The organism is Rothia nasimurium (assembly GCF_049068285.1).
Lineage (GTDB): Bacteria > Actinomycetota > Actinomycetes > Actinomycetales > Micrococcaceae > Rothia > Rothia nasimurium_I.
On the sequence record NZ_JBLKPV010000002.1, the window covers coordinates 170,139 to 226,831 of the forward strand.

The 56,693-nt window shown below is 60.5% G+C and carries 49 protein-coding genes and 5 tRNA genes (2 of these 54 cut by a window edge); 17 read left to right on the forward strand and 37 right to left on the reverse strand.

Annotated elements, in window-relative coordinates; translation table 11 throughout:
• The 16 genes from ACMXX3_RS02780 to ACMXX3_RS02855 form a co-directional block, all read right to left on the reverse strand.
• Window positions 1-1,976, reverse strand: the 5' portion of a protein-coding gene (locus ACMXX3_RS02780) for a S8 family serine peptidase (protein WP_421083251.1). 7 nt of this gene lie to the left of the window's left edge; the window shows 1,976 of its 1,983 coding nt (coding positions 1-1,976); the start codon lies at window positions 1,974-1,976; its stop codon lies beyond the left edge, outside the window.
• A 20-nt stretch (window positions 1,977-1,996) separates the two neighbouring features.
• Window positions 1,997-2,632 carry a GNAT family N-acetyltransferase gene (locus tag ACMXX3_RS02785; protein WP_421083252.1) on the reverse strand — a complete coding sequence of 212 codons (636 nt, stop codon included), beginning with the start codon at window positions 2,630-2,632 and terminating at the stop codon, window positions 1,997-1,999.
• Window positions 2,633-2,775: 143 nt separating this feature from the next.
• Window positions 2,776-4,755 (reverse strand): sucrose-specific PTS transporter subunit IIBC, encoded by a 1,980-nt coding sequence (locus ACMXX3_RS02790; RefSeq protein WP_421083253.1) that lies wholly within the window; start codon window positions 4,753-4,755, stop codon window positions 2,776-2,778.
• A 340-nt stretch (window positions 4,756-5,095) separates the two neighbouring features.
• Window positions 5,096-5,641, reverse strand: coding sequence for a PTS sugar transporter subunit IIA (locus ACMXX3_RS02795; RefSeq protein WP_421083254.1), 546 nt, complete (start codon window positions 5,639-5,641; stop codon window positions 5,096-5,098).
• Window positions 5,642-5,757: 116 nt separating this feature from the next.
• Complete coding sequence (locus ACMXX3_RS02800; protein WP_421083384.1) at window positions 5,758-7,248, reverse strand: glycoside hydrolase family 32 protein; 1,491 nt, start codon at window positions 7,246-7,248, stop codon at window positions 5,758-5,760.
• A 168-nt stretch (window positions 7,249-7,416) separates the two neighbouring features.
• The gene (locus ACMXX3_RS02805; protein WP_421083255.1) at window positions 7,417-8,955 is read right to left on the reverse strand and encodes a glycoside hydrolase family 32 protein; all 1,539 of its coding nucleotides are present in this window, start codon (window positions 8,953-8,955) and stop codon (window positions 7,417-7,419) included.
• Between the two features lie 71 nt (window positions 8,956-9,026).
• Window positions 9,027-10,049, reverse strand: a complete 1,023-nt coding sequence (locus ACMXX3_RS02810) for an endonuclease/exonuclease/phosphatase family protein (protein WP_421083256.1) — start codon at window positions 10,047-10,049, stop codon at window positions 9,027-9,029.
• Between the two features lie 207 nt (window positions 10,050-10,256).
• The gene (rplL, locus tag ACMXX3_RS02815) at window positions 10,257-10,637 is read right to left on the reverse strand and encodes a 50S ribosomal protein L7/L12 (RefSeq protein WP_237188725.1); all 381 of its coding nucleotides are present in this window, start codon (window positions 10,635-10,637) and stop codon (window positions 10,257-10,259) included.
• Window positions 10,638-10,748: 111 nt separating this feature from the next.
• Complete coding sequence (rplJ, locus tag ACMXX3_RS02820; RefSeq protein WP_421083257.1) at window positions 10,749-11,258, reverse strand: 50S ribosomal protein L10; 510 nt, start codon at window positions 11,256-11,258, stop codon at window positions 10,749-10,751.
• Between the two features lie 237 nt (window positions 11,259-11,495).
• Window positions 11,496-12,554: an ABC transporter ATP-binding protein gene (locus ACMXX3_RS02825; protein ID WP_421083258.1), complete on the reverse strand. Its 1,059-nt coding sequence runs from the start codon at window positions 12,552-12,554 to the stop codon at window positions 11,496-11,498.
• A gap of 155 nt (window positions 12,555-12,709) precedes the next feature.
• Window positions 12,710-13,621, reverse strand: a complete 912-nt coding sequence (locus tag ACMXX3_RS02830) for a hypothetical protein (protein WP_421083259.1) — start codon at window positions 13,619-13,621, stop codon at window positions 12,710-12,712.
• Window positions 13,622-13,824: 203 nt separating this feature from the next.
• Window positions 13,825-14,517: a 50S ribosomal protein L1 gene (gene rplA / locus ACMXX3_RS02835; RefSeq protein ID WP_237188731.1), complete on the reverse strand. Its 693-nt coding sequence runs from the start codon at window positions 14,515-14,517 to the stop codon at window positions 13,825-13,827.
• A gap of 140 nt (window positions 14,518-14,657) precedes the next feature.
• The gene (gene rplK / locus ACMXX3_RS02840; RefSeq protein ID WP_237188733.1) at window positions 14,658-15,089 is read right to left on the reverse strand and encodes a 50S ribosomal protein L11; all 432 of its coding nucleotides are present in this window, start codon (window positions 15,087-15,089) and stop codon (window positions 14,658-14,660) included.
• Window positions 15,090-15,364: 275 nt separating this feature from the next.
• Window positions 15,365-16,111, reverse strand: coding sequence for a transcription termination/antitermination protein NusG (gene nusG, locus ACMXX3_RS02845; RefSeq protein WP_421083260.1), 747 nt, complete (start codon window positions 16,109-16,111; stop codon window positions 15,365-15,367).
• A 116-nt stretch (window positions 16,112-16,227) separates the two neighbouring features.
• Entirely contained in the window at window positions 16,228-16,488 is a 261-nt protein-coding gene (gene secE, locus ACMXX3_RS02850) for a preprotein translocase subunit SecE (RefSeq protein ID WP_421083261.1), read from the reverse strand.
• Between the two features lie 78 nt (window positions 16,489-16,566).
• A tRNA-Trp gene (locus ACMXX3_RS02855) sits at window positions 16,567-16,639 on the reverse strand.
• Between the two features lie 234 nt (window positions 16,640-16,873).
• Here ACMXX3_RS02855 and ACMXX3_RS02860 point away from each other — a divergent pair.
• Both ACMXX3_RS02860 and ACMXX3_RS02865 read left to right on the forward strand, forming a co-directional pair.
• On the forward strand, window positions 16,874-18,076 hold the full coding sequence (locus ACMXX3_RS02860; protein WP_421083262.1) for a pyridoxal phosphate-dependent aminotransferase: 1,203 nt from the start codon (window positions 16,874-16,876) through the stop codon (window positions 18,074-18,076).
• A gap of 257 nt (window positions 18,077-18,333) precedes the next feature.
• Window positions 18,334-19,365 (forward strand): 6-phosphofructokinase, encoded by a 1,032-nt coding sequence (locus ACMXX3_RS02865; protein WP_421083263.1) that lies wholly within the window; start codon window positions 18,334-18,336, stop codon window positions 19,363-19,365.
• Between the two features lie 171 nt (window positions 19,366-19,536).
• Here the strand turns inward: ACMXX3_RS02865 and ACMXX3_RS02870 are convergent, their stop codons facing one another.
• The 4 genes from ACMXX3_RS02870 to ACMXX3_RS02885 all read right to left on the reverse strand — a co-directional run bounded on the left by ACMXX3_RS02870 (window position 19,537) and on the right by ACMXX3_RS02885 (window position 23,187).
• Window positions 19,537-20,259: a YceI family protein gene (locus ACMXX3_RS02870; RefSeq protein ID WP_421083264.1), complete on the reverse strand. Its 723-nt coding sequence runs from the start codon at window positions 20,257-20,259 to the stop codon at window positions 19,537-19,539.
• 155 nt (window positions 20,260-20,414) lie between these two features.
• Window positions 20,415-21,614 (reverse strand): YgfZ/GcvT domain-containing protein, encoded by a 1,200-nt coding sequence (locus tag ACMXX3_RS02875; RefSeq protein WP_421083265.1) that lies wholly within the window; start codon window positions 21,612-21,614, stop codon window positions 20,415-20,417.
• Entirely contained in the window at window positions 21,571-22,227 is a 657-nt protein-coding gene (locus tag ACMXX3_RS02880; RefSeq protein ID WP_421083266.1) for an FABP family protein, read from the reverse strand. The genes ACMXX3_RS02875 and ACMXX3_RS02880 overlap by 44 nt, the downstream gene beginning before the upstream one ends.
• Window positions 22,228-22,434: 207 nt before the next feature.
• Complete coding sequence (locus ACMXX3_RS02885; protein ID WP_421083267.1) at window positions 22,435-23,187, reverse strand: hypothetical protein; 753 nt, start codon at window positions 23,185-23,187, stop codon at window positions 22,435-22,437.
• 146 nt (window positions 23,188-23,333) lie between these two features.
• Between ACMXX3_RS02885 and ACMXX3_RS02890 the strand changes: the two genes are divergently transcribed.
• The 8 genes from ACMXX3_RS02890 to ACMXX3_RS02925 all read left to right on the forward strand — a co-directional run bounded on the left by ACMXX3_RS02890 (window position 23,334) and on the right by ACMXX3_RS02925 (window position 31,426).
• Window positions 23,334-24,020, forward strand: a complete 687-nt coding sequence (locus ACMXX3_RS02890; RefSeq protein WP_421083268.1) for a winged helix-turn-helix transcriptional regulator — start codon at window positions 23,334-23,336, stop codon at window positions 24,018-24,020.
• 10 nt (window positions 24,021-24,030) lie between these two features.
• Window positions 24,031-25,005, forward strand: coding sequence for a mycothiol synthase (gene mshD / locus ACMXX3_RS02895; RefSeq protein ID WP_421083269.1), 975 nt, complete (start codon window positions 24,031-24,033; stop codon window positions 25,003-25,005).
• A gap of 47 nt (window positions 25,006-25,052) precedes the next feature.
• Complete coding sequence (locus tag ACMXX3_RS02900; protein WP_421083270.1) at window positions 25,053-27,284, forward strand: RNA degradosome polyphosphate kinase; 2,232 nt, start codon at window positions 25,053-25,055, stop codon at window positions 27,282-27,284.
• A gap of 118 nt (window positions 27,285-27,402) precedes the next feature.
• On the forward strand, window positions 27,403-28,404 hold the full coding sequence (locus tag ACMXX3_RS02905; protein ID WP_421083271.1) for an NUDIX hydrolase: 1,002 nt from the start codon (window positions 27,403-27,405) through the stop codon (window positions 28,402-28,404).
• 8 nt (window positions 28,405-28,412) lie between these two features.
• The gene (locus ACMXX3_RS02910; RefSeq protein ID WP_421083272.1) at window positions 28,413-29,231 is read left to right on the forward strand and encodes a thymidylate synthase; all 819 of its coding nucleotides are present in this window, start codon (window positions 28,413-28,415) and stop codon (window positions 29,229-29,231) included.
• A gap of 9 nt (window positions 29,232-29,240) precedes the next feature.
• The gene (locus ACMXX3_RS02915) at window positions 29,241-29,825 is read left to right on the forward strand and encodes a dihydrofolate reductase (RefSeq protein WP_421083273.1); all 585 of its coding nucleotides are present in this window, start codon (window positions 29,241-29,243) and stop codon (window positions 29,823-29,825) included.
• Window positions 29,826-29,848: 23 nt separating this feature from the next.
• Entirely contained in the window at window positions 29,849-30,988 is a 1,140-nt protein-coding gene (gene asd / locus ACMXX3_RS02920; protein ID WP_421083274.1) for an aspartate-semialdehyde dehydrogenase, read from the forward strand.
• A 9-nt stretch (window positions 30,989-30,997) separates the two neighbouring features.
• The gene (locus ACMXX3_RS02925; protein WP_421083275.1) at window positions 30,998-31,426 is read left to right on the forward strand and encodes a GntR family transcriptional regulator; all 429 of its coding nucleotides are present in this window, start codon (window positions 30,998-31,000) and stop codon (window positions 31,424-31,426) included.
• Here ACMXX3_RS02925 and ACMXX3_RS02930 read toward each other — a convergent pair.
• From ACMXX3_RS02930 to ACMXX3_RS02940, 3 genes are all read right to left on the reverse strand, one after another.
• The gene (locus ACMXX3_RS02930; RefSeq protein ID WP_421083276.1) at window positions 31,423-31,818 is read right to left on the reverse strand and encodes a PGPGW domain-containing protein; all 396 of its coding nucleotides are present in this window, start codon (window positions 31,816-31,818) and stop codon (window positions 31,423-31,425) included. The genes ACMXX3_RS02925 and ACMXX3_RS02930 overlap by 4 nt on opposite strands.
• 7 nt (window positions 31,819-31,825) lie before the next feature.
• Window positions 31,826-32,917, reverse strand: coding sequence for a UDP-N-acetylmuramate dehydrogenase (locus tag ACMXX3_RS02935; RefSeq protein WP_421083277.1), 1,092 nt, complete (start codon window positions 32,915-32,917; stop codon window positions 31,826-31,828).
• A gap of 94 nt (window positions 32,918-33,011) precedes the next feature.
• Window positions 33,012-34,235 carry an MFS transporter gene (locus ACMXX3_RS02940; RefSeq protein WP_421083278.1) on the reverse strand — a complete coding sequence of 408 codons (1,224 nt, stop codon included), beginning with the start codon at window positions 34,233-34,235 and terminating at the stop codon, window positions 33,012-33,014.
• A gap of 319 nt (window positions 34,236-34,554) precedes the next feature.
• Here ACMXX3_RS02940 and ACMXX3_RS02945 point away from each other — a divergent pair, with 319 nt between their 5' ends.
• Together ACMXX3_RS02945 and ACMXX3_RS02950 are read left to right on the forward strand one after the other, a co-directional pair.
• Entirely contained in the window at window positions 34,555-35,277 is a 723-nt protein-coding gene (locus ACMXX3_RS02945) for a hypothetical protein (protein ID WP_421083279.1), read from the forward strand.
• 17 nt (window positions 35,278-35,294) lie between these two features.
• Window positions 35,295-35,498: a hypothetical protein gene (locus ACMXX3_RS02950; RefSeq protein ID WP_421083280.1), complete on the forward strand. Its 204-nt coding sequence runs from the start codon at window positions 35,295-35,297 to the stop codon at window positions 35,496-35,498.
• A gap of 62 nt (window positions 35,499-35,560) precedes the next feature.
• On the opposite strand, the gene ACMXX3_RS02955 is transcribed toward ACMXX3_RS02950, so the two are convergent.
• The 7 genes from ACMXX3_RS02955 to ACMXX3_RS02985 all read right to left on the reverse strand — a co-directional run bounded on the left by ACMXX3_RS02955 (window position 35,561) and on the right by ACMXX3_RS02985 (window position 40,906).
• Window positions 35,561-36,022, reverse strand: coding sequence for a MaoC family dehydratase (locus ACMXX3_RS02955; RefSeq protein ID WP_421083281.1), 462 nt, complete (start codon window positions 36,020-36,022; stop codon window positions 35,561-35,563).
• Between the two features lie 3 nt (window positions 36,023-36,025).
• On the reverse strand, window positions 36,026-36,472 hold the full coding sequence (locus ACMXX3_RS02960; RefSeq protein WP_421083282.1) for an FAS1-like dehydratase domain-containing protein: 447 nt from the start codon (window positions 36,470-36,472) through the stop codon (window positions 36,026-36,028).
• Between the two features lie 129 nt (window positions 36,473-36,601).
• Window positions 36,602-36,673: transfer RNA gene (locus ACMXX3_RS02965), tRNA-Thr, on the reverse strand.
• 1 nt (window position 36,674) lies between these two features.
• Window positions 36,675-36,748, reverse strand: a tRNA-Met gene (locus ACMXX3_RS02970).
• Window positions 36,749-36,776: 28 nt separating this feature from the next.
• Window positions 36,777-36,848 (reverse strand) — tRNA-Thr (locus ACMXX3_RS02975).
• Between the two features lie 80 nt (window positions 36,849-36,928).
• A complete protein-coding gene (locus ACMXX3_RS02980) occupies window positions 36,929-38,845 on the reverse strand; it encodes a DEAD/DEAH box helicase (protein WP_421083385.1) in 1,917 nt (638 codons plus the stop codon).
• Window positions 38,846-39,301: 456 nt separating this feature from the next.
• A complete protein-coding gene (locus ACMXX3_RS02985) occupies window positions 39,302-40,906 on the reverse strand; it encodes a DUF2079 domain-containing protein (RefSeq protein ID WP_421083283.1) in 1,605 nt (534 codons plus the stop codon).
• A gap of 106 nt (window positions 40,907-41,012) precedes the next feature.
• Between ACMXX3_RS02985 and ACMXX3_RS02990 the strand changes: the two genes are divergently transcribed.
• Window positions 41,013-42,023: a DNA-3-methyladenine glycosylase family protein gene (locus ACMXX3_RS02990; protein WP_421083284.1), complete on the forward strand. Its 1,011-nt coding sequence runs from the start codon at window positions 41,013-41,015 to the stop codon at window positions 42,021-42,023.
• 71 nt (window positions 42,024-42,094) lie between these two features.
• On the opposite strand, the gene ACMXX3_RS02995 is transcribed toward ACMXX3_RS02990, so the two are convergent.
• From ACMXX3_RS02995 to ACMXX3_RS03005, 3 genes are all read right to left on the reverse strand, one after another.
• On the reverse strand, window positions 42,095-42,502 hold the full coding sequence (locus tag ACMXX3_RS02995) for a thioredoxin family protein (RefSeq protein ID WP_421083285.1): 408 nt from the start codon (window positions 42,500-42,502) through the stop codon (window positions 42,095-42,097).
• Window positions 42,503-42,657: 155 nt separating this feature from the next.
• Window positions 42,658-42,742 (reverse strand) — tRNA-Tyr (locus tag ACMXX3_RS03000).
• A 162-nt stretch (window positions 42,743-42,904) separates the two neighbouring features.
• Entirely contained in the window at window positions 42,905-43,291 is a 387-nt protein-coding gene (locus ACMXX3_RS03005) for a hypothetical protein (protein WP_421083286.1), read from the reverse strand.
• Between the two features lie 179 nt (window positions 43,292-43,470).
• On the opposite strand from ACMXX3_RS03005, the gene ACMXX3_RS03010 reads away from it, so the two are divergent.
• Window positions 43,471-43,962, forward strand: coding sequence for a YajQ family cyclic di-GMP-binding protein (locus ACMXX3_RS03010; RefSeq protein WP_237188802.1), 492 nt, complete (start codon window positions 43,471-43,473; stop codon window positions 43,960-43,962).
• Window positions 43,963-44,112: 150 nt separating this feature from the next.
• Here ACMXX3_RS03010 and htpX read toward each other — a convergent pair whose 3' ends face one another.
• Window positions 44,113-45,012, reverse strand: coding sequence for a zinc metalloprotease HtpX (gene htpX, locus ACMXX3_RS03015; RefSeq protein ID WP_421083287.1), 900 nt, complete (start codon window positions 45,010-45,012; stop codon window positions 44,113-44,115).
• A 148-nt stretch (window positions 45,013-45,160) separates the two neighbouring features.
• Window positions 45,161-48,796 (reverse strand): sigma-70 family RNA polymerase sigma factor, encoded by a 3,636-nt coding sequence (locus ACMXX3_RS03020; RefSeq protein WP_421083288.1) that lies wholly within the window; start codon window positions 48,794-48,796, stop codon window positions 45,161-45,163.
• A gap of 991 nt (window positions 48,797-49,787) precedes the next feature.
• On the opposite strand from ACMXX3_RS03020, the gene ACMXX3_RS03025 reads away from it, so the two are divergent.
• Together ACMXX3_RS03025 and ACMXX3_RS03030 are read left to right on the forward strand one after the other, a co-directional pair.
• Window positions 49,788-50,333, forward strand: a complete 546-nt coding sequence (locus ACMXX3_RS03025) for a Fur family transcriptional regulator (RefSeq protein WP_421083386.1) — start codon at window positions 49,788-49,790, stop codon at window positions 50,331-50,333.
• Window positions 50,334-50,418: 85 nt separating this feature from the next.
• Window positions 50,419-51,885, forward strand: a complete 1,467-nt coding sequence (locus ACMXX3_RS03030) for a catalase (RefSeq protein WP_421083289.1) — start codon at window positions 50,419-50,421, stop codon at window positions 51,883-51,885.
• 136 nt (window positions 51,886-52,021) lie between these two features.
• On the opposite strand, the gene ACMXX3_RS03035 is transcribed toward ACMXX3_RS03030, so the two are convergent.
• Both ACMXX3_RS03035 and ACMXX3_RS03040 read right to left on the reverse strand, forming a co-directional pair.
• Window positions 52,022-54,472, reverse strand: a complete 2,451-nt coding sequence (locus ACMXX3_RS03035; protein ID WP_421083290.1) for an MMPL family transporter — start codon at window positions 54,470-54,472, stop codon at window positions 52,022-52,024.
• An 18-nt stretch (window positions 54,473-54,490) separates the two neighbouring features.
• Complete coding sequence (locus ACMXX3_RS03040; protein WP_421083291.1) at window positions 54,491-55,783, reverse strand: SseB family protein; 1,293 nt, start codon at window positions 55,781-55,783, stop codon at window positions 54,491-54,493.
• A gap of 194 nt (window positions 55,784-55,977) precedes the next feature.
• On the opposite strand from ACMXX3_RS03040, the gene ACMXX3_RS03045 reads away from it, so the two are divergent.
• Window positions 55,978-56,693, forward strand: the 5' portion of a protein-coding gene (locus tag ACMXX3_RS03045) for a DUF6882 domain-containing protein (protein WP_421083292.1). It continues 628 nt past the right edge of the window; only the first 716 of its 1,344 coding nucleotides appear in the window; its start codon is at window positions 55,978-55,980; its stop codon lies off the right edge, out of view.

Here is a 56,693-nt window from a genome sequence, read left to right on the forward strand (position 1 = left end):
CCAGCGGTGTTCTTGTAACGGTAAATGAAGGCTGCCATAGCATCCCGGTTAATAGCTTCGACGGGACGGAAGGTCTTATCGGGCCAGCCGGTAGAGATTTTCTGTGAGTTAAGCCAAGCGATTTCCTTGTAGAACTGGTTCTGGGGAGTCACATCGACAAAAACGGATGTTTTGGGGGCTGTGTATGCAGGGCTCCCTGCCAAGCGATAAAAGAAAGCGGCCATAGCATCCCGGTTGACGGCTTCTTCAGGATGGAAGGTCTTATCAACGAATCCGGTTGTAATCTTCTTGGAAGCCATCCACTCAATTTCCTTGTAGAACTGGTGGTCAGTGGGGACGTCCGAAAAGGTTGGCTTTGCAGGAGCTGTGAAGGCAGGTGAGCCTGCCATACGGTAGAAGAAAGCGGCCATTGCACCACGCTCAATACTGGTGAGCGGGCGGAATTCCTTATGGGTTCCCATGTCCCACCCGGTGGTGATGCCCTGTTTACTCAACCAGTTAATTTCAGAGAAGTAGGGCAGCCCGGGGGGAACGTCACTGAAGATTTGGCCGGGGGCAAGCTGCGGTACAGGAGCCGGAGCTGGTGCCGTTGTGGGCTGCCCCAGCCGCTTGGCTGCTGCCACAGCGGCCCCGGTATTGATTTGGCGGTATCCGCTAGCCTCTGTGCCGGTGCTCTTGAGGGTGTTGCGGATCTGCTCAATGGTCATGCCGGGGTTGGCTTGCTTCATGAGGGCGATGGTGCCTGCGACCATGGGGGTTGCCTGGGAGGTGCCGTAGAGACCGGCGAAGTTTGCGGTCGTTGCGGTGGTTCGGCCAGCGTTGGAGGTTGAGTTGACCTGCTCATAGAGGGTACCGCCGGGGGCTACGACGTCGAGCATGTCACCCCAGTTGGAGTAGCCGGTAATGGTGCTTGCTGAGTTGGTGGAGCCAACCACGATAGCAAAATAGCAGTTGGCCGGGGTCCACCAGTTGGCGTTCTGCCCTGCGTTGCCGGAGGCGACGACAACGGGAACCCCCCGGGAGTAGGCGCCCTTGACGGCTGCGTCCATGGCGGCTGGGCAGGTGCTTTCTGGCCAGGCGAGGGAGGCGTTGACGACGGTGGCGGGGTTGGGGTTTTTGGGGACGCCGGGGACGGTGCCGCCGGAAGCCCAGACGATGCCGTCGGCGATGTCTGAGGCGTAGCCCCAGCCGTTGACGCCGAGGACGCGGACGGGCTGGATTTTGGCCTTGGGGGCGACGCCGGCTAGGCCGGTTCCCTGGGCTGCGGCGGCGGCGATGCCGGCGACGTGGGTGCCGTGCCAGTTGGAGGGGGTTTCGCCGGAGAAGGTGCCGATGTCGGTGGGGTTGGAGTCGCGGCCGCCGCCGTCTCGGGCGTATTCGTCGGTGGAGATGAAGTCGTAGCCGGGTACGACGTTGCTATCGAGGTCTGGGTGCTTGGTGATGCCGGTGTCTACAATGGCGATGGTGGTGCCGGTTCCGTCGGCTGTTGACCAGGCGGGGGCTACGTTGGCGACCCGGAAGTTCCAGAGGGTGCCGTAGAGGGGTTCGGCGGGGGCAATGCGGGCGGTTGATTGGACAGCTTTGACGAGGTGGTCGGGTTCGACGGCGACGACGGCGGGGTCGGCTTCAAGGGCTGCAATGGCCTGGTCTTGTTCAGCATCAGTGAGGGTGGAGTCAGATTTAATAACGCCCACGGTGGTGTCTTCGCCGACTGAGTTTTTGATGATGTCTGCGTCGTTGATGACGGGGGTGGTTTCGAGGGCCCTGTCAATGACGGCCTGGCGGTCTTCGACGGGGAGGGTTTCGTCGAAGGTGACGATGAGGCGGTCGGTGTCTTTGACGAGGTCTTCAGTGGCTGCTGCGGTTAGGGGGTCTTCTGTCTGGGGTAGAGCAGTTGCCGGGGTGAGGGTGCTGAAGATGAGGGTGGCGAGAAGGCCGGTGGTGGCCCAGCGGCGGGTGCGGTTGTGGTGGTGCATAGTGTTACTTAGTGTCAGGTTTAGGGCTGGGGGAGGTTTTTGGAGACTTGGGTGGTGGGGGCTGGGTGGAGCATTCCGAGGGCGGGTTTGCCGCCTTTGAAGCGGAAGAGTTCGATGAAGCCGTGGCGGGCGTAGAGGGAGGCTGACCGGTAGGTTGATGCTTCCAGGTAGGCGGGGTGTTCGCCAAGTTGGTGACGGCGGAAGTCGAGGAGGTGGGATCCGATGCCGTGGCCGCGGGCGTCTTCGTGGACGCCGATGGTGTAGAGGTACCAGTGGTCGAATTTGGGGCGGGATGCGAGCAGACGAAATTCTGTGATTGTTGCCCGGGCTAGGCCACGGCCGAGGACCTTGTAGTAGTCGGGGAGGGCTTTGAGGTCTGCTAGGAGGTTGCCTTTTTGGGCTTCGGGTGAGAGCCAGAGGGCAGCGCCGAGGACCTTGCCTGCTGGGGTGACGGCGATGTCGATAGTTCCTTTGGGCCCGTAGGTGGTGCGGATTTGGAATTCAAAGAGGGCCCGGACGGTCTCGATGCGGCCGTCCCCGCCCATGGCCTTGTTCATGACGGGGTCGTGGGAGAAGGCGTTGGTGAGGGCTTCGATGGCACCGGGGTAGTCTGCTTCGGTTGCTTCACGCACGGTGAAGTCGTGGGTTTCAGGCAAGGTTGTCCCCTCTTGTGTGGTGGTGTGATGTATCTAGGTTACCTGGCATCGGCTTTCCTGACGAGAAAAACCCGCCCCGTTTCCGTCCTTGATATTCAGGACGGGAACGGGGCGGGTTTTGCTTACTGCCACGGTAGGGCAAATTAGACGGTTGCTACCTTAGCGGCAACTGAGATGAGGTTGTCGTTTGCTGAGACGCGGCCGCCTGCTACTACTGCCAGGGCGGTAGATTCGACGGTCTTCTTAGCGTTGGTGATGACCAGCGGGGTGGTCAGGGGGTAGCCGGCGGCCTTGATGGCGTCCATGTCGAATTCGACGAGGACGTCGCCGCGCTTGACGATGTCGCCCTTCTTCACCTTCGGTTCGAAGTGCTTGCCGTCGAGTTCTACGGTGTCGAAGCCGATGTGCATGAGCAGTTCGATTCCGTTGTCGGTGCGCATGCCGATGGCGTGGCCGGTGGGGAAGGCAACGGTGACCTTACCGTCGGCGGGTGCGTAGAGCTTGCCTTCGGTGGGTTCGACGGCTGCGCCGGGGCCGAGGGCGCCGCTGGCGAAGGTCTGGTCAGAAACTGATGAGAGCTCCAGGGCGGTACCGACGAGGTGGGCGCCCAGTTCGAAACCTTCGGTAGCTACGGGGGCAGCAGCGGAAGAAGCTGCTGCGGCTGAAGCGGCCGCAGGGGCGGCAGCTGCTACGGTCTCTTCTTCGGCGACCTGACCGGCGAAGACCTTCTTACCGTAGATGAAGGAGGCGCCGGTGGACAGGACAGCTGAGGTGAGGATGGCAATGATGAAGCCCATCCAACCCATGCCCTGGGAGGGGTCAATGGAGGGCAGGCCCAGGAAGCCGGCGGCACCCAGACCAGAGGCCTTGACACCGAAGATGGCGATCAGGGTTGAGGCTACGGCTGATGCGCCCATACCGATGTAGAAGGGCCAGCGCAGACGCAGGTTGACGCCGAAGATGGCGGGTTCAGTAATACCGAGGAAGGCTGAAGGAGCGGTTGCACCTGCCAGGGCCTTCATCTTCTTGTCCTTGGTGGTCAGGTAGACGCCGAGGGCGGCACCGCCCTGGGCGACGTTAGCCATGGAGGCGATAGCGAAGATGAAGGAGCCACCTGCTGCCAGCAGCTGCAGTTCGATGGGCGGGAAGGACTGGTGCAGACCGGTGATGACGATCGGAGAGTAGATCAGACCGAAGAGGAAGCCACCGACGGGGCCGGCTGCGGTGTAGAGCCAGTTGATGCCTTCACCGAGCAGAGTACCCAGCTTGAACATGGGCGGGCCGACCAGCATGAAGGTGGCAAAACCGGTGATCAGGAGGGTGAGGGTGGGGGTGAACATGAAGTCGATGGTGCCCTTGAGCACCTTGTGGAAGAACTTCTCGATGTTGGCCAGGATGAAGGAGACCAGGATGACGGGCAGGACGGTGCCCTGGTAGCCAGCCTGCTGGACCTGGATGCCGAAGACATCCCAGTAGGTCATGGTGCCTTCTTCGAGGGCTGCTGCTACGCCGTAGCCGTTGACCAGGGTGGGGAAGACCATGGCGGCACCCATGGTCATGCCGAGGTAGGGGTTACCGCCGAAGACCTTGGTGGCAGTGAAGCCGACGAGGACGGGCAGGAAGGCAAAGGCTGCTGCCGAGAGCAGGTTGACGATGCCGGCGAAGCCTTCCCAGGCGGGGTAGAGCTCGATGAGGGACTTCACTGGATCGAAGATCTTGGGGGCGGTCAGGACGTTGTTGAGCGCCATGAGCAGACCGGTACCGACCAGCACGGGGATGATCGGCAGGAAAATCTCTGAGACGGTCTTGATGAAGCGGGTGAAGAGGTTACCCTGGTTAGCTGCGACGTTCTTGAGTTCGTCCTTGGAGACCTGCTTCATACCGGAAGAGGCCATGTGCTTGTAGACCTCGTCAACGTCGCCGGGGCCCACGATGATCTGGAACTGGCCGGAGTTGTTGAAGGTACCCTTGAGGTCTTCGTCGTTATCCAGGGCGGCCTGGTTGACGGCGTTCATGTCTTTGAGCACGAGTCGCAGGCGGGTGGCGCAGTGGGCGCCTGCTGCGATGTTGTCCGCGCCGCCGACGGCGGTGAGGACGCGCTCAGCCACGGATTTGTGATCCATGTGTTCTCCTTGTGGTTGGGCCAGGTTTTCCCCGCTGTGGTGTGGTTCAGTCCCGGCACGAGTGTGTATGCAGTCTTTCAGATATTGTCTGAAAAACAAACATGCCAATCGTTTGACATATTAGCACCAAAACGTAGCCTAGAACACTCTTGTAACCAGAGTCTGATACCCCTTTTTCACCCCGTATTTTCAGCCCACAAGACCCCTCTCAAACCCACATAAAAGCAGGCAAACCCTCGCGGGGACTAGCCTGCCCCAACAAGTCTGCCCCCACCTGCAGATAGACAGGTGCCCGCTCCCCCATCCGGGGTAGCGGGCACCTCACATATTCGAATCAGTCTTAGGCCTGGCGTTGAACCGTCAGGAAATCTCCACCTGCTGCCACATGCTGGCCTTGGCCAGAAATCGTCAGGTCAGCAACGGCTTTTTTAGCATTGGTAATCACCAGCGGGGTGGTCACGGGGTAACCGGCTGCCTTGACCTGCTCCAGGTCAAATTCCACCAGCACCTGCCCCTGGGTGACCCGATCCCCCTTGGAGACCTTCGAGTCAAAGAACTTACCTTCTAGCTCAACGGTATCGAAGCCGACGTGAATCAGGATCTCCAGCCCATCGTCGGTCCGCAAGCCAATAGCGTGACCGGTGGGGAAGGCTACAGTGACCTCAGCGTCAGCGGGGGCAACAACCCGGCCTGCCGTCGGCTCAATGGCAGCCCCAGGCCCCAGGGCGCCGGTGGCAAACATCTGGTCGCTGACCTGGTCTAGGGCAACTACGGTTCCCTCGAGGTGGGCTACCAGCTGGGTGCTGGTGGCGCTGCTGGGAGCGGGGGCCTGGGGTGCTGCTGATTCGTCAGCGCCGCCAAAGAGCTTTTTGAAGAAACCTGCCATGGTTGTGTCCTCACTGTGAGAGTGTTTGAGTTTCTGAGCCCCAGACTACCACTGTGACCGGCATCTAGCAGGTGGTGGAGGTAACGTGCCGTTGCCATTAACCGGCATTTTTACCTTTACTCGGGCAGGACGGCCACAGCCAGGTCACGGACGGCTTCCGGCTTGGTTAGCCTCACGGTACGGGCGGTGCCGTGGAAGAAGGTTCTTGAGGAAAAGACCTCGACCCCGCCGTCCATGAAGAGTTCGGTTCCGGCAGCGTCAATGAGAAGTTCAAAGCTCCGGGTTGGTGCTGGCGTCAGGGCCCGGGTGCGCACGTCACCGCCCACATGGTAGCGGGTGCCGCTGCGGTCGAGCCGGGCGGAGTCCTTGCTGAAGGTGAGGGTCAGGGCGGGGCCCTGGGCGTCCTCAAGAACAATGTCAACGGGGCCGGTGCTGACGTCGACGGTTCCGGTTATGCGGAAGACGCGGGCGTCCTTCAGCTCCGGCAGGGTGCCGTCTTCAGCGACCCGGGCAGGGACAAGAGGTAGGGCTGAATCCAGCTGGGCGACCGGGTTTTGGTAGACCTTGCCTCCGCGGATAGCGAGCGCCCTGGGGTAGGTCATCTGGTGGACCCAGTGGTTATCCCAGGAGGGCAGATCGTCCTGGTCGGCATTGCCGAACCAGCCCAGCATGATGTGTTCTCCGGCGGGGGTGAGGACGTTGGAGTAGACCTGGGGGGCGTAGAACTCGGTGCCTGCGTCGAGTTCGGTGAAGGGGGTGGTGACGGTGAGGTGGAGGCCGTCGAGGGTGCCTGCAACGTAGCCGGTTTGGAAGATATTCTGGTATTTTTCGCCCTCGGGTTCCATGCCCTGGGGGCTGAAGATGAGGACGGCGGTTTCTTGGCCGGTGGCTTCATCTGTTTGGAAGATGAGGTTGGGGCATTCGTACATGTAGCCGAGGTCGGTGAGGGCGGGGTCTGAGAAGGTGAGTTCTCCGGCGAAGTCCCAGGTGCGACGGTCGGTGGAGGTGTAGATCACGACAGCGCCGGTGAGGTTTTCGCGCTGGGCGCCGATGACGGCCCACCAGAGGCCGTTGCGTTCAAAGACGTGAGGGTCGCGGTAGTGGGCGGTGTAGCCTTCTGCGGGCCCTGAGATGAGGGGGTTGTTGGGGTGGCGGCGGAAGGTTTCGCCTCCGTTGGTGGAGGTGAAGAGGGCCTGGTAGGTTTCGCGGTTGCCGTCGTCGTCTTTGACGTTGCCGGTGTAGAAGAATTCCAGGTCGCCGTTGGGGGCAACGATGCCGGAGCCTGAGTAGCAGCCGTTTTTGTCGTACCACTTGATGGGGGCGATGGCGGTTTTCTGGTCCTGCCAGTGGGTGAGGTCTTCACTGGTGGCGTGGCGCCAGAAGACGGCGCGGATGGGGTGGACCGGGGAGTACTGGTAGAAGGCGTGGTAGGTACCCTCGTGGTAGACCAGGCCGTTGGGGTCGTTGAGGCGGCCTACTTTGGGGGCTAGGTGGAGGGCCGGGTAGTCGGGGTCGGACGCGGCGACCTGGGAGTACTCTTCGACCTTGTGTTGGGCTTCTCGGAGGAGCTCTTCTACGCTGTATTGGGAGGGGATGTAGTCCACCATTGTTGTCACCTGACACCGCTTGTGCGGCCCTAGCTGGATTCTTGCGTTCATTCCCAATCTTAGTATGTCAAACGATTGACATAGGGGGTGGGGGCCTCCCCACCCCCAAAAGGGAGTCAAGCTCACACTAATCCAACCTAGCCAGCCTAGCCCTGGTCTAGCCCTGGTCTAGCCCTGGTCTAGCCGGGCAGCCTGCAACTTGATCCGGCCCGGTTCAAGAGGCTGGCCGCTAGCGTCCAGAAGGCGGACACCCTTCACCCCGCCCCGCAGATAAGCCCGGCCGCTCATGGTCACAGCACCACCGTCGATGAAAATTTCAAGGGCTGAGGCATCAAAGAGCAGGTCAAAGCTCCGCTGACTGCGGGCTGTCTCGAAGGTGTGGGTCCGCACCGGCCCCCACACGGTGTAGAGGGAACCTGAGCGGTCAAGCTCAGCCTGCCCCTCCCCCAGGGTGAAGCGGACGGCGGCCCCGGCCTCGTCCTCAAACTGAACCGTCACCGGGCCTGATGAAAGATCCACCGAACCGGCAAGTCGGAAGACCCGGGCCCCGGCCAGGAGCGGAAGTTCCCCACCCTCCTGCAGGGGGGCAGGTGCAAGAGGTAGGGCCAGCTCCAGCCCTTCAGCCGGGGTCTGAACCAATTGGCCCTGCTGCAGGGTCAGCCAGCGCGGGAGGGTAAAGAGGTGCAACCAGTGCTGCTCCCAGGAGGGCATATCATCCTGGTCAGAAATCCCAAACCAGGCCGTGATCAGGGCCTTATGGCCGTCGGCCGTTCCGTGAAAGACCTGGGGGGCGTAGAACTCAAAGCCGGCGTCAAACTCGGTAAAGGGGGTTTCAACCTCGAAGCGGGTTCCCCGCAGGTGGCCGACCACATAGCCGGACTGGTACTTGTTGTTGTATTTCTCCCCGACCGGCTCCATACCCTGGGGGCAGAAAATCATGACGTCCTTCTGCTGGCCGGTAACGGTATCGGTCAGGGTAAAGACCTGGGGGCATTCCAGCATGTAGCCGTAGGTGTCAATGGCCGGGTCGGAGAATTCAATTTCCCCCTCGTAGGCCCAAGAGCGGCGGTCATCAGAGGAGTAGAGCACAATGGCCCCGGTCAGGTTCTCCCGCTGGGTGCCGATGAGGGCGTAGAACTTGCCGTCGTGCTGGTAGACCGAGGGGTCGCGGAAGTGCGGGGAGAAGCCATCGGGGGTCCCTGCAATCAGGGGGTTGCCGTCAAAGCGCTCAAAGGTGACGAAGTCCCGGGTGGTCACCAGGTTCTGGTAGGTTTCTCGGGTGCCGTCGGGATTTTTGACGTTGCCGGAGTAGAAGAGTTCTACGGTTCCGTCCTCGGCCAGGTAGGCCGATCCGGAGTAGGCCCCGTTGCGGTCATACCAGTGGGTGGGGGCAATAGCGTTGGGGCCGTCTTCCCAGTGGACGAGGTCGGTTGAGCTGGCGTGCCGCCAATAGATATCCCGCAGGGGGTGGGTGGGGGCGTACTGGTAGAAGGCGTGGTACACCCCGTCCTTGAAGATGAGCCCATTGGGGTCGTTGAGGCGGCCAACCGGGGGTGCCAGGTGCAGGGCCGGGTAGTTGGGGTCGGCCTTGGCAACAGCCGAATAGGTCGCCTCAGCTTCAAGACCGTCAGCAAGGATCTGCTGGGCGTCAGGTCGGAGCATCTGGTCTTCTGTTATTTCTTCAGGACGTTTGGCGTGCGGGCTCATGGAGGGGTTCTTTCAGAAGGTCGCCCTGGGCCGGTCGCTACCGGCCAGGTGTGCTTGTGTTTACCACTAGATTACAGGCACAAGCTAATGCTGGCAGTTACTGCCCGGTGGTCTGAGTCGCCTACCTGCTGGTAGGTTACGTTCTTGCTGCTAGCTGGCGGCCCCTGCATGACCATGATGTGGTCGATGGGGCTCCTCATGCCAAGTAGCCCGCCTACCGGCCAGGTGCCCTCGATGTTCCGGGTGGCCATGGCTGCGTCCGCTCCCAGGTGCGAGCCTGCTCCGGCGTAGCTGGCTAGACTCCCGTGGAGCAGGGTTGCGTTGAAGTCGCCAGCGATTAGATCGAGGCTCCCCTCCTCGCGGGCCAGTCGGTCAATCGTGGCGAGGTCTTCGCGCCACTGCTGCATATAGGACGGGACGGGCGGGGCGGTATGGACCGCTAGCAACTGGGGTTGCCCGCTGGCCTGGTTTTCAGGGGTCAGCAGAAGGGCCCCGAAGGTCATGGGCACTTCCTGGGCGGTATAGGTGCCCAGCCGGTCGCTCACCAGGGTCAGGGTTGGGGCAATATGGGGATTTTGGCTCCTGGAGGCAAAGACCTGGTAGCCCGGGACCCCGCCAGCTAGAGCGGGTGTGTCGGGCGAGACTTCAGGGAGCACCAGAAAATCCGGTTGGTCAGCCAGTAGCCGGGCCAGGCTCTGGTCGGTGAGGGTGTCGAGGGCGTTATAGGTGGTGACCCGGTAGGTCTGCATATTCCCGCACCCAATGGCGATCATCCCGCGTGCCTGATATCTCATAGCCCCGTAGGGGTCAATCACCGCCAGCAGGCTAGAAGCGGCACAGGCTAGAGCCGTCAGCCCGGCGAGGCAGCGGGTGATTGTGCTGGTTCTAGAGCGCAGGGCGACCAGCAGGGCCACCATTAGGACGCTCGCCCCGGCCACCGCAAGCAGGGTGGGGAAGGCGACCGCCTGGGCAATGATCAGGCGGGTGGTCAGCCAGGCTGTGGCCGGGTGGCCCGGCCAGAGGAGGATAGCCAGCCAGGTCAGAAAACCCGCCAGCAGCAGGCACCAGAACATACGAGTCAGAGTCTTACCCATGATCCCAGCCTAGCTAAAACCAGCAGGTAGGGGAAGAGAGGGGCAGCGCCGTCCGTCCTTAATGCCCCCTGTGCCCCCTGTGCCTCCTGTGCCTCCTGGCAAGGCTGGCCCTTGCCTTAGGTGCAAGGCGGAATGTCTTAAAAGCCGCAGGGGCGGCAACCCGTGATGGGTGCCGCCCCTGCGCCAAAGATAAGAAAAGTAAGAAACTTACTTGAGGGTGACGGTTGCGCCAGCGCCTTCGAGAGCTTCCTTAGCCTTCTCTGCGTCTTCCTTGGAAACGCCTTCGAGAACGGGCTTGGGAGCGCCGTCAACGAGGTCCTTAGCTTCCTTCAGACCCAGTGAGGTGAGGGCGCGAACTTCCTTAATAACGCCGATCTTCTTGTCGCCAGCTGATTCGAGGATAACGTCGAATTCTGACTGCTCGTCAGCGCCACCTGCTGCATCGCCACCGGCAACGCCAGCAACAGCAACGGGAGCAGCAGCGGTTACGTCGAACTCTTCTTCGAAAGCCTTGACGAATTCTGAAACCTCAACGAGTGAGAGTTCCTTGAATGCTGCAATGAGTTCTTCGATTGAAAGCTTAGCCATGAGTTTGGCTCCTTCTTTGATTCAGTTGCAAGCCGGATTGTGGCCTGCGAGCTTGAAAATTTTGGGGTGGCCCGGAGGCCTAAAGTCTGGTGTGAAAGTCAGCAGAAGCGATTACTCGGCTTCGGGTGCTGCGCCTTCTGCTTCTTCCAGCTTGATACGCAGAGCGTCAACGGTGCGAGCAACCTTTGCGATTGCGCCCTTTGCGCCGCCTGCGACCTTCGCAAGAAGGACCTCGCGTGATTCGAGGTTTGCAAACTTGTTGATGCCAGCTTCATCGAGAGCTTCGCCCTCGAAGTAACCGCTCTTAACGATCAGCTGGGGGTTAGCCTTGGCAAAGTCACGCAGACCCTTCGCAGCATCAATGAAGTCGCCCTTGATGAATGCGATAGCGCTGGGGCCGTGGAGCTGACCATCGAATGCGTCGATGCCAACTTCCTTAGCCGCGATAGCGGTCAGAGTGTTCTTTACCACGGCGTACTCGGTCTCAGCGCCCAGTGCACGACGAAGTTCCTTCATCTGTGCAACGGTGAGACCACGGTACTCGGTGAGAATTACGCCGTTTGAGGATTCAAGGAGTTCCTTGATCTCAGCGACGGCAGCAATCTTATCCTGTGTTGCCATGGTGTTCCTTCCAGTTCTTATCCCGCCAGGCCAACAAAAAATGCCCCGACGCGTAGGCATCGAGGCACAATACAAGCTCAGTACAAACCGGTTTGTATTCTGTTATCGGCACCTACGCAGGTGGGCTTTGGCCCTTATCGTGCCTGTAAAAGGCACAGACCGGCGGTCTTTGGTTACTTCATCTAACCACGCTTTGCTGGGGCTTGGCAAGTTAAAACCGGGTTTAAGGGTGCTTAATCACTTAAAGAGGTGCAGGGCGCCCGGCCTAACCTGCAGGTGTAGGCCCTGGCCTATACCCGCCGGGGCTTCTGGGAGCACTGCGGTGAGGCAGGTTCCCTCGGGAACCGTCACCTTCCCCGTGGAATGGAGTAGCTCTACCGCTTGCGTTGTTTCAAACCGATAGCGCCTGCCTGCAGTATGGGTCAGCACGCCCAGTACCCGCACCGGCAAGGCTTCCGGGCAACTGGCGTCCGTCGGGTCAAAGCCGTGGGCGGAGATACCGGCTGTAACTGGCTGCCCCGCCACCTCCACACGCAGCTCGTTGTAGAGGGGGTGGAGCAGGCGGGCAACCTGGGCGGACGCCGGTGCGGCCAGCACCTGCCCCGGGGCAGCGACCTGGGCCAAACGTCCGCCCTCAAGCACGGCAAGTTGCTGGCCCATGGCCAGGGCCTCATCGGGGGTGTGGGTGACGTAGATACCCGTAAACCCCAGCCGACGATGCAAGGTCAGCAGATCAGCGCGGATGGCTTCACTCAGGTGCTCATCGACGCTGGAGAGCGGCTCATCGAGAAGGACGATGGGGGCTTTTCCTACCAGGGCCCGGGCGATACCTGCGCGTTGGGCCTGTCCGCCGGAAAGCTGGGCAGGTTTTTTGGCAAGGTGGCTGCCCAGCCCGAGGGAATCAACCAGGGAGAGGTAGTGGTCCCGGTCGATCGAGCCCCGGCCCCGGAGTCGCTCCCCAAACAGGATATTGTCCTTGACGCTGAGGTGGGGGTAGAGCACGGGCTTTTGAAAGACGAAGCCCACCGGAACTGCCCCTGCCTGCGAGGTCTTGCCCGTGCCCTGTGTACGTCTGTCTCCCCCAACGCCCACCGGCCGGTCGCCGAAGAGGACGCTACCAGCGTCCGCCTGTTCCAGCCCGGCAATAATGCGTAGCAGGGTGGACTTGCCCGACCCTGACTCCCCCACCAGGGAGAGCAGGCTGCCACCGGGCACGGTCAGGTCAATTCCGCTCAGCACGGCGGACGCACCAAACCGCTTGGTCAGGCCGGTGATGGTCAGGGCGGGGCTGGTCATGACCTCTATTATGCCCGACGGCTGCACGGTAAGCCTTAACCGTGGCCTTCCCACCACAGCGCACCCCTGATTTGACCGAGAGTGCGCCTTATCGCCGCGTGTGCACCTATCTGCGGCACGCTCGGCGATAAGGCGCACGCTCGTTAGGGCAGCAGTTAGCCTAGCGCCCTCTCAATACGATCATCGGGGTAGGTAATCTCCCCCTGCTCTACCAAATCTCGAATTGCACCGGGCAGATTCTCGCCGCTCAGCCCGGGAAGTAGCCCTGCATCAGCCTCTCTGCCCCACACCGTGGGCGCCAAGTCTCGGCCCCATTTGAGGACGCCACCCCCTCTATGAATCTTCGCGGTATAGCCGATACTAGGGGCAGACGCCCCAGGGTGGGCTGGCCTGTCGCTTACTGTATCGGGGTGGACTACCTGTACTAGACGGTTAAGTAGTGGCAAGGGCTCCTCGTCGTCGGTTTGCTGCGCGAGGTGCTCTGTGTACCAGATGCAATCTTCGCTGTGCTCTACTGCGAACCAGTGGGGCAGGTGGCGTTCGAAGTTATGGTCGGTGATGGTCAGCTCTTCACTCAGGAGTTGTGGCAGGTCCCAGGTGATGACCTGCCCTTCTTCGATGGTCTCTGGTGCTTTGGCCGGGGCCTGAGCCAGGTACTCGATCAGGGTTTTCACGTGGGGGTGTAGCCAGTGGCCGGGGTCTTGTTCGTCCCAGCGGATTTCGCCAGTGCGGGTCAGCAGCCCCTGCGAGATGAGTTTGCCGGCGCGGTCTTCGAAGCGGGAGTACGCTTCAAACTGATACATCGGCTCGCCGTCCCCGCGTTCTTCTGCAGGCCCCAGGGCGGAGATATTAATGCGCATTTCGCTCTCGAAGGGGCCACCGGCGTAGTTATAGATGGTGTAGTCGGTGGGAAAGTCCCCCTCGTCCAGGGTTTCTAGACGGTAGAGAAAGACGGTTTGGCTCACCGGTTCTTGCAGGGCCAGCAGCCCGGGGTAAAGCGACTTTTCGTCGCGGTAGACGGGCAGGTCGGACGGACGCGGGTAGGGGTAGTAGGCGACACGGTACATGGGGCGGGGCCTCCAATCATCTATGATAGGGGTGTGCTCTTGACCACAAGAATAGCTGCCTGTGCCTGCGAAAGCTAGACCCGGGCGTCCGCACACCCCGCCTTTGCTCCACCCTTGCCCTGCCCCCTTCACAACAAAAAAGCAGGCTCCCCGCACCTATGCGCGGGGAGCCTGCCTTGTTTAACCGTTAGGGTCTAAGAAACTTAGGCTACGGTGGTGGGGTCTACGGGGACACCGGGGCCGAAGGTGGTGGCAACGGTGACCTTTGAGATGTAGCGGCCCTTTGAGGATGAGGGCTTGAGGCGGTTGACCTCTTCGAGAGCTGCTTCGAAGTTCTCGGTCAGCTGCTCAGCGGTGAAGGAAGCCTTACCGATGATGAAGTGCAGGTTTGCGTTACGGTCAACGCGGAAGTCAATCTTACCGCCCTTGATGTCTGCAACTGCCTTAGCAACGTCCATGGTGACGGTGCCGGTCTTGGGGTTGGGCATGAGGTTACGGGGACCCAGAACCTTGCCCAGACGACCAACCTTGCCCATCATGTCGGGGGTTGCAACTGCTGCGTCGAAGTCGGTCCAGCCACCAGCGATCTTTGCGATCAGTTCGTCTGAACCAACGTAGTCGGCACCAGCTGCTTCTGCAGCTTCTGCCTTTTCGCCTGCGGCGATGACGACGACGCGGGCGGTCTTACCGGTGCCGTTGGGCAGGTTGACGGTACCGCGTACCATCTGGTCTGCCTTACGGGGGTCAACGCCGAGTCGCAGTGCGACCTCAACGGTTGAGTTGGGCTTGTCTGCCGCGATGTCCTTTGCTACTGCAATAGCCTCGGCGGGTGCGTAGAGCTTGTCCGCTTCAATCTTGGCTACAGCTGCCTGGTACGCCTTGCTGCGCTTTGCCATCTGCTTTTCTCCTTTGCAGGTGTGGTCTCGGTGAGCCGCGCTCGGCTCTGCCACATGCCTCCCGGGTGGGAGACTCTAACAATTGTCTTTGGGTGAGGTTTACACCTCGGTTCCCCTGCTGTTTCAGGGGTGGAAGGGTTTTAGCCTTCGACGGTGATGCCCATGGAGCGGGCGGTGCCGGCGATGATCTTCGCTGCGGCGTCGATGTCGTTAGCGTTGAGGTCTTCCATCTTGGTCTGGGCGATTTCCTTGACCTGGTCCAGGGTCAGGGAGCCGACCTTCTGGGTGTGGGGAACGCCGGAGCCCTTAGCAACGCCTGCTGCCTTCTTGATGAGCTGGGCTGCGGGAGGGGTCTTGGTGATGAAGGTGAAGGAGCGGTCCTCGTAGACGGTGATTTCTACGGGGATGATGTTGCCGCGCTGGGCTTCGGTTGCTGCGTTGTAGGCCTTGCAGAATTCCATGATGTTAACACCATGGGCACCGAGGGCGGGGCCGACGGGGGGCGCGGGGTTAGCGGCGCCTGCCTGGATCTGCAGCTTAATGAGGCCTGCGACCTTCTTCTTGGGAGCCATTTGTGTTTGGTCCTTTTCTTAGCTGGTGGACCGGCGCACAGGAGTATGCACCGGGCGGTGGTGTGGCCATGGCGGCGGCTACACCGGGTAGGGGCACACCGGCGTGGGTGCGCACATACAGTCTTCTATCTTAGTACGGTCTTTGGTTTTAATCTATTGCTGGCCGGACGCAGGCCACTGGGGGCTTGCTCACAGGCCCAATTCGCAGATATAACAAAGCCGTCCGACTCCCCTACCGGGGATTCGGACGGCTAAGCATACCTCTATGAGAGGTTTTACATCTTTGACACCTGGGAGAAGTTCAGGGTCACGGGGGTCTCGCGTTCGAAGACGGAAATCAGCACAACCATAGAAGAAGCTGCAGCGTTAATCTCTGAAATGGTGGCGGGCATACCTTCAAAGGGGCCTTCCTTGACGGTAACAGCTTCGCCCACCTCGTAAGCGGTCTCCATCTGGGGAGCAGCCTTAGGTGCAGCACCAGCCTCAGCCTGCTCAGCCTCAAAGACGGGAGCCAGCATATCGACTACCTCATCCAGACGCAGGGGAACCGGGTTGTAGGCGTCCTGCCCCACAAAGCCAGTCACACCGGGGGTATGGCGCACCACGCCCCAGGTTTCATCGGTCAGGTTCATACGCACCAGGGCATAACCAGGGACGCGAACCCGGCGAACCAGCTTCTTGGCGGTGTTCTTAACCTCCATGACCTCTTCCATGGGAACCTGAACCTCAAAGATGTCATCTTCAGCATTCAGGGTCTGCATGCGGGACTCAAGGTTAGCCTTGACCTTGTTCTCGTAGCCAGCGTAGGTGTGAACGACGAACCACTCACCCTCCTGACGGCGGAGCTTAGCCTTAAATTCTTCCAGGGGATCGACAGCAGGTTCGCCAGCCTCTTCAGCGGCCTCAACCTCGTCAACGACCTCAGCGGCTGCAACCTCAACGGCCTCAGCGCCCTCATCGGTAACCTGCTCTGCAGGTTCTACAACCTCATCGGCTTCCTGGTGCACTTCCTGCTCGGACACGCTACCCTACTTTCATCACGGTGGGTTGGCGGGCTCAGCCCGCTCCTTGCTTATACAAAGAATAATGTAAATGCCCGGGCTAAATACCCGGGCTCAGCTTAGACAAGCTGCGTGGCTTACATGCCATTACCGAAGAGCCAGAAGGCCCCCTGGCCAAAAACATAGTCAAGACCAGAAATCAGCAGGAGCATGAAAACAACAAAGAAAAGAACAATAATCACGTACTGCACCAGTTCTTTACCGGTGGGGGTAGTGACCTTCTTAAGTTCAGCGATAACCTCGCGCAAGAACTGGAAAATACGACCGAAGAAGCCTAGCTTCTTCTCTTCGCCAGGTTCGTTAGAATCGGCGGTCCTGGCGGCGATAGTTTTAGCCATGTGAGGCCCGCCCCTTTCTAGAACTTATCGTGAACCCCATTGAGGGTTCGATTGACAGTAAAACCTGTGAGGCAAAAGCAGGGCGGACAGGACTCGAACCTGCAACCTGCGGTTTTGGAGACCGCTGCTCTACCAATTGAGCCACCGCCCTTCAAGGGACAAACCCTCAAAGCGACCCTGCACAAGGCATAGGTCTAAAGCTGTTCGGTTGCGAACAACGCTATCTACTCTAAAACATATTTTTTGCTTTGGCAATTCCACCCCTCAGCCCACCCCTCACCCCGTATGCTTAATAGGTAGGTAAGGGCCCAAGCGCCCGCGTCCTCCCCGACCACCACCACCAGATAATCCTGCACTCACCCAGGACGAAAGCGAGAACCCTCTCATGTCTGCCCGCGTATCGCGCCGCATCGGCGCAATTGCCCCCTCCGCAACCCTCGTAGTTGACGCCAAGGCCAAGGCCCTCAAGGCTCAGGGACGCCCGGTGATTGGCTTTGGCGCCGGTGAGCCCGACTTCCCCACCCCCGCCTACATTGTGGACGCAGCCCGCGAGGCCCTCAATGATCCGGCCAACTTCCGCTACACCCAGGCAGCGGGCCTGCCCGCCCTCAAGCAGGCCATTGTCGATAAGACCAAACGGGACTCCGGCATCGACATTGACGCCTCCCAGGTGATTGTGACCAACGGCGGCAAGCAGGCCGTCTACCAGGCTTTCGCTACCGTCATTGACGAGGGCGACGACGTCCTTCTGCCCGCCCCCTACTGGACCACCTACCCCGAAGCTATCCGCCTGGCTGGCGGCAACCCTATCGAGGTCTTCGCCGGGGCTGACAAGGAATACAAGGTCACCCCCGATATGTTGGAGGCCGCCTACACCCCCGCCACCAAGGCCCTCATTTTTGTTTCCCCCTCCAACCCCACCGGCGCTGTCTACACCCCGGAAGAAACCAAGGCCATTGGTGAATGGGCCCTGGAGAAGGGCATTATCGTCCTCACCGACGAAATCTACGAGCACCTGACCTACGACGGCGTTCCCTTCACCTCTATCGTCAAGGCTGTACCCGCCCTAGCTGAGAACACCGTTATTATGAACGGCGTCGCCAAGACTTACGCTATGACCGGCTGGCGCGTGGGCTGGATGATTGCCCCGGCTGATATCACCAAGGCAGCCACCAACCTGCAGTCCCATATGACCTCCAACGTCAACAACATTGCCCAGCTGGCAGCCCTGACCGCAGTCTCAGGTTCCCTGGACGCCGTCAAGGAAATGCACGAGGCTTTTGACCGCCGCCGCAAGACCATTGTTGAGGGCCTCAACGCCATTGAGGGCGTCCACTGCCCCACCCCCAAGGGCGCCTTCTACGCCTACGCCGACGTCACCGGCCTGCTGGGTAAGACCATCGCCGGCAAGACCCCTCAGACCTCCGCCGAACTGGCCGAAATTATCCTGGAAGAAGCCGAAGTAGCGGTTGTTCCCGGTGAGGCTTTTGGCCCCTCCGGCTACCTGCGTCTCTCCTACGCCCTGGGCGATGAAGACCTGGCTGAGGGCCTGGCCCGGATGCAGAAGCTGTTGGCAGACGCCCAGTAGGGTCAGATATCCATAGCCCCTAGGGTGGTGCAGGTGAAATTCACCGGCACCACCCTTTCTGTCTTAAAGTCGGTTCTGACCCTAACAGAGAGGCTGAAAACATACACCCAAACTATCCCCACAGCTACCCACACATGTGCAGACCTACTAGAATAGAAACCAACACAAGCCCACAGGTTTGCCCCGGTAAACCCACACGGTTTTGAGAACACCATCACAAGATTCCCCTCATGTGGGAATAGCTAGGAGATCCTCCCATGAAGATCGGTCTGCTGACCTCCGGCGGCGACTGCCCCGGCCTGAACGCTGTTATCCGTGGCGCCGTCCTCAACGGCATCAAGACCTACGGCGACGAATTCGTTGGCTTCCGCGACGGCTGGCGCGGCGTTGTTGAAGGCGACTTCATGGACCTGCCCCGCACCAAGGTTCGCGGCCTGGCCCGCACCGGTGGCACTATCCTGGGCACCTCCCGCACCAACCCCTTCGACGGCCCCAAGGGCGGCCCCGAGAACATCGAAATCATGATGGAACGCAACGGTATCGACGCTATCGTCGCTATCGGTGGCGAGGGCACCCTGGCCGGTGCTAAGCGCCTGGCTGACGCGGGCCTGCCCGTCGTCGGCGTCCCCAAGACCATTGATAATGACCTACAGGCAACCGACTACACCTTCGGTTTCGACACCGCAGTTTCCATCGCAACCGACGCTTTGGACCGCCTGCGCACCACCGGCGAATCCCACCACCGCGCCATGGTTGCTGAGGTTATGGGCCGCCACGTCGGTTGGATTGCCCTGCACTCCGGCATGTCAGGTGGCGCCCACGCCATTCTGATTCCCGAGGTCAAGGTCTCCATGGAAGAGGTCTCCGGCTGGGTCAAGGAAGTTCACGACCGCGGCCGCTCCCCCCTGATTGTTGTTGCCGAAGGCTTCATCCCCGAGGGCTTCGACGACGTGATGGCAGGCAAGGGCCAGGAGAAGGACGGCCGCCCCCGCCTGGGCGGTATCGGCGACTGGGTTGCCCAGGAGATTGAACGCATCACCGGCATTGAAACCCGCAACACCACCCTGGGCCACATCCAGCGCGGTGGCGCCCCCACCGGCTTTGACCGCGTACTTTCCACCCGCCTGGGTATCCAGGTTGTCGACATGATTCACGACAAGGAGTGGGGCAAGATGGTTGCTATGCAGGGCACCGAGATCAAGCGTGTTGATTTCGCCGAAGCCCTTAACGGCCTCAAGACCGTTCCCCTGCACCGCTACGAAGAGGCTAAGGTCCTCTTCGGCCGCTAAAGAACGACTAGACTACTAACGCCCTTTCCCTTCTATCCCCCGCGCTTAGACCGGAGGATAAAAGAGAAAGGGCGTCAGTCTTTAAAGGGTCAGGACGCCACCTCCCAGCCCCCTGCCCTGGGGCAGGAAAGCGGGGGTGCGGCGTCCTATGAGGTACCGGCAGAGGATTTGCTAGGCGGCAGGGACTGCGGTGAGCTGAACTTCAATCGCCCCGGTTTCTTCAACCGATACAAAGCCCAGGCTGGGAGCTTCAATGCCGTAGTCAGCGAAGGTCAAGGGAACTGAGGCTGCGATCTGAAGCTGGTTACCATCGCCTGCTACCTGAACCGGGAAGGTAACGGTCTGGGTGACGCCAGCGAGGGTGAGTTCACCGGTGACATCAACCGTGATGGCTTCTCCTGCTGCGGGGGTTCCCAGTTCAACCGGCTGGGTGATGTTAAGAGTGGCTGTGGGGTTCTGGTCTGCCTTCACAGTGTTTTGGCGGAAGTAGTTATCGCGGCGTTCACTATCGGTGGCAATGGTGGTGACGTCGACGGTGAAGGAGGCGCTTTCCAGGGTGCTTCCTGCTTCGCTGACGGTTATGGTGCCGGTAACGTCACTGGTTCGGCCGGTTACAGTGATGTTTTCTCCGTTGAGGACTTCATCAACGCGGTAGCCGGCCTGGGAACCTTCGGAAACCTGCCAGGTTCCGGCCAGGGGGGACTGGGTATTCTCGGCAGTAGCTGAGGTAGAGGCTTCCTGGGTTGCTGGTGCGCTCATCGTAATGCTGGGGGCATCAGCTACTGATTCTGCTGACTGCGAGGCATAGATTGAGGGACCAGCGAGCGCTGCGGCGCCACCGACCAGGACGAGGGCGCCGGTACCCCACAGAGCAATGCGTGATTTATTTTCCATGGAAAATAGTTTCCCAAGGGTTTCTATGATTTAGCTGTGTACGGCCTCAACAAACCCGCCAAGTAACCAGAAAGCCCCCCCCTCCACGGCCTACCCCCTTCAAGGACGGACCCCTGGATGATAGGCCGCGAAGGAAAGACAGGGGCAACCGGCCCCTAGCGTAAAAAGTCCCCCATGTTCCGGCGTCCTGCCACCTGACCGGCGTCCGGGGCAAGAATCAGCGTTTGGGAGGCAGCATAAACGGTGGTGACCGGGTTACCGTCAGCGTCGCGGTCTAACTCATCCACCACCCGCAGCTCAGCGGCTGGATCTACCGTCCGCTTCAGCACAGCCAGGGCAATAGGCCCGGCCTCGTGGTGCAGAGCCACGCTGGTTACGACGCCCACCTTCTTCTCCCCGTTCATCACCGCAGAGCCAGCTGCGGGCAGGGTGTGCTCGGAGCCGTCCAGGTCGAGGAAGGTCAGACGGCGGGGCGGGTGGCCCAGGTTATGCACGCGGGCCACGGTCTCCTGGCCCTTGTAGCAGCCTTTCTCCAGGTGAACGGCGGTGCGTAGCAGATCAAGCTCGTGGGGAATGGTTTTCTCATCAGAATCCACGCCCACGCGCGGGCGCCAGGCCTCAATGCGTAGGGCCTCAGCTGCCCAGCTACCTGCCAGAGTCGCCCCCTCCACCGCATCGAGTAGGCGGTGGGCAGGCACGATAGTCAGGTAACGGCGGTAGGCAGACGACGGGTGCTCCCCCTCCCCTGCGGCGGAATAGGTATAGCCACCAGGAGCAATACCGGCGCCCCAGGGGTCTACCCAGACAGTGCCACCGGCCAGCACGGCGTCCGCCCCCTCAACCTGGCGCGGGTCCAGGGTAGAACCCAGCACAGCGTAGGAGTCGGTGCGGTCTGCTATCTCAACCCGCAGCATAAATTTCATGCGGTTCAGATAGTCAGCCATGGGGGCAGCCTGCTCACGCTCGGTAATCAGCCAGACGGTACCCTCACGTTCAACCGCGAAAGCGGAGAATTCAATCCGGCCCTGCGGGGTCAGAAGCAGGAGCTCAGTTGAAGCACCCTCGCCCAGGCCTGAAAGCACCTGGGTGGAGAGGGTTGTAAGCCAGGTCAGGCGGTCTTCGCCGGTCACAGTCACCAGGCCCAGGTTGGAATGATCCACCAGCACCAGCTTCGAGCGCCGGGCCAAGGCCCTTTGCTCTGCCACGGGGTCGCCGTAGTGGGCAGCTACCCCGGCATCAGCACCGGTGGCAGCAAAAGCCCCGGGACGGCGCAAAAGCGGGCTGGTGTAGGCCGGTCGAGCAGCTTCGCTGTTAGTCAAGGTTCTCGCCGCCAAACATGGTGGTGCCAAGGTCATCACCGCTCATGGAAGATGTCTTGCGCAGTTCTGCTGAGGCGTGCTTCTCAAGCTTACGGGTCTTGGGGTTGGCGGTTTCCCAGTCCCACATGAGGTTGCCGTTGACCAGGCCCCAGAGGCGCACGGAACCGGCGTATTCCTTGGTGATGTCGTCCTGAAGCATGTTTCCGGTCTGCATCCGGACGACGGGGCCCTTAATCATTCCGACGTAGTTTTCGGTCAGGCCGCCGGGGTGGGCGATTGTGGCCAGGAGGTTGAAGCCGTCATCCTCATTGCGGAGGGTCTCCACCGAGTCGGCGTCCTTGTGGACGGGCACGACGTCGGCAGGCACCAGGCCGGGGCCTACGTCGCCGTCTACCTGGGGGCGGTCGATCTGCCAGAAACCGGTTTCGACGGTGAGGGGGCGTAGCTTCTGGCCCTGGTCGTCGAGGAGGAAGGATTCGGCCCGGTATTCGATGAAGGGCAGGCCGTCCTGGGTGAAGGTGATGATTTGGCCGAAGGGGGTCTGCTCAGAGCCCTCGTACCAGAGGGTGCCGGTGCCTTCCCAGGTGCCAAGCAGCCAGGAGAAGGGGACGAGTTCGGGGGTGAGGTTGGTGGGGATTTCAATAGCCATAGGCACAAGTTTAGTAGGCTGGGCAAAATTTCAGCCCCTGTTCTGCAATGAACAGGGGCTGGCTGGTATGGGGGCGGGGCAGTTTACTTCTGGCCGCGGAAGAGGCCGCTGATGACGGCCCACATGCTAGCTGCGATGGCGATACCTGCGGCGCCCAGCAGAACGAGAAAGAAAATTTCGAGTGCGACGATGTTGATATCCATGACGCTAGCCTATCACGCGCGTGAGGAATGTCGCACACACATAGGCTAGGACACCGATAAATGCTACGGGTGTTACGCCCAGGGTGATGGCCCCTCGGCGGGGGCCTTCCTTGGGGCCTGCGGAGATGACGCGGATTCCCAGTAGGCCCAGCAGGAGGGAGATTCCAAGGCCGGGAAGGACGATGGGCCAGGCGCTGGCACCGGGCTCGGCCAGAAAGGCAAGCCCTACCCAACCTGCAACGGACACTGAAGCAAGGACTCCGGTAACGCAACTAATGACCGATTCGAGACGGCCAGTGGCGCCTTCACCCCGCACCAGTTCTGCAATGAAACTGGCGACAACACCGACGGCTGCGATGGCAGGAAGGGCGTTGAGGGGGGATCCAGAAGAGTAGAGCCAGGAGTAGTAGAGGGAGGCCAGTCCTGAAATAAGAATGATGATGGAGTGGCTGGTGACCCGTCGAACGCCGCGGAGTTCGGCGATACCGGTGGCTGCTGGCCAGCCGCCGGCAATGAGCAGGACGGCGCCCAGGCCGGTCAGGGCGGTGAGGGTGGGTGAGAAGAGGGCGGCAAGGATAAGGAAGCTGAGAGTGACCAGGGCAGAGACGGCAACGAGGGTGTAGCGGGAGCGCCGGGTTGATCCGATTCGCCCGATGGGCCCTTCGTAGACGGTTTTTTGGCGGGCGCGACGGAGCTTGTTCAGCTCTGGCACGAAGGTGCGAATGGCCCGGGTGTGGGTGGGTTCTTTGGTGGTCACTGTGGGTGTTTCGTTTCGCTGGTAGCCTGTGTGTGGTGTTTAGCTAGATTACACCCATCTTCTCGTATTGCGAGTCTGTTTATCAATGACCTGGGGCTGCGTTTTATACTGGTCAGAAGTGAGTCTGGTTCCGAGGAGTGGGTTACATGTTGAATGTAGTCGTGTTGAGTGATTCGACAACTGACCCCGCTGACGTGGCTCAGGCTTTGGGCTTGTTGTCGCACCAGGTGACTGTTCTTCCCCTGGGTTCGGTAATTTCTGCTGTGCAGGTTCATTCGCCTGATGTTGTCATGATTGATGCTCGGGAGCAGCTGGTTGCGGCCCGTAATGGGGCCCAGATGTTGAAGGGGTCCGGCCTGGCCCAGCCCCTGCTAATGGTGCTGACCGAGGGCGGTATGGCTGCGGTGGCCCCGCAATGGCTGGTTGATGACATTGTCTTGAATACGGTGGGCCCGGCTGAGCTTGAGGCCCGCTTGCGTTTATTGTCCTCCCATGCGGTTGAAGAAGTTGCGCCCGAGAGTACGGTAATTCGGGTGGGCAGTATTTCTGTTGATGAGGCCTCCTATTCTGCAAAGTTGCAGGGTACCCCCTTGAACCTAACCTATAAAGAGTTTGAGTTGCTGAAGTTTTTGGTTCAGCACCCCGGCCGGGTCTTTACCCGGGCCCAGTTGTTATCTGAGGTGTGGGGTTATGACTACTACGGTGGAACCCGCACGGTAGATGTGCATGTGCGTCGTTTGCGGTCGAAGTTGGGCCCTGACCATGAGCAGTTAATTACGACGGTACGCAACGTGGGTTATAGCTTTAATGCGCCCAAGGGTGAGGCAAGGTAAGGAGGCCGCTGTGGCTGCTGAAATCCGTGAAATAGGGGTAACTGGTGAGGCTGGCCAGCGGTTCTCTGATCTGTCTACTCTGGTTGCCCGCCACGATGGGGTTGCAGCTTTTTCTGAGCAGACCCTGGTTGAGGTTGGCAAGGGAAAGGCGGGGACGGCCCGTTTATTTGAGGCTTCCCAGGACGGCACCCCGGTTGGGTTTGCTGCCCTGGTACGAGAGGGCGATGTGTGGGTGCTTGAGGCTGCAGTTGCCCCAGAGAAGCGGGGCCGGGGAGCTGGGAAGGCTCTCGTCACGGCAGCTGCTGAGTCCGTAGCCGGTGAGCCCTTGCGGGCCTGGGTACATGCTGGCTCCGATGATACGAGCAGCGCCGTCCTATCTGCCCAGGCGCTTGCCCGTTCTTTGGGGTGGGAGCCCACCCGAGAACTCTTCAAGCTGGGCCTGGCCCTCGATGACCGGGGCGGCGAGCACGTCCGGGCCCTGGCCCAGACGCACCCCCTGCCCCAAGGGCTTCGCCTCACGACTTATTCACCTGATCTTGGCCCTGCTTGGGTGAAGGTCAATGCAGCCGCTTTTGCTAGCCACCCCGAACAGGGACGACTGGGTCTAGAAGACCTGCAGGCCAGGGCTGGTTCTGCCTGGTTTAGGGCCGAGGGCTTCTTCCTAGCCCAGGACGGGACTAACCAGCTGGCGGGTTTCCACTGGACTAAAATCCCAACAGACCAGGGGCCAGAAGTTCCCGGGGAAAGCCCTGAGGGGGAAGTCTATGCCGTGGGTATTGACCCCAGCTGGCAGGGTAAGGGGCTGGGTAAGGCCCTGACCCTAGCGGGCATGGCCTACCTAGCCGAAGCTAGGGATGACGCCGGACGTCCCCTCCAACGCATCGTGCTGTACGTTGATGCAGAAAATACCGCTGCCCTCTCCCTCTACCGGTCCTTAGGGTTCAGGCCCGTGACCGTCGATAGGCAATACGCCCCGGCCCCTTAGCCCTAGAATTTTGATATCGCTTCACTGCACCATCTGAAAGGTCAACCATGGTTCATACCCCGCACGAGAAACCTTCTGCCCACCCCCACATCGGTGGTGACATCAATAAGATTGAACGCGCCGAAACCCGCGTCGACCGTATTGATGCCAGCGAGAAGATTAAGCAGCCCAGCCTGGAAGGTGACTTCGGCACGGACCGCTTCCTCGACCGGGAGACCTCCTGGCTAGAGTTCAATACTCGTGTCCTTGAACTGGCTGAGGACCCTAACCTCTACCTGCTAGAGCGCCTAAACTTCCTGTCGATTGTGACCTCCAACCTGGATGAGTTCTTCATGGTGCGCGTAGCCGGCCTGAAGCGCCGTATCGCCACCGGTATCGCTGTGCCCTCAGCCTCCGGCCTCAGCCCTGAAGAGCAGATGGAGCAGATCTCTGCGGCCGCCCATGCCCTGCAGGAACGCCAGGCCAAGGTCTTCCACGAGCAGGTCTACCCTGAGCTGGTCAAAGAAGATATCCGGATTGTTGGCTGGGACGATCTTTCAAGTACGGAGAAGGAGCGCCTGACCCGTTTCTTCCGCGCCGAGCTCTTCCCTATCCTCACCCCCCTGGCCGTTGACCCGGCCCACCCCTTCCCCTACATCTCTGGCCTGTCCTTGAATCTGGCGGTGACCGTCCGCAATCCCCAGACCGGCAAGGAACTCTTCGCCCGCCTCAAGGTGCCCGAAACCATGGACCGTATGGTTGCTGTGGACGGCTCCCGGGCAGTCAAGGCATCTTCTGGCTCCGTCCGCTTCATCCCCCTGGAAGACATCATTGCCGAACACCTCGATATGCTCTTCCCCGGTATGGAGGTCGTTGAGCACCATACCTTCCGCGTCACCCGCAACGAAGACCTAGAAGTTGAAGAGGACGACGCCGAAAACCTCCTGAAGGCCCTTGAAAAGGAGCTGCTGCGCCGCCGCTTTGGCCCCCCGGTGCGCCTTGAAGTAGTCGATACCATCAACCCCAACATCCTCGAACTGCTGGTATCTGAACTCCGCATTGACGACCACGAAGTCTACAAGCTCCCCGCCCCTCTCGACATGCGGGGTCTCTCAGACATCGCCAAAACCAACCGTCCGGCCCTGCACTACCCCAAGCACGTCGCCCACACCTCCCGCTGGCTCAACGCCAACGAAACCTCCAAGGCAGCCGACGTCTTCACCGCCACCCGGACCCACGACGTCCTGCTGCACCACCCCTACGACTCCTTTGCCACCAGTGTGCAGGCCTTCCTGGAACAGGCAGCCGCTGACCCGGCCGTCCTGGCTATTAAGCAGACCCTCTACCGCACCTCCGGCGATTCCCCCATTGTGGACGCCCTCATCGAGGCCGCCGAAGCCGGTAAGCAGGTGCTCGCCCTGGTTGAAATTAAGGCCCGCTTTGACGAAGAGGCCAACATCAACTGGGCCCGCAAGCTCGAACGCGCCGGCGTCCATGTGGTCTACGGTATCGTCGGGCTGAAAACCCACTGTAAGCTCTCCCTGGTCGTGCGAAAAGAAGCCGACGGCCTGCGCCGCTACTGCCATATTGGCACCGGCAACTACCACCCCTCCACCGCCCGCTTCTACGAAGATTTGGGCCTCATCACCTGCGACCCGCAAATCGGTGAAGACGTCTCCCGCCTCTTCAACCAGCTCTCCGGCTACGCACCGAAGACCACCTACAAGCAGCTCCTGGTAGCCCCCCGTTCCCTGCGCTCTGGCCTGATCGACAACATCAACCAGGAGATCAGGCACAAGAAGGCCGGTCACGCCGCCAAGATTCAAATCAAATGCAACTCCATGGTGGACGAAGCGATCATCGACTCCCTCTACCGGGCTTCCCAGGCCGGTGTTGAGGTCAACGTCGTTGTCCGCGGTATCTGCGCCCTGCGCCCCGGAGTGCCCGGCCTGTCCGATAACATCAAGGTCCGCTCCGTCCTGGGTCGCTTCCTAGAGCACTCCCGTATCTTCACCTTCGAAAATGCGGGCAAGCCCAAGGTCTACATCGGTTCAGCCGACATGATGCACCGCAACCTCGACCGCCGCGTTGAAGCGCTGGTCCAGGTTAAGGCAGAAGCCCACGTCAAGTACCTGCTGGATATGTTCTCCAACTACCTGTCAGAGAAGACCAGCAATTGGCACCTGGGGGCCGACGGTTCGTGGACCCGCCACCACCTTGACGCCGACGGAAGTCCCCTGCGCGATGTCCAGGCCTACTACCTAACCAGCCGAGAAAAGAAGGGCTCAAAGGCCTCATAACCCCAGCCCACCTGCCCTTTGAGGCGGTCAGGGGTAGAATATCCAGAGGTTAACACAAGGTTAACTACAGGACGCTCCTGGCCGCCCGCCCAGACCTCCCCCACCCCGGAGTCCCACCATGCCGCACACAGAGCCCTTCTACTCCGCCTACGACTACGACGGCACCCTAGCTATCAGCCGTAGCACCAGCACCAAGGCCGCTATCAACGCCGCCGGTGCTATCATCTGGCGGTTCCACCACGACGAACTCCAGGTCCTCTTGATTCACCGGCCCCGCTATAATGACTGGTCCTGGCCCAAGGGCAAACAGGATCCAGGCGAAACCCTGCCTGAGACGGCCGTCCGCGAAATCCAAGAAGAAGTGGGTCTGAGCGTCACACTCGGGGCCCCCCTTGCCGTCACCGCCTACCGGGTCAAGGGCAAGCCCAAAGAGGTCTACTACTGGGCAGCAGAACTACCGGCCGGGGCTACCCCCCAGGCTGACCTGGGGGAGGTCGATGAGCTCCGCTGGGTAACCCCCAAACAAGCCAAGGTCATGCTGACCAACACAACAGACCTCAAACCGCTTGAAACCCTCATCAACCTGCACCGCAGCAGCCACCTGCGGACCCGCCCCGTCATCGTCCTGCGCCACGCTAAAGCCAAGCCCCGCTCCACCTGGGCCGGAGCCGAGGGTGAACGCACCTTAGCTGCCACCGGCAAGCGGCAGGCCCTTGCCGTCGGCCGCCTGCTTGAAGCCTGGCGCCCTGAGCGCATTATTTCCTCCCCCTGGGTCCGGTGCATGCAGACGGTCTTCCCCTACTCCAAGGCCACCGGAATCAGCATTAAGGAAAAGCGGAGCCTCACCGAAGCCGATAACGCCCGCGCCCCCAGGCGAGCCCGCAAGACCGCCGAGTCCCTCTTTGAAAAACGGGACCGCTCCGTGGTGCTCTGCACCCACCGCCCCGTCCTACCCACCGTCCTTGAGGTGCTCGGTGAGCACGTCGGCAAGCGCCTCCGCAGCCACCTCCCCACCGAAGACCCCTACCTCAAGCCCGGCGAAATGTGGGTTCTACAGGTTTCAGTTGACCACCCCAAGACCGTCGTCTCCCTCGAACAGGTCAAACCCTTCGAAGACTAAGCAGTACCATGACTATCCCCACCCCCTACGAAGACCTGCTCCGTGAAATCATGGAGGCCGGCGACGAACGATCCGACCGCACCGGCACCGGCACCAAGAGCGTTTTCGGCCGTCAAATGCGGTTTGACCTTTCTGAGAGCTTCCCGCTGATCACCACCAAGAAAGTGCATTTTAAGTCTGTTGTCGTTGAGCTGCTCTGGTTCCTTCGCGGGGAGTCCAACGTGCGTTGGCTGCAGGAACGCGGCGTCACCATCTGGGACGAGTGGGCGGACGAGGACGGCGAACTTGGCCCGGTTTACGGGGTGCAGTGGCGCTCCTGGCCCGCTGGCGACGGTGGCAGCATCGACCAGATCGCCAAGGTCATCGATTCGCTCAAAAACAACCCGGATTCCCGCCGCCATATCGTCAGCGCCTGGAACCCGGCCGAGGTCGATGACATGGCTCTGCCCCCCTGCCATGCCCTTTTCCAGTTCTATGTGAAGACTAGGGAGGACGGTCAGAAAGAGCTCTCCTGCCAGCTCTACCAGCGCTCAGCTGACATGTTCTTGGGTGTGCCCTTCAACATTGCCTCCTACGCCCTGCTGACCCAGCTGATCGCTGAAGAGGTTGGCATGGTGCCCGGTGAGTTCGTCTGGACCGGCGGGGATTGCCATATCTACTCCAACCACTACGAGCAGGTGACCGAGCAGCTTTCTCGCCAGCCCTACCCCTACCCGCGCCTGCTCATTAAGAACAAGAAGGCCTCAATTTTCGACTACGAGTTCGAGGACTTTGAGCTGGTGGACTACCGCCACCACCCCCTCATCAAGGCCCCGATTGCGGTCTAGGGTATCGGCATGAGTCACAAGAACCTGCCTGAACTAGCCATGATCTGGGCCCAAACCAGCAAGGGGATTATTGGCCGTCAGGGCGATATGCCCTGGTATGGCCCCGAAGATCTGGCCCACTTCAAGAAACTTACCCTGGGGGCCCCGGTGATTATGGGCCGGGTAACTTGGGAGTCCTTCCCTCCCCGCTTCCGTCCCCTGCCCGGGCGGCTCAATCTTGTGATTACACGATCTGTCTCCCAGCCTGAAGAGAAGGACGGGGCCGTGTGGGTCCCCTCCCTCGATGCAGCTTTGGAGGTGGCCGGGGACCTTGCCCCGGAGGCTGAAACCTATTGGATCATTGGGGGCGGCTCAGTGTACGCCGAGGCCCTGGGGCGCACCGACCTGCCCGGGGTCGCTGGCGGCCAGGTTGTCCGAGCAGAACGCACCCTCTTTGAGGTTGACGTTCCTGGCGATACTTATGCTCCTAAGCTGGGAGCCGAGTGGGAACTGGTAGCCGAGGGCGATTCCGTCCTATCAGCTAGCGGCTACGCCCTCACCGCCTGTGATGAGAGGATTCCTCTCACTATGCGGTTCCAGACCCTGCGTCGCTGAGCCCTAGAAGCTAGACTGAGACCATGACTTTTACAACTGGTGACTCCGTAGGCTTCGTAGGCTACCGCGGCATGGTCGGCTCCGTCCTCATGCAGCGGATGCTCGATGAAGGCGACTTCGCCGGGATTAACCCGGTCTTCTTCTCAACTTCCCAGGCAGGCTCCCCCGCCCCCACCTTCGGCGGTGCCCTGGCTGAATCCACCCTCAAGGACGCCCACGATATCGACGAGCTCGCCAAGCTGCCCGTCATCGTCACTGCCCAGGGCGGCGACTACACCAAGGCCGTCCACTCCCAGCTGCGCGAGCGCGGCTGGCAGGGTATCTGGATTGACGCCGCCTCAACCCTGCGCATGAACGATGACGCCGTGATCGTCCTGGACCCCATCAACCGCGATGTTATCGACCGCGGCCTGGACTCCGGTATCAAGGACTTCATCGGTGGCAACTGCACCGTCTCCTGCCTGCTCATGGGTCTTGGCGGCCTGTGGAAGCAGGGCCTGGTTGAGTGGGGTACCTCCATGACCTACCAGGCTGCCTCCGGTGGCGGTGCCCGCCACATGCGCGAGGTTCTCAAGCAGTTCGGCGACATCAACGGCCACGTCAAGCCCGAGTTGGACGACCCCGCCTCCGCCATTCTTGAGATTGACCGCAAGGTGCTGGAGCTGCAGCGTTCCGGTGAGCTGGACACCACCCAGTTCGGTGTCCCCCTGGCTGGTTCCCTGATTCCCTGGATTGACTCAGATTTGGGCAACGGCCAGTCCCGCGAAGAGTGGAAGGCTGAAGCTGAGTCCAACAAGATTCTGGGCTTGGAGGGCGATGAGCGGGTTGCCCTGGATGGCCTGTGCGTCCGTATTGCAACCATGCGCTCCCACTCCCAGGCTTTGACCCTGAAGCTCAAGGAAGACCTGACCGTTGAGGAAATCGAGAAGATCATCGATGAGGACAACGAGTGGTCTAAGGTTATCCCCAACACTAAGGACGCTACCGTCGAGGGTCTGACCCCCGTTGCGGCCTCCGGTACCCTGGATATCCCTGTGGGCCGTATCCGCAAGCTCTCAATGGGCCCCCAGTACATCTCTGCTTTCACCGTGGGTGACCAGCTGCTCTGGGGTGCCGCTGAGCCGGTGCGCCGTATGCTGAAGATTGCAACTGGCACCCTTTAGACTGGTGCTATGACTGAACACGAGATGCCCCCGATTCATGATTCTCAGGAGGAATTGAGCGGGGGCATTCGTGATTTAAATTTTAGGGTTGATAAGGGCTCGGACGTTCCCCCCTACTCCCAGTTGCGGCGGGCTATTATTGCCGCCCGGGCTTCTGGGGCGCTGGCTGCCGGGGATAGACTACCGCCCATGCGGGCCTTGGCAGCTGAGACGGGTCTGGCCCTCAATACGGTGGCCAAGGCCTATAAGGAGCTGGAGGCTGCCGGGGCTATTGAGACGCACGGCCGGGCCGGGTCCTTTATTACGGCCCTTGATTCAACGGCGCATAAGGCCCAGACCCTGACCGAGAAGTACATTACCGCCATGCGTAAGCTGGGCTTTGAGGACCAGCAGATCCACCAGACCCTGGACCGTATGCTGGGGCTGGAAAGCTCCTAGGGGTGGTAGTGCTTCCCGTTGGGGCAGTGGTGTTTCTTGTTGGGGCGCTGGGCCCAGCGGGCTGCGGTGCGGCGGCGGTTGACCCGCTGGCGTTTGGCTTCTAGTTCCCGCCACAGGGAGAGGACTTTGGCCCTGGCCCACACGTTGAGGCGGTGGGCCCAGTGGAACTCGGTGCCCCACAGGCTCATGCCCATGAAGATAAAGAGCCAGCCGGGTCCCGGCGTCACCAGCATGATAATGCCGGCAACGATGCAGAGAAAGCCCAGCCCTATCACCAGCAGCCGGTAGAGCATCAGCAGGGCGGCGTGACGGCCCATGAAGGCGCGGACCCGCTCCATGCGCCGATGCAGGCGGCCGCCCTGCCCGCTTTCAATCTCTTTTTCTAGGCCCATAGACGCCCTAGAGAGTGAATCCTACGGTGACGGGTTCAGGCTCAAGGTGCACCCCAAAACGGGCTTCAACCCCGTCGCGTACTGCCCGGGCGATGGCCGCAATGTCGGCAGTTGAAGCGCCACCTCGGTTGGTGATGGCCAGGGTGTGCTTGGTGGAGAGAGAAGCCCGGCCACCAGCAAGCTTAGCGGCCTCGCCCTCTAGCCCGAAGCCCTTATCGAAGCCGGCCTGCTGAATCAGCCAGGCGGCTGAGAGCTTGACCATGCCCTCGATAGGTTCACCGGTGGGGGTGGTGGCCGGGTAGGACGGGGCCCCCTCGGGCAGGGTAGCGCCAAGGGCTTCGGGGATGATGGGGTTGGTGAAGAAGGATCCGGTGGAGTAGGTGTCGCGGTCGGCGGCGTCCAGCACCATGCCCTTACCGGCACGCAGGCGCAGCACGGTTTCGCGCACCTGGCGGGAGTCGGCCCGCTCCCCCACCTCAACGCCCAGCTGGCGGGCCAGCTCAGCGTAGCGGACGGGGGCAGACTGGGAGCCGTGCGGCAGCTGGAAGTCTACGGTCAGCACTACATAGCGGGGGGAGCCGTTGACGGTGGACTGCTTGAGGATCGAATCCCGGTAGGCGAACTTGAGGTCGGCGTTAGCGAAGGTCTTGTAGCTACCGGTTTGGCGGTCCCATGTACGCACCGAAGCGATGGTATGGGCAACCTCAGAGCCGTAGGCCCCCACGTTCTGCACGGGGGTGGCGCCCACGGTGCCGGGAATACCTGAGAGAGCCTCAAGCCCGGAGAGTTCCTGTTCGACAGCATAGGCCACCAGGTCATCCCAGGTATGGCCGGCCTGCACGCGCAAGGTGGTGCCGCCGCAGGCATAGTCGCTAACGGTCTCGATACCGGTTGAAGCGATATGGACCACTGTCCCGTCAAAGCCCTCATCGGCTACCAGCAGGTTAGAGCCCCCACCGACTACCAGCAGGTCTTCTCCTGCCTGGTCGGCGGCGCTTACGGCCTCGATAATTTCCTGCTCGCTGGTGGCCTCAACGAAGAGGCGGGCGGGGCCGCCCACAGCGGCAGTGGTCAGTTCACTTAAAAGCTTGTCAGTCACGGTGCCTATTCTACCGGCTTAGCCCGGGTGCCGCCTGCCTGCCCCCTGAGCTGTCGCTGGGAGCCGGGCAGGGGCGTCCTGACCTCTGCCCTACCTAGATTTTTTCGGTATGGACGGTGCGGCTGGGCTTCTTAGGTTCTAGCTGGCTAGTGAGAGCCAGGGAAACCACCACAAAGACCAGGACGGCCAGCAGGCCGTTGCGGATACCGAAGTGCTCCCCCAACAGGCCCAGCAGGGGCGGGCCGCCCAGGAAGGCCGCGTAGCCGATAGTTGAGACAACGGAGACGCGGACGGCGGCCTTGAGCGGGTCGTCGGAGGCGGCTGACATGCCGGTGGGGAAGCCCAGGGAGGCCCCCAAGCCCCAGAGCAGCAGGCCAACAAAGCCCAGGGGCAGGGTGGGGGCGAAGATGAAGAGGGCCAAGCCGAGTATGGCAAGGGAGCAGGTGGTGCGCAGCACCGCTACCCGGCCGAAGCGGTTGAGCAGGGCGGTGCCGCCAAAGCGTCCTACCATCATGGCCACCACGAAGGTGAAGTAGCCCAGCGAGCCAATGGTGGTGCTGGTGCCGTAGTCATGGGTGAGGGCCAGGGCTACCCAGTCGTTGGCTGAGCCTTCGGCCAGGGCCATGCCGAGGACGAAGAGGCCGATGAGGATAGTGTGCTTATCGCGCCAGGCGTCGCGCACCCGGTAGGAGCCGACAGCGGCGATGGCCTGGGTGTCGTCCTGGCCGTAGTTTTCGCTGTGGCAGAACTTGAGAGAGATAAGGACGAGGGCAGCAACAGCAAGGGCGAAGTAGAGCATGTGGACGGCGAAGGGCACACCCAGGCGGGTATCCAGGGTGCCGATAGCGGCCCCGACGACGGTGCCAATGGAGAAGAAGCCGTGCATGATGGGGGTGACGTAGCGGCCCAGGGCCCGCTCGTTGGCTACGCCCTGCACGTTGGAGGCCACGTTGGAGACAGCTGATCCTAGGCCCTGGAGCATGAGACCCAGCAGGGTCACAGGGACGCTGGTGAGGTGGACGCCCAGGCCGATGAGGATCATGCCGGTGACGGTGACGGTGTAGGCGGCTGCGATACAGCGGATGGCCCCGAAGCGGGCCACGAAGGTACCCGAGAAGCTGACAGCGCAGAAGGAGCCGATGGTCATGCCCAGCAGCAGTAAGCCCATGGGCCCGGAGCTGAGCCCTAGCCCGTTGGCCACATCGGGCAGGCGGGTGAGCAGGGCGGATACCACTAGACCACTGGCGAAGAAGAGCCCCAGCACCGCCCTGTACCAGGTCTTGATCTGCCGGTCGGAAAGCTGGGATTTTTTTGCCATGGCGGGGAGGCTGCCTTCTCTAAAGTAACGGGCTGGTACTGGTCTATTCTAGTACCCTGCCTTAGGTGGTTGACGAAACCTTAGTGCCTACCTGGAACTGGCATTCACAAGGAAAACAAATTTCTCAGGCAAGGCCGAGAGGGTTGGTGTTTTGGGTACTGGGCACCCCCGAGTGAATAAGCCTCAATTTTCACCAACAGATTTACTCAGAGGCATTGACTTCCTGTTACGCAGGTCACTAAAATCTTGTTAACGGAAGCTCTATATTTCTAGACAACTCCGTTGCAGCTCACAAATGTTACAACAAGGAGGTTGACTCATGAGCTTGCACCGCCTACTTCCAGCCCAAGGCACCGCCCTCATAGCTTCCCTACTTTTTTTGGGGGCTCTCGTAGCGGGCACACCAGCACAGGCGCAGACAGTTTTATCTAGCGCAGATAACATTCAGGTGGCAGAACCCGTTTCAGCAGAGAATCAACAAATCCTGGATTTCTTCAACACCTACGGGGTCCAACCCGAGGTGCAAGAGGAACTTCTGCTGAAGCTACAGAATGGTGAGATATGGGACTCCCTCGGTGGTGTTGCCCCGATCTCGGAGAAACAACTTCCCAGCGGAGAAATACTTTCAACCTTCCCGGACGGTTCCATCGCTGTTTTTTCTTACTTCGACGGCCAGCAAGCTACGTTACCTTCCGCTTCTCTAGGCAGATTAGTATCACCGCAATCAGTTTCTGACTGTGCCTTCTCAGGTAGCCACTACGCTATGTATTGGAAAAACTGTAAAGCTGTATGGAGCTACGGTTATGCGAACTTCACTTTACGCTTCAATTACGAACATACTCAAGGCGGATGGCGTATCTCGCACTATTGGGAAGATATGTTCAGAAGCTACAACGGTAACGTATCCAACACTAGGGTAATTCGATATTCCGATACGCACGTCACCTACTATGCTGACTATAAAGCAAATAACGGCGGTAGCCACCGGGTTAAGAATGACCTTAAGGTACACAAATCTACTGCTTGGACAGAGAAGGGATAAGCGCCAAGGAGAACATCATGGATTTCCATTTTCTAATGTCCAGTTTTCTGGGAGTTATTGAAGGCTATATTAGCCTGCTGTTTGGGATTATCGGTGTCCCCCTTCTTACAGTTATGGGTTTCATAACCTTGAGGAGCCAGCACCGCAAGAACATGCTCACCATTGAGCAGCTTGAAAGAGCGAAAGACAGAGAGCAACAAAACCATAAAACCTCTGACTAAACCAGTAAAAGATGGCCACCACTTCTAACGGAAATGGTGGCCACCTTTTATCGTCTACGGTTTTAACCGAAAGAAACCAAGGCCTGAGCCTTCATCAGCACCTTCTGCTCTTTACCCTCGGTGTCAGGGGCGGTGACGGTCAGATCAATACGGGCTGTGCGGGCGTCCGCATCCAGGGCGCCGACCTTACCGGCAACCGAGATGACGTTGCCGCCGGTAGCCGGGGAAGCCGCGTCCTTAGCATCGGGCACCGGCACAGGCTTAGAGAACCGGGTCTGGTAGTCCACAATGGCACCGGCGTCCCCCACCCAGTCAGTCACCAGCTGCACGGCAGCCCCCATGGTGAACATGCCGTGGGCAATCACGCCAGGCAGGCCCACGGCGGTCGCAAAACGCTCGTTCCAGTGAATAGGGTTAAAGTCGCCGGACGCGCCCGCGTAAGCCACTAGGTCAGCCCGGGTGACGGGAATCTGGCGGGCACCAATCTCGGTGCCCTTCTCAAGGGAGTCAAAAGAGATAGCCATGGGTTAGTCCTCCGCCCGAACCAGCAGTGATGAAATGCAGGTAGCGACTTTCTCGCCCTCTACAGTGGTAATTTCTTCGCGGGTGGTGAACATAGCGCCAGCCCCCATAACCCGCACGCTATCGACGTGAACCTCGGTCAGCAACTCGTCCCCGGCCACGATCGCGCGGTGGTGGGTAAAGCGCTGGTCAGCGTGGACCACCCGGGAAAAATCAATGCCAGCTTCGGGGTCAGCAATCAGGGCAGCGTCTGCCTTCTGGGCCAGAATAATGGCGAAGGTGGGCGGGGCAATCAGGTCACTGTAACCGGCGTCCTGGGCCGCCTGCACGTCAAAGTGCAGGGGGCTGGTGGCCTTCACGGCTGCAGCGAATTCACGGATTTTCTCTCGCCCCACCGAATAGGGCTCAGTGGCCGGGTAAACGCGGCCCACAATCTCTTCATTAATAGCCATGTAAACACTCTACGGGGCAGGGCCAGGTTTCATGAAATAAAGAGGGAAAAAGTTCAAATACCAGCCCGGGGGCTGGCCCGAATTTTGAATACAAAAAACCTGCCAAGCTATTGCTTGACAGGTTATCTGAGCCCCGACCGGGAATCGATCCCGGGACCTCCATCTTACCAAGATGGCGCTCTACCACTGAGCTATCGGGGCGTAGCGGTGGACGGGCTCGATCCGTCGACCTCACGATTATGAGTCGTGCGCTCTAACCAGCTGAGCTACACCGCCAAGTACAAACCACATGGGCTCATACGAGAGCCCCGACCGGGAATCGATCCCGGGACCTCCATCTTACCAAGATGGCGCTCTACCACTGAGCTATCGGGGCAACAGATACTAGCTTACGATACATCCTAGAGAAGACGCAAATCCAGAACCTGCTTTTTGAGGTGTTCTAGGGCACAAACCTTAGAACTTCTTGCGGCCCTTTTTCTTGCCGCCAAAGTCCTTGCCACCAAAGTCGCGGTCGAACTTCTTTTTACCGCCGAAGTCCTTCTTACCGAAGCCGCGATCATCACGGTCAAACTTCTTCTTGAAGCCCTTGCCGCCGAAGTCCTTGCCGCCGAAGTCACCGTCGCGGTCAAACTTCTTGCCGCCGCCCTTGGGGCCGCGGTCCTTCTTGATGTTGATGAACTCACCGGCTACCTGGGTGTCGCGCAGGCGGTCGAAGAAGTCACCGGGCAGTTCGTTCTCGGGCAGGGAGACGATAGTGAAGTGCTGGCGGATATCAATGGCACCGACCTGGCTGCCCTTGAGGCCACCCTCGTTGGTCAGGGCACCGACGATCGCTGCCGGGGAAACGCGGGAGGAGCGGCCGACGTTCAGCTTGTAGTCAACCATGCCTTCCTCTGAATGGCGGCGGCCGCCGCGGGGCTTTTCGTCCCGGTCAAAGTCGCGGTCGCGGTCGCGCTTCTTGCTCTTGGGCTCGGGCATTTCTTCAGCCAGGAAGGGGCGGCCCTGCTGGGCGATGACGGCCAGGGCTGCTGCGATTTCTTCGCCTTCAACATCGTGCTCGTTTGCGTAGGAGTCAATGAGCTCGCGGAAGAAGCTGAGATCTTCGGTTTCGATGGTGTCGGTGATCTGCTGGGCGAACTTCTGCTTGCGGTTGCTGTTCACGTCGTCCACGGTAGGCATGTGCATCTGCTCAACCTGCTGGCGGGTTGCCTTTTCAATCTGGCGGAGCATGTACTTTTCGCGGGGGGTCATGAAGAGGATCGCTTCACCCTCGCGGCCTGCACGGCCGGTACGGCCAATACGGTGGACGTAGGATTCGGTGTCGTGGGGGATATCGAAGTTGACGACCAGGGAGATACGCTCAACGTCCAGGCCGCGGGCGGCGACGTCGGTGGCAACCAGGATGTCAATGCGGCCATCGCGCAGGGCTTCGACGGTGCGTTCACGCTGGTTCTGGGGGATGTCGCCGTTAATAGCAGCCGCCTGGTAGCCGCGGGCCTTGAGCTTATCGGCGACCTCTTCGGTTTCCTTCTTGGTGCGGACGAAGGCGATGATACCGTCGTAGTCTTCAACCTCAAGCACGCGGGTCATGGCTTCGAGCTTGTGGGAGTGCATGACCTGCATGTAGCGCTGGCGGATGTTGGCGCTGGTGGTGGTCTTGGACTTGACGCGGACCTCGACGGGGTCGTTGAGGTACTTGTCAGCGATCTTGCGGATGGTCTTGGGCATAGTGGCCGAGAAGAGGGCTACCTGCTTGGAATCGGGGGTGCCTGCCAGGATTTCTTCAACGTCCTCAGCAAAGCCCATGCGGAGCATTTCGTCAGCTTCGTCCAGGACGAGGTACTGCAGGTTGGAAAGGTCCAGGGAACCCTTCTTGAGGTGGTCGATGACGCGGCCGGGGGTACCGACGACAACCTGGGCACCGCGCTTGAGGCCGGCCAGCTGGGGGCCGTAGGGGGAGCCGCCGTAGATGGGCAGGACGGTGAAGTCGTCCATATCGGTGGCGTAGGAGGAGAAGGCTTCTGCAACCTGCAGGGCCAGTTCACGGGTGGGGGCCAACACCAGCACCTGGGTGTCCTTGGAGACCCCGTTGATGTCAGCGAGTTCTGCCAGGGTTGAGAGGGCGGGCAGGGCGAAGGCTGCGGTCTTGCCGGTACCGGTCTGGGCGAGGCCCAGGACGTCGCGGCCTTCAAGGAGGAGGGGAATGGTTTTGGCCTGGATGGGTGAGGGCTTTTCGTAGCCTACCTTGTCGAGGGCGGCCAGGACGCGGGCATCAAGGCCCAGGTCGGTGAAGCGCACGGTTTCTTCTTCGGTGGTTGCTTCAGTATTTTCTGCGTTGACGGCAGTATTTTCAGTCAATGTTTTCCTCATCGAGTGGGGGTTCAGCACGGATTTTCGTGCGGACGGGTGTTCCCCGTGGAATGCTCGCGAGGGGCCTCGCAGTGAGGTCTTCGGTTCGTGGGCGCTGTGCCTTCGACTGTGGACGCGCTGGTGCGCGGTTTTCTAGCTCCTGGGCTAGTACAGGTGGGTTAGGGGGTCGTGGCAGCGAGTCTAACCAGGCAGGGGCTAATGGCTCCTGCGGGTGAAGGGGTGCGCGCTTGGGCGAGCTGATTACACATCAGGTTCTCTTCTAGGTTCAACCGTTTTCTTTTGCCTAAGAGGATTGAACGCGCGTAGCCCTTCGGTGGTTTGCCGGTTGCATCCGGCTGTTTGCCGGTGGTGGGCATGGGCGCTAGAGAAGCGTCTTTCGGGGGTTCCCGAGTCTTACCTTTCAACCCTACCCTAGTTTTCTGGGTTTGGGGGTGTGGGGTGATAAAGGGTACAGGTTTAGGGGACCCGGCGGGCGATGTCGATAGTTCCGATGGTGGTGTAGTGCTCGTAGGTGGCTTCCCCGTAGCGGCCGGTGGCGTAGGTGAGGGCGCTGGCGGGTGGATGGCCGCCCCAGGCGCTTCCGGCTAGGTCGATAATGACGTAGTCGGGGGCTGGCTGGCCTGAGTGGTTGATCCAGTAGACGGTGTGCTCGGGGATCAGATAGGTCAGGACGGAGAGGTCAGTAGCGACGCTGGAGCCGGCCGGTATTGCTTCAAGCACCTGGGTTTTCATCTGGTCACTTGCGCTGGCTCTTGTGGTTGCAAAGGCGGGGTTGGCTAGATCTGCGAGGGGCTGGCTGGCTGTCCCTACAAGGTTAATGACCAGAACCAGGGCCGGCAGGAGGACGGGGGCCCGGTGGCGGAGGGTACCGAGTACCTTGGCGGTGGCTTGGGCTAAGGGGGCTGATCCCAGCCGGTAGGCGGGGGTTTGGGTGCGGGCCTTGGCCTTGGCGAGCGCGTCCAGCAGGGCCATGAAGATCATGGGCATGAGGACGAGGTTGTAGTGCCAGGTGGCTTCCCAGTAGCCCTCTTGGGGGGAGAGGAAACGCCAGATGATAGTGGGCAGGACGATGAGGGCAAGCGGGCTGACAATCCAGGCGAGGGCGCCGGTGAGCAGGAGCAGGCCGAGGGTTGCAGTTTTGGTCCAGGGGTAGAAGAGCTGGGCGAAGGAGCCGAGGGGGTCGCCGAGGGCGGCTGTGACATCAAGCTTGTCGGAGTAGTCGAAGACTCCGCCGGTGTTGAAGAAGGGCAGGATGACGCTGACGGCTAGCACCGACCAGGCTGCCCCCCAGAGGGCGAGCAGGCTTGATTCGGCAACGCCTGGGGTTTTCGTCCAGGAGCGGGTGAGGGCTCGGAGGCGGTTACTCCAGGGGGTTGCCCCGGCGCTGGCGAGGGGGAAGAGGATGTTGGTTGCAGTGGTTACCCAGCCGGTACGCCAGAGGATAACCAGCCCGAGGACGAAAACGGTGACGCCGACGTCCTCTTTGACAAAGACGAGGGGGGCACCCCAGTAGGTTGCGCGTAGGAGCAGGGGGCCGGGTTCGGTGGTGAGGCGGGTGAGGGCTAGGTAGCCCAGGCTGAGCATGAGGAAGGGCAGGGCAAAGGCGACCTCGTGGAACTGCACGGAGACAGCCTGTTGGACGCCGAAGCTCAGGGCATAGGCGGCACCCAGGGCGAGGGCAGCCCAGGGGGCCACAATGCGTTGGGCGAAGCGCACCAGGAGGTAGACGGAGAGAGCAACCAGCCCGTTTTGCACATAGAGCAGGGTGGCAGGTGAGGGCCAGAGCCAGTAGAAAGGGGTTAGCAGGAGGGTGAGGGGGTGGAAGTGGTCACCCAGGAGGTTGAAGCCCTCGCCCTTAATGGGCACGATGGGGGCCTCACCGTTGGCGTAGGCTTTGGCTAATTGGGCGAAGATGCCAAGATCCCATGAGGGAATCACATAGTGTTTCCACTGAAAGTAGGAATAGGTACTGTAGACCGCAAAGACCACCAGGGCCAGCAGGGCAGCGAGGGCCCGGGCTCGGCCGGGCTGAGGTTCGGCCGGGAGGTTCAGCTTGCTCATTGATCTTCTTTTCTGCTTTGGTGGGGCTCGGCTTCTTACGAGTATAGACAGTTCTCCCGATGATATGGAATGAGTGCCGGGGCCACCCCATGAGACGATAGGGAGCATGTTGAAGGCTTCCATGACTTTTGAGCCCACCCACCGGGTCCACCTGGGGCAGACTTTCACCTCCCTGCAGCGGGGTGATTTCGACCCCTTGTTTAGGGCGGTGAGGACGGCAGCTGGCCCGGCCTACTGGGCAACAGCTAGGGAGTCTGGGGTTGGGTTACTGGCCCGGTTTGCAAGGACGCACCCCACCGATTTACTGGCCCCGGTGCAGGTTACCCTGTGGGCTGACCCCGCCCAAGCCGACCTGCCTGCAGGTGCTGCGGCGGTGCCGTCCGCCCTTGAAGCCTTCGCCGCGCGGGTGTCCTCCTGGTTGGGGGAAGCTGACCGGTGGAGCTCTTTCACCAATTCCCCGGCCTGGGAGCAACTGCCGGGCCGGCTCCAGAGGACCCGGGCCGAAAATCCCGGCCTGAGATTACCCTCGATTGGTCTGCTGTCGCAGAACATCCTTCTGGCAATCACCGAACAAAGGGTTACCGGAATGGAAGCGATGGGCGGTATGCGGGCCCTGCTACGCCAGTACGGCACCCCCGCCCCGCTCACAGGCCAGCCCGACCAGCCAGACGGCATGATTATTTTCCCGGACCCGACGGTCTTTGCAGGGATCCCCGACTGGACCTACCACCGGGCCGGTATCGACCGCGCCCGCGCCTCAGCCATGATGCACTACGGGCAGCGGGCTCCGTCCTTTGAACGGTTCGCTACCACCAACCCCGTCAGCGAACTCGCTAGGGCTCTCCATTCGGTGCCCGGTATCGGGCCCTGGACTATCGCCGAAGCCCTCCAACGCTACTGCGGCCACCCAGATGCCATCAGCGTCGGCGACTACCACCTGGCCCACCACGTCACCTACGCCTTTGACGGAACCCGAGGCGACGACGTCCGGATGATTCAACTCCTAGCCCCCTTCACAGGCAACCGGCAACGGGTCATTGCCCTCATCAAGGCAGCTGGCATTTCAGAACCCCGCCGGGCCCCGCGCTACTCCCCCAATGACATCCGCACCCTCTAGGCCCGAATAAACCACAAGGGCCCTTACCCGAAAACCGGGTAAGGGCCCTTGAAAAAACCTAAAGGACAGGCTTATGCCTGGCTGGGATCATCAGAAACAGCTTCACCGTTAGCCTGGGCAGCTTCCTGCTCAGCAACCTGCTTATGAACTTCTGCCATATCCAGGCCCTTAACAGCCTCAATAATCTGGTCGAACTGCTGGCCGTTGAGCGCACCGGGCTGGGAGAAGACCAGGACGCCTTCGCGGAAACCCATGATAGTGGGAATTGAGGTAATACCTGCGGCAGCTGCCAGCTGCTGCTGATCTTCGGTATCAACCTTGCCGAAGGTAATATCAGCGTGCTTCTCTGACGCTGCTTCAAAAATGGGGCCGAACTGCTTGCAGGGGCCGCACCAGTCTGCCCAGAAGTCGAGGAAGAGAATCTCTGAGGACTCGACGTGCTGGGTGAGGTTTTCCTGTGTGATTTCAATGGTTGCCATGGGGAACACGCTACCCGGTTTAGGGGGCCATGTCTAAAGACTGTGGCAGGTTTCTCTCTCAATGAAGTTCCCCCACCGCTGAAAGTCATCCATCAACACGGAAACAGGGCAAAAAGCAGAAAAAAATCCCGCCTCCGAAGAGACGGGATTTTTGCTGGTGGCAGATGAGGGATTTGAACCCCCGTAGGCAATGCCAGCTGATTTACAGTCAGCCCCCTTTGGCCGCTCGGGTAATCTGCCGTATTCAATTTCTTGAACCATTCACTTCTTCAAGCGAACAGTAGAATACTTTACACGGCTTTGGGGAACTTTGCAAAACCAGAACCAGCCTTTGTTACCAAGACCACTCAGTTGGGGCTAGGGAAAGGGAAAAGTCCGGTGGCTCCCCCCCCCTCACCCTGCCTATGCGCTGACTGCAGCCTCTTGCTCCAGCAGCAGTGAAATCTCAAGGTTTTCAAGGTAGGCGTAGGCCTGCTCGGGCGTACACATACCCCCCTTAATCTCTCGTTCAAGATTTTCTTTCACACCCTCGAAACGGGCGATGAGGTCGGGGTGACGAAGGTCTGACCCAAGACCGGGGGCAAAATCCTTCAGGGTCTCTGCAATGCCAGCCGGACGGACGTCCTGGGGAATCTCAAAATTACCCGCCTCCAAATCAGCTACCAGGGCTTCATAGGCCTTCTGAACAGAAGCAGGGGTTACAGCTTGTAATTCGTGAGCTGCAGTAAGGGCTTCGGCACCGGGCTGTAGGCCGGCACCTGAAGCAGCAGCTGTCTTTTTTTCAGCCATGCCTTCATTCTTTCTGATAAAGATGAACTTCAGCTGAGAATGCGGTCACAATTTCATAACGATTCTAAGAACCTGACCACCGGCCCCAAAACAAGGTACGGTTAGATGTGAAAACCCTCCCCTCCTCCCCCAGCTTGGGGAGGCGGGGCACCACCAGTTCACCGAAAGAGGTACCACCTGTGGCAAGCGATTCATCATTTGACGTCGTCTCAAAGGTAGATAAGCAGGAAGTCTCCAACGCCCTCAACCAGGCCCAGAAGGAAGTAGCCCAGCGCTACGACTTCCGCGGCGTCGGCGCTGAAATCGACTTCTCCGGCGAAAAGATTCTCATCAAGGCAAACTCTGAAGAGCGGGCCCTGGCTGTTCTTGACGTCTTCCAGTCCAAGCTCGTCAAGCGCGGAATCTCCCTGAAGTCCCTTGACTCCGGCGACCCCTACGCCTCCGGTAAGGAATACCGTATCGAGTCCTCCATCAAGGAAGGCATTGCTCAGGACCAGGCCAAGAAAATCTCCAAGCTGATTCGCGAAGAGGGCCCCAAGTCCGTCAAGGCCACCATTCAGGGCGATGAGCTGCGCGTTACCTCCAAGTCCCGCGATGACCTGCAGGAGGTCATTGCCCTGCTCAAGGGTGCAGATCTTGAGGTAGACCTCCAGTTCGTCAACTACCGCTAGATAACTGGCCCTGCCCCACCTAGCCGGGGTAAGGCCGTCCACCCCTTAATCTCAAAAGCTCCCCTGGCTGATGTAGCCAGGGGAGCTTTCTTTTATCCTCACTCCAGGAATTGGTACGAACCCATCCTCTGGTTAGGGGAGCCGCTAGGTTTAGAGGTGACCCATCTGGCGGGCCATCCCCTCTAGGCGGGCAATACGGTCGGCCATGGGCGGGTGGGAAGCCATCAGATTCTTCACGGAACCGCCTGCACGGAAGGGGTTGGCAATCATCATGGAGGCAGCACCGGCAACCTGCGGCTGGTCTGGGTTCATGGGGTAGCGGGAAACCCCGTTCTCTAGCTTGTGCAGGGCTGAGGCCAAGGCTAGAGGATCTCCGGTGAGGCGGGCGCCGTCCTCGTCTGCGTCGTATTCGCGGGTGCGGCTAATAGCCATCTGCATGACGGCTGACACCATGGGGGCTAAGAAGGCCAGGAAGAGGGTGAAGATCAGTCCACCTGCCCCGCGGTTTTCTTCATCTCGGTTTCCTCCAAACATCATGCCGAACATGGCGAACTGGGAGATGGAACCGACTACCGAAGCCAGGGCTGCGGCAATGGATCCGGTCAGGATATCGCGGTTGTAGACGTGCATGAGTTCGTGGCCGATGACGCCGCGCATTTCGCGTTCGTCAAGTAGCTGCAGGATTCCCTCGGTACAACAGACGGCTGCGTTCTGGGGGTTGCGGCCGGTTGCGAAGGCGTTGGGGGTCATGGTGGGGGCGACGTAGAGCCGCGGCATGGGCTGATTAGCCTTAGCAGAGAGTTCTTCAACGATCGCATACAGCCCGGGGATTTGCTCCCGGGTGACCGGGTAGGCGTTCATCGATTTGATAGCGATTTTGTCTGAGTTCCAGTAAGTGTATGCCACCATGCCGACGCCGACGAGGCCCATGAGGAGGATCCAGATGGAGCTTTTTGTGTAGGCGGCCAGGCCTGCGCCGATGAGCAGGAGCAGACCCACCATCGAGCCGAGGAGGAGCGCTGTTTTCAGACCGTTATTGTGACCGTGCACAGGGTACCTTTCTGGGGGTAGGGGTCTTCTTGACTATAGATTATCGGACGTGCCGGGTGGGTTTCTGGGGGTGGGCTGAGAACTAGCTGAGTGGTTTTAAAGTTTTGGCGCCTGCCTGCCCCAGCTGGGGTAGGCAGGCGCCGGGGGGCTAGCTGCACATGACGAATACTAGTTCGCCGTAGCCGTAGTAGCTTTCGAGGACGTAGACCCCGTAGGGGTGATCGAGGAGCATCCGGGGAATGTACTCGCGGAAGTCAATGGGAGCACCGTGCAGGTCGAAGGAGAGCTGGCAGGAGATGTTGGTAGGCAGGTCCTTGCCAAAGTCGTCCCAGGGGATTGACTTCATGAACTCGTAGTATTCCGGGGTGCCAACCCAGCTACGGGGGTCATCCGGGTCGAGTTCGGGGAGCTCGGGTTCAACCGGCAGCTCAGGCTCAACGGGCAACTCGGGTTCAACCGGTAGCTCAGGCTCTACAGGCAGCTCAGGCTCGACGGGCAGCTCGGGCTCGACGGGTAGCTCAGGCTCTACAGGGAGTTCCGGCTCTACAGGGAGCTCGGGCTCGACAGGTTCAACCGGCAGCTCGGGCTCAACAGGCAGTTCCGGCTCGACAGGTTCAACCGGCAGCTCGGGCTCGACAGGTTCAACCGGCAGCTCGGGCTCAACAGGGAGTTCCGGCTCGACGGGGAGCTCGGGTTCAACCGGGAGTTCCGGCTCGACGGGCAGCTCGGGTTCGACAGGGAGCTCAGGCTCGACAGGGAGCTCAGGCTCGACAGGCTCGACGGGGGGCTCAGGCTCTACAGGGAGTTCCGGCTCTACAGGGAGCTCGGGCTCGACAGGTTCAACCGGCAGCTCGGGCTCAACGGGCAGTTCCGGCTCGACAGGTTCAACCGGCAGCTCGGGCTCAACAGGCAGTTCCGGCTCGACAGGGAGCTCGGGTTCAACCGGGAGTTCCGGCTCGACGGGCAGCTCGGGTTCGACAGGGAGCTCAGGCTCGACAGGGAGCTCAGGCTCGACAGGCAGTTCCGGTTCGACGGGGAGCTCGGGTTCAACCGGCAGCTCAGGCTCGACAGGCTCGACGGGGAGCTCAGGCTCTACAGGGAGTTCCGGCTCTACAGGGAGCTCGGGCTCAACAGGCTCGACGGGGAGTTCCGGCTCGACCGGCAGTTCCGGCTCGACGGGCAGCTCCGGTTCAACCGGCAGCTCCGGCTCGACAGGCAGCTCAGGTTCAACCGGCAGCTCGGGCTCAACCGGGAGTTCCGGCTCGACAGGTTCAACCGGCAGCTCGGGCTCAACCGGGAGTTCCGGCTCGACAGGTTCAACCGGCAGCTCGGGCACAACGGGTAGCTCAGGCTCGACCGGGAGCTCCGGCTCAACGGGAAGTTCCGGCTCGACAGGTTCAACCGGCAGCTCGGGCTCAACGGGTAGCTCGGGCTCAACGGGTAGCTCGGGTTCAACCGGCAGTTCCGGCTCAACAGGGAGCTCAGGCTCGACAGGCTCAACCGGCGGTTCCGGCTCGACGGGCAGCTCGGGTTCAACCGGCAGCTCGGGCTCTACGGGGAGTTCCGGGTCGATGGGCAGCTCGGGCTCGACAGGCAGTTCCGGCTCAACCGGCAGTTCCGGCTCGACAGGTTCAACCGGCAGCTCGGGCTCAACAGGCAGTTCCGGCTCGACGGGGAGCTCGGGTTCAACCGGGAGTTCCGGCTCAACCGGCTGTTCGGGCTCTACGGGCAACTCGGGTTCAACCGGGAGCTCCGGCTCAACAGGCAACTCGGGCTCAACAGGCTGTTCAGGTTCGACAGGGAGCTCAGGCTCAACGGGCAGTTCCGGCTCGACGGGCAGCTCGGGCTCGACGGGCTGTTCCGGCTCAACAGGCTGTTCAGGTTCGACAGGCTCGACAGGGAGTTCCGGCTCAACGGGCAGCTCAGGTTCAACCGGCAGTTCCGGCTCAACAGGCTGTTCAGGTTCGACAGGCTCGACAGGGAGTTCCGGCTCAACGGGCAGCTCAGGTTCAACCGGCAGTTCCGGTTCTACGGGCAGCTCGGGCTCAACGGGCAGCTCAGGTTCGACAGGCAGCTCAGGTTCGACAGGCAGCTCGGGCTCAACAGGCTGTTCGGGCTCGACCGGGAGCTCAGGCTCAACGGGCAGTTCCGGCTCAACGGGAAGCTCGGGCTCGACCGGCTCAACAGGGAGCTCAGGTACAACAGGTTCAACAGGCTGCTCAGGTGCAGGTACTACAGGCGCCTCAGGAGCAGGTTCACCGGGTACAACAGGAAGAACAAGCTCCGGCTGGGGGGCCGGCACAGGGACAGGCTGGGCAACAGAAACACCAGAACCCTGGTCAACAGGCTGAGCAGGTGCAACAGGACCAGTCGCGCCCGGGGACGCAGGAGCTTGCACAGCAGGCAAGGAAACACGGCTTGCCACATTCTCTACAGATTCAGGCGCAAATACCGCTGAAGAAACAGGTGAAGACACATCACTTACAGCACCAGCTGCTGATCCACCGTTGACAGTTGCAGCTAGAGAACTGACAGCCTGAGTTGAACCTTGACCAATGGAAGAACCGGTGGAAGGTTCAGCCCCACCAGATGCAGCAGACTGGTCAACCGAAGAATCAGCAACCGCAGAATCCTGATCGTCAGAATCAACCGAATCCAAGACCTCAGCAGGCACAGCCGCGCTCCCCTGAGCCTCATCAACCAGGGAATCGGCAATACCTTCAGCAGCTTCTTTATTCTCTGCTGATTCAGGGGTATGCAACTGGGAGTCTGCACTAATCAAAGGCTGATTCGGTGCAGTGTTATTCACGAGTGCAATACCGCCAGCCACAGCGCCAAGTGCAGTTGCCACCGCAGCAGCACCAGCAATTGCCTGGCTACCGGAGTTCCAACGTCCGCCCATCAGGCTATTCCCCGAGAGCAGCCCCCCGCCCTGGGTAGCGCCAGCGACACCACCGGCAGCAAGACCGCCGGTGAGGAAGGGAAGAAGGACCTTGGAGCTATCGGTGATAATGGGGGCAAAACCTGCCAGCACGGGGAAAATCCATACCCGCATGGACTTGTTGATACCCGCAAGATTCAGGTATTCAGAGGTGCAGTAAGAACACACTGAAAGGTGGGTTCGCAGGGCTTCGCTACGCTTCTTCGTCAAAGATCCACGGACCATTGAGCTCAGGTGGGACGCGTACTGAGCGCATTCAGGGGTCTTCGGGGCATTCTGGTGGGCACGCAAAAAGCCTTCACGGAGGCTTTCGCGGGCACGGGTAGCCAAGGCTGACACAGCATTGGCTGAAAGATTCATGGTGAGGGCAACCTCGCGAGGCTTCTTATTCTCAACCTCGGTCATCCACAAGACAGCCTGCCAGCGTTCAGGCAGACCGGTGAAGGCAGAAATCAGCTCATCAGATTCATGCAAGCGCAGGACGGACTCGTCGAGAGACCCCATCGCCTCAAGATGATCGTCTTGGCTTGGGATTTCTTTCTGGGCAAGCAGGCCGTTCTCGGCGGCAAGGTGGGCAATAGTCGTCGCCAAGTAGCCACCCACAAAGGACCGGGGGCCCTTACCGTTTTTGAGCGCCTGGAGGACACGGACGAAGGCCTCAGAAACAATGTCTTCTGAGAGGGTGGAATCATTGGTGTGCTTGTAGGCGACAGCGCGAGCCATCGATACATAGCGTTCATAAAGTACACCAAATGAGTCGAGGTTACCCTCGCGAACATTTGCCAACAAAAGTTCGTCGGTCATACCGGTCTGAGCGGCGTGAGCGGTGTTCTGTGGTTGCATGGATGTCCCTAGTTCAATGCGAGCCAAACCTCAGCATAGAGTACTGAGGCATTCTCTCTAGTCTATCTATTTATCTGGTGTCTTTGCATTAATGTGTACGAAAAGTGACGAATATATACATGGGTCCGACCGCTCTCCCCCGAGAGCAGTCGGACCCATGGCTATACCCGATGGAGGACAGACGGTGCGAGCGCCTGCTCCTTTTCGGTACGGTGGGCCAGCCTAGTGGCTCACCCAACTGTTGCGGTGTTTCAATTTCAAGTGTGTATGGTGCCACCACCCGCGAACGGCGTTGGCACCTGGTGGTGGTCCTGAGTGCGAAACATTCCCACCGGTTACCTCTATTGGTCGTATGTATTTTTTCCCTGGGTTCTCTGTGTGCCTTCTTTTCAGAACCCGCGAACGGCCCTGACTGTCTAGCCTGGTTTATTCAGAACCCGCGAACGGCCCTGAACTTCCGTGTGTATTCAGGTGGCAGAGCCGCCTGAGTTTCCAGCAGCGGCGGCCCTGCACCTTTTTGAATACACATCACAGTGTTTGCTTCTTGTCTGAGGCGTTTTCCCCTAGTCTCAGACGGTCAGCGGTGGAGCTCACTGATCCCCACGATCGTATGTGGGCTCCGTTTGTTTATTCCCTTATGTTTCGTTCCCGCTTCCCATGACGGGAACGAATTTGGTTTGGTTCACTGTTGGGCCTTGCGAAGGCTTTGGCAGATTCCCTGACAGTTTTGCGCTGTCATAGATAAAGAGCGGTTTGGCCCTGTTTCGTGACGCGAAAATCGGGAACTTTTTGAAGTTTTTTCTGAAAACTTCGTAATTCCTGCTTTGACTAGGTATTTTGCTGGGAAAGATTTTTTGAAATTTTCTGATTTTTCTCCGCAAACCCCCGGTTCAGGACGCCCACACCCCTTTCAGCGGGGTCCTGCAAGGTCTTAACCTCACCCCAGACAGTTATTGTGAAGCATTCAAAATAAGGTTAGTATGGTGACATGATGTCAGTAACCGTCACGCCAACCCCAGGGCGGTGCCACCACATCCCCGGCACCGAAACCACCCCGGCAGAGTCCCACCAGCAGGCCTGGACAGCCCAGCTCCGCGCCAAAGGACGCCGCGTGACCAAGCAGCGACTCGCCGTCCTCACGGCCGTCCACGACAACCCGCACTCAACCGCCGACGCTATCGTCACAGCCGTCCGCCAAGAACTGCCGGGAATCACCGTCCAGTCCGTCTACGTCGTCCTCGCAGACCTCACTGACATCAACATGCTCCGCAAGTTCGAGCCCCCCGGGTCAGCAGGGCTCTACGAAACCCGCACCGGCGACAACCACCACCACGCCTACTGCATCCGCTGCGGCACGGTAGAAGACGTCGACTGCGCTATCGGAGCAGCCCCCTGCCTGACCCCCAACAACTTCCACGGAATGGCCCTCATCAGCGCAGACGTCCTCTATCGAGGAATCTGCGCCGCCTGCCAAACCGTTGAGGAACAAGAAATAGCCCAAGCCCAGCAGGCCGCCGCGCAAGCCCAAGCCAGCTAGGCTCCCGCTACCTGCAACCGGCTAATCCCACACTCACCAACAGGTACAGCCAGTTGCATTCCACCCCACACAGAAAGTAGGAGTAATGAACAACCCCATCAAGCCCGGTTCATTCACCACCACCGCCCAGGGTGCCCCCGTTGCCTCAGACAACGACTCCCTGACCGTAGGCAATGACGGCCCCATCGTCCTGCACGACGCCTACACCGTAGAAAAGCTCGCCCAGTTCAACCGCGAGCGCGTCCCCGAACGCGTCGTCCACGCTAAGGGCACCGGTGCTTTCGGCGTATTTGAAACCACCGAAGACGTCTCCAAGTACACCCGTGCAGCCCTCTTCCAGCCCGGCGTCTCCACCGACATGGTGATCCGCTTCTCCACCGTTGCCGGTGAGCAGGGCTCCCCCGACACCTGGCGCGACCCCCGCGGCTTCGCCATCAAGTTCTACACCACCGAGGGTAACTACGACATCGTCGGCAACAACACCCCCGTCTTCTTCATCCGCGACGCCATCAAGTTCCCCGACTTCATCCACTCCCAGAAGCGCCTGCCCGGTTCTGGCCTGCGTGACAATGACATGCAGTGGGACTTCTGGAGCCTCCGCACCGAATCAGCCCACCAGGTCACCTGGCTCATGGGCGACCGCGGTATCCCCGCAACCCTGCGCCACATGGACGGCTTCGGCTCCCACACCTACCAGTGGATCAACGCTGAAGGCGAGCGCTTCTGGGTCAAGTACCACTTCAAGACCGACCAGGGCAATGACTTCCTGACCGCCGAAGAAGCTGAGCGTCTGGCCGGTGAGAACGCCGACTACCACCGTCAGGATCTCTACGAGGCAATCGCCCGCGGCGAGTTCCCCTCATGGACCCTCTACGTCCAGGTCATGCCTTACGAGGACGCCAAGACCTACCGTTTCAACCCCTTCGATCTGACCAAGGTCTGGCCGCACGCCGACTACCCGCTGATCAAGGTCGGTAAGATGACCCTGAACAAGAACCCCGAGAACTTCTTTGCCCAGGTTGAGCAGGCTGCTTTCTCACCCTCCAACTTCGTTCCCGGTATTGGTGCTTCCCCCGACAAGATGCTGCTCGGCCGTATCTTCTCCTACCCCGATGCCCACCGCTACCGCATTGGCACCAACTTCGCTGACCTGCCCGTCAACTATGCCAAGAACGCTGAAGTCAACAACTACAGCCAGGACGGCGCAATGCGCTACTCCTTCAAGACCGCAGATGCCCCCGTCTACGCCCCCAACACCTTCGGTGGCCCCCACGCTGACGCTGCCCGCGCCGGTGAAGGCTCCTGGGAGGCCGACGGCGCCCTCGTCCGCGCAGCTGCTACCCTGCACGCTGAGGACGACGACTTCGGTCAGGCCCGCACCCTCTACGCCGATGTCATGGACGACGCCGCTAAGGCCCGTCTGGTTTCCAACATTGCCGGCCACGTCGGTGCTGTGAAGTCAGACGAAATCCGTGAGCGTGCCTTCAAGTACTGGGATTCCGTCCACGAAGAGCTGGGCGCCCGCGTCCGCGAAGCTGTCGCTGGCAAGTAGGCTAGCCTGCTAGCTCCTCGCTAGGAATATACTCAAGGCCCCCGTCCTGGTTCGCCAGGGCGGGGGCCTTCTTGTCTGCTGTACCAGCTTTTAGGGTAGTGCTATGAGGCGGCCCGTTGATCCCGGAGTCTAGACCCTAGTGGGCGATGTGGCGGAACTTTTCGCCCTCGTCTGTCTCTTTCTTCCTGAAGGGCCACCACCAGGCGGCGTCCCCCAGCAGGTACATGGTGGCGGGAATGAAGGTGGTGCGGATGAGGAAGGCGTCCATGGCCACGCCGAGGGCCAGGGCAAAGCCAATCGGGCGGACCAGGGTGAGGTGGGAGAAGATGAATCCGGCGAAGACAGCAATCATGATGATGCCGCAGGCTGTCACCACCACCTTGCCCTGCTTGTAGCCCAGAATGACGGAGTCGTAAGAGGTGTGCCCGGCCAGTTTGGCGTCCCGCATACCGGAGACAATAAAGATCTGGTAGTCGACGGAGAGGCCGAAGAGAATACCGATCAGCAAGATGGGAAGGAAGGCCAGGATGGGGCCGGGTTGGGTGACTCCCAGGAGGTCACCGAGCCAGCCCCACTGGTAGACGGCGACGACGGCCCCGAAGGAGGCGAGGGTGGAGAGCAGGAAGCCGAAGGTTGCCATGATGGGGATGAGGACGGACCTGAAGACCATAGCCATCAGAATCAGGCACAGGGCAATGACTACGGTCAGGTAGATGGGCACTGAGTGTGCGATCCGCTCTGATATTTCGATGTTGGCAACGGTTTGGCCGGTTAGACCAATCTGGGTTGCTGTGGCTTTCTCAACGGCTTCTACTTTCTCCAGCATGGAATTGACGGTGTTGAGGGTGCTTTCCGTTGAGGGGCCTTCTTCGGGGAAGAAGGCGAGCACGGCGGTGCTGTTATCCTCGCTGGTTGAGAGGATAGCAACGCTTTCGATCCGGTTGTTTTTGAGGCGGTCGGCGACGTCGAGGGCGACGTTGCGGAGGCGGTTCTCGTCGCCGGGGACAGCCAGGGTGACAGCAGCCATGATGGGGCCGTTACTGCCTTCGCCGAAGTTCTCGGTGATGGTGTGGTAGGCCCTATAGGCGGTGGTGTCGGGGTGCTGGTAGGAGCCGTCGGGTAGGCCCAGGCGCAGGGAGGTGGTGGGGATAATCGCGATGATTAGGATGCCAATGGAGGCTAAGGTGAGGAGGCCGGGGAATCGGGTGATGACTCCGGCCCAGCCGGTGGGGGTGCTGCTCAGGGCGGCGGCTGCTTCCTTGCGGTTGGTGGGTTCTTTGGCCCCTTCTGTGCGGTTGAGGACGTCGAGGGCCTGGCGGTCCTTGGCGGTCAGAAGGCGGGTTCCGAGCAGGGAGAGGCAGGCCGGTACAAGGGTGATAGAGGCTAGCACGACGAGGGCGACAGAGAAGGCTCCGGCTAGGCCCATGACGGTGAGGAAGGGTAGCCCAATGATACTGAGTGCTGAGAGGGCGATGATGTTGGTTGCCCCGGCGTAGATGACGGAGTGGCCTGCTGTGGAGTTAGCTGTTGCGACAGCGTCAATGACGGTGCGGCCGTCTTTGAGTTCTTCGAGGTAGCGGTAGAGGATTAGGAGGGCGTAGTCGATTCCGACGCCGAGGCCTAGCATGAGGGCAAGGACGGGGTCGGTGGGGGTCATGCCGATGAAGGCGGTGCTGGTGTAGACCAGGGCCAGAGCGGTTCCTGCTCCGATGAGGGCTAGGACCAGGGGAAGGCCGGCGGCGAGGACCGTCCGGAGGGTAACCAGCAGGACGATGAGGGCAACGACCAGGCCGATGACTTCGGAGGCTCCCATGATTTCGCTGACGTCTTGGGCCAGTTCGTTGCTGTAGTCAACGGTCATTCCAGCGTCAGTGAGCTGGTTGAAGGTGGCCATGAGACCCTGGCGCAGGTCTGGGGAGAGGGAGTTGCTGTCCTGGCTGAAGGAGAGGGTCACCAGGGCAACTGTACGGTCGTCGTTGATGACGTTCATGGTGCCAGCTGCGGCTTTTTCCCGCTGGGCCAGTTTGAATTCTTCGGTTTGGATACGCAGGGATTCTTTGGCCTGGGCGAGGGCGAGGGCTTGTTCTTGAAGGGCTGCTTCTCGGCTGGCTAGCTCTTCGGGGCTGAGCCCGTCGGTGGGCTGGGCCTTAGCTTCTTCGAGGGCTTTTTCGCCCTCTGTGACCTGGGCGGTGGCTTCGTTGAAGCGGGTTTCGGCTTCGGTGAAGGCAGTTTCTATTTCTTGGACGGCTAGTTCAACTGTGAAGGGGTCGATGATATCGACTACTTCTTCGTGATCAAGGGCTTCTGCGATGGTTTCGACGACCTTGATCTGCTGCTCTTCGGTGAAGGAGGTGGGAGAGCTGAGGACGACGAAGGCATTGGATACGCCGTTATCTGGGATTTTTTCCTGGAGTTCTGCCCGGACCTTTTCAAATTCGGCCCCGGGCATGGTGTAGCTTGCGGTGGTGCCTTTGGCCAGGGTGAGGGCCCCTGCACCAGCGATGATGAGGGCCAGGATCCAGAGAACCAGCACGAGGCGGGCGCGGCGGGCAAGGACGTAGCCGAGTGATCGAAGAAGGCCTGTCATGGGATGTCTTTTCAGGGATTAGGAGTTTGCGTCTGCGAGTTTGATGAGTTCACGCACCTGTTCCATGGGGAGGGTTGCGTGGGGGGCCAGGGCGTTGATGCGAAGGGCAGGGCTGGAGCCTGCTGCGATAAGTTTGAGGACGTCCAGGGCTGGGGCGCTTCGGACCTGGAGGGTGGGGTCGAGGGCGGCGATATCTGCAACGGAGGTGAAGACGAGGGCGTGGGGTTCGCTCCCTTCATCTGGTTTGACCATGATGGGGCGGCCCGCTGCGTCGTCTGGTCGCACGGCAAAGAGCAGGATGGAGGACGGGGCGGCTAGGGCGAGGAGGAGGTTGTGCATGTTTTCTTCGCCGAGGGCCCGCTGGGCTGCCAGGTTGTGGGGGGAGGAAAGCACCCACTGGATCTGGGGTTTTTCTACGAAGCATTCGTGGCTGCTACCCGGGTCAATGACGAGGACGTCGATGCTGGGGTCTTGGGCTACCTGCATGTAGATTTTGGCGGCCGGTTCGACGGCAAGACGGGCTTGGGCCTGGCCGAGGCTGGCTGAGTAGGTGGTGGCTGCCTGGGCGCTGCTGTAGGCGGTGAGGGCCCTCATGCCGTTGGCCAGGCGAAGTACCTGATAGTTGATCTGGGGCTGGCCTGCCTCGTTGACGGTGGATTGGGTGATATCCATGATGAGGTGGCCGCCCTGGGCTGTGCGCACAATGTTGGCCAGGGCCTGTTCGGTGCGGTTGGTTTCGAAGGCGGTGAGGGCTTCGGTGAGGTGCTTGTTAATGGGGCCCTGGGGCAGGGGGCCTGCCTGGGTGGCTCGCGGGTCTGCTGTGGCTAGGCGGGTAGCTGCCCAGAGGGGGGTGTGGTCGTCGGTGCGGGGAAACTCGGTGAAGTGGGCGCGGATATCTTCTGTGGTGTAGGGCCCTTCATCCCCCAGGGCGGTGGGTTCGAGCATACGGTTGTAGGAGGCCCCGATGCTGTAGGAGGGGTTTGGCCAGCCGGTTGCGGCAATGACGATGGAGGCGGTGAGCCAGGTGCCTTCGCTTTCGACGTAGGCGGCCTCTTGGAGTTTCTTAATTTCGGGCAGGACGGGGCTGCCCTCCTTGAGGGGGCCGACGCTCCCGACGGTGTCTGTATCGTCTCGGGTTTCGGTAATGCGGGCAAAAACTGTGTGAGCGTGGGGTTTGAGGTCGAGGACGAGTTCGCTCCAGCCGGGTTCTACAGAGACGACGCCGAGGAGCCAGCTTCCGATGGCGTTGAGGGCTTCTTGGAGCTTGGCGGGGCGTTCTTCGAGGGTGTAGCGGGGGGTGGGCTGAGGCATATTTTCCTGGCTGCTGCTGGGGCCGGACGGGCTCCCCCCGGGTGGGGGATCTCTGGGCGGCTATGGTTTGTATTTCTCACTATTAAAGCAAGATTTAGGCGGTGAGGGTGCTGGCCTGTTCTTTTTGTGGCAAAAACGGCAGAGGAACGGGGGTAAAAGGTGCGCTAGAACGGCTGACTTGCTAGCCTTGTCGTATGACTAAATCACTGCAGGATCTGATTGACGATTCAATCTTTTTGTCCACTGAATACCAGGCTCGCCTCGCTGAGGTCAGCGGCGATTCTGAATGGACGGTGGATTTTTCTGCACCGTCCTTCACTCTGAAATCTGATGCTTCCGTGAGCTTGACTCCTTACCTGCTGGGTACTGAGTCTGAGCAGCGCGGTTCTTGGATTTGGTCGTGGAAGGAGCTGGGCTACTTCCCCGATGCTGTTGTTTCTGCTGCTATGCAGGCTCGTGAGAGTGGCCAGGTGCATTCTGTGGCTGAATTGACCACCGATGAGTTGCCCCTGGATTCTGGCCTGGCCCGCAAGCTAACTCTGGCTTCTAAGGCCCTCACCGGTATTTACGCCCACTACCCTGTAGCTGCCGGGGCCGGCGTCCGGGCCTGGATCCTGCTGGAGGGCCCTGAGCTTGAGCTGGGCGCCCCGACCGTCAACCGTATGGGCCAGGTCATGGCTCAGGCCCTGCAGACCGGCACTGCTGTTGACCACCTGCGTGCTGTTGATTCCTACGCCAAGCTTCGCGGTGCCCATATCTCCTGGGATACCGAAGCAACCGCTGTCGTTACTGCCTCTGACGGTGCCCTGCGCCTGTGGTTTGATCAGGGCAAGATTTCTGGCATTGAGGCTGCTGAGCCTGAGGTAGATGCGGCTGAGCTGAACCGTCTTGCCGCCCTAGCCCAGGATCA

Excerpts from the sequence above, each read along its gene's own strand:
- ACMXX3_RS02790 (WP_421083253.1), bottom strand. The coding sequence starts at position 4,755 with ATGGATCACAAATCCGTGGCTGAGCGCGTCCTCACCGCCGTCGGCGGC.
- ACMXX3_RS02795 (WP_421083254.1), bottom strand. The coding sequence starts at position 5,641 with ATGGCAGGTTTCTTCAAAAAGCTCTTTGGCGGCGCTGACGAATCAGCA.
- ACMXX3_RS02800 (WP_421083384.1), bottom strand. The coding sequence starts at position 7,248 with ATGGTGGACTACATCCCCTCCCAATACAGCGTAGAAGAGCTCCTCCGA.
- ACMXX3_RS02805 (WP_421083255.1), bottom strand. The coding sequence starts at position 8,955 with ATGAGCCCGCACGCCAAACGTCCTGAAGAAATAACAGAAGACCAGATG.
- ACMXX3_RS02810 (WP_421083256.1), bottom strand. The coding sequence starts at position 10,049 with ATGGGTAAGACTCTGACTCGTATGTTCTGGTGCCTGCTGCTGGCGGGT.
- rplL (WP_237188725.1), bottom strand. The coding sequence starts at position 10,637 with ATGGCTAAGCTTTCAATCGAAGAACTCATTGCAGCATTCAAGGAACTC.
- rplJ (WP_421083257.1), bottom strand. The coding sequence starts at position 11,258 with ATGGCAACACAGGATAAGATTGCTGCCGTCGCTGAGATCAAGGAACTC.
- ACMXX3_RS02825 (WP_421083258.1), bottom strand. The coding sequence starts at position 12,554 with ATGACCAGCCCCGCCCTGACCATCACCGGCCTGACCAAGCGGTTTGGT.
- ACMXX3_RS02830 (WP_421083259.1), bottom strand. The coding sequence starts at position 13,621 with ATGTACCGTGTCGCCTACTACCCCTACCCGCGTCCGTCCGACCTGCCC.
- rplA (WP_237188731.1), bottom strand. The coding sequence starts at position 14,517 with ATGGCAAAGCGCAGCAAGGCGTACCAGGCAGCTGTAGCCAAGATTGAA.
- rplK (WP_237188733.1), bottom strand. The coding sequence starts at position 15,089 with ATGGCTCCCAAGAAGAAGGTCGCAGGCCTCATTAAGCTGCAGATCCAG.
- secE (WP_421083261.1), bottom strand. The coding sequence starts at position 16,488 with ATGGCTAAAACTATCGCCGCCAGGACCGCCGATTCTAACGAACCTGGC.
- ACMXX3_RS02860 (WP_421083262.1), top strand. The coding sequence starts at position 16,874 with ATGTCTGCCCGCGTATCGCGCCGCATCGGCGCAATTGCCCCCTCCGCA.
- ACMXX3_RS02865 (WP_421083263.1), top strand. The coding sequence starts at position 18,334 with ATGAAGATCGGTCTGCTGACCTCCGGCGGCGACTGCCCCGGCCTGAAC.
- ACMXX3_RS02870 (WP_421083264.1), bottom strand. The coding sequence starts at position 20,259 with ATGGAAAATAAATCACGCATTGCTCTGTGGGGTACCGGCGCCCTCGTC.
- ACMXX3_RS02875 (WP_421083265.1), bottom strand. The coding sequence starts at position 21,614 with ATGACCTTGGCACCACCATGTTTGGCGGCGAGAACCTTGACTAACAGC.
- ACMXX3_RS02880 (WP_421083266.1), bottom strand. The coding sequence starts at position 22,227 with ATGGCTATTGAAATCCCCACCAACCTCACCCCCGAACTCGTCCCCTTC.
- ACMXX3_RS02890 (WP_421083268.1), top strand. The coding sequence starts at position 23,334 with ATGTTGAATGTAGTCGTGTTGAGTGATTCGACAACTGACCCCGCTGAC.
- ACMXX3_RS02900 (WP_421083270.1), top strand. The coding sequence starts at position 25,053 with ATGGTTCATACCCCGCACGAGAAACCTTCTGCCCACCCCCACATCGGT.
- ACMXX3_RS02905 (WP_421083271.1), top strand. The coding sequence starts at position 27,403 with ATGCCGCACACAGAGCCCTTCTACTCCGCCTACGACTACGACGGCACC.
- ACMXX3_RS02910 (WP_421083272.1), top strand. The coding sequence starts at position 28,413 with ATGACTATCCCCACCCCCTACGAAGACCTGCTCCGTGAAATCATGGAG.
- ACMXX3_RS02915 (WP_421083273.1), top strand. The coding sequence starts at position 29,241 with ATGAGTCACAAGAACCTGCCTGAACTAGCCATGATCTGGGCCCAAACC.
- asd (WP_421083274.1), top strand. The coding sequence starts at position 29,849 with ATGACTTTTACAACTGGTGACTCCGTAGGCTTCGTAGGCTACCGCGGC.
- ACMXX3_RS02925 (WP_421083275.1), top strand. The coding sequence starts at position 30,998 with ATGACTGAACACGAGATGCCCCCGATTCATGATTCTCAGGAGGAATTG.
- ACMXX3_RS02930 (WP_421083276.1), bottom strand. The coding sequence starts at position 31,818 with ATGGGCCTAGAAAAAGAGATTGAAAGCGGGCAGGGCGGCCGCCTGCAT.
- ACMXX3_RS02940 (WP_421083278.1), bottom strand. The coding sequence starts at position 34,235 with ATGGCAAAAAAATCCCAGCTTTCCGACCGGCAGATCAAGACCTGGTAC.
- ACMXX3_RS02945 (WP_421083279.1), top strand. The coding sequence starts at position 34,555 with ATGAGCTTGCACCGCCTACTTCCAGCCCAAGGCACCGCCCTCATAGCT.
- ACMXX3_RS02950 (WP_421083280.1), top strand. The coding sequence starts at position 35,295 with ATGGATTTCCATTTTCTAATGTCCAGTTTTCTGGGAGTTATTGAAGGC.
- ACMXX3_RS02955 (WP_421083281.1), bottom strand. The coding sequence starts at position 36,022 with ATGGCTATCTCTTTTGACTCCCTTGAGAAGGGCACCGAGATTGGTGCC.
- ACMXX3_RS02960 (WP_421083282.1), bottom strand. The coding sequence starts at position 36,472 with ATGGCTATTAATGAAGAGATTGTGGGCCGCGTTTACCCGGCCACTGAG.
- ACMXX3_RS02980 (WP_421083385.1), bottom strand. The coding sequence starts at position 38,845 with ATGAGGAAAACATTGACTGAAAATACTGCCGTCAACGCAGAAAATACT.
- ACMXX3_RS02985 (WP_421083283.1), bottom strand. The coding sequence starts at position 40,906 with ATGAGCAAGCTGAACCTCCCGGCCGAACCTCAGCCCGGCCGAGCCCGG.
- ACMXX3_RS02990 (WP_421083284.1), top strand. The coding sequence starts at position 41,013 with ATGTTGAAGGCTTCCATGACTTTTGAGCCCACCCACCGGGTCCACCTG.
- ACMXX3_RS02995 (WP_421083285.1), bottom strand. The coding sequence starts at position 42,502 with ATGGCAACCATTGAAATCACACAGGAAAACCTCACCCAGCACGTCGAG.
- ACMXX3_RS03005 (WP_421083286.1), bottom strand. The coding sequence starts at position 43,291 with ATGGCTGAAAAAAAGACAGCTGCTGCTTCAGGTGCCGGCCTACAGCCC.
- ACMXX3_RS03020 (WP_421083288.1), bottom strand. The coding sequence starts at position 48,796 with ATGCAACCACAGAACACCGCTCACGCCGCTCAGACCGGTATGACCGAC.
- ACMXX3_RS03025 (WP_421083386.1), top strand. The coding sequence starts at position 49,788 with ATGTCAGTAACCGTCACGCCAACCCCAGGGCGGTGCCACCACATCCCC.
- ACMXX3_RS03030 (WP_421083289.1), top strand. The coding sequence starts at position 50,419 with ATGAACAACCCCATCAAGCCCGGTTCATTCACCACCACCGCCCAGGGT.
- ACMXX3_RS03035 (WP_421083290.1), bottom strand. The coding sequence starts at position 54,472 with ATGACAGGCCTTCTTCGATCACTCGGCTACGTCCTTGCCCGCCGCGCC.
- ACMXX3_RS03040 (WP_421083291.1), bottom strand. The coding sequence starts at position 55,783 with ATGCCTCAGCCCACCCCCCGCTACACCCTCGAAGAACGCCCCGCCAAG.